Source organism: Occallatibacter sp., assembly GCF_035317045.1.
In the GTDB taxonomy this organism is placed as follows: domain Bacteria; phylum Acidobacteriota; class Terriglobia; order Terriglobales; family Acidobacteriaceae; genus Telmatobacter.
On record NZ_DATHHT010000013.1, the window covers coordinates 1 to 57,671 of the forward strand.

General features: G+C 59.4%; 47 protein-coding genes and 1 riboswitch. Of the genes, 36 read left to right on the forward strand and 11 right to left on the reverse strand.

Features of this window, described 5'->3' with window-relative positions; translation table 11 throughout:
- The 3 genes from ftsA to VK574_RS06100 form a co-directional block, all read left to right on the forward strand.
- Positions 1–691, forward strand: a 691-nt coding sequence (ftsA, locus tag VK574_RS06090; RefSeq protein WP_472798933.1) for a cell division protein FtsA, incomplete at its 5' end; no start/stop codon positions are given.
- A 43-nt stretch (positions 692–734) separates the two neighbouring features.
- Positions 735–2,132 carry a cell division protein FtsZ gene (ftsZ, locus tag VK574_RS06095; RefSeq protein ID WP_472798934.1) on the forward strand — a complete coding sequence of 466 codons (1,398 nt, stop codon included), beginning with the start codon at positions 735–737 and terminating at the stop codon, positions 2,130–2,132.
- A gap of 276 nt (positions 2,133–2,408) precedes the next feature.
- Entirely contained in the window at positions 2,409–3,656 is a 1,248-nt protein-coding gene (locus VK574_RS06100; RefSeq protein WP_472798935.1) for a penicillin-binding transpeptidase domain-containing protein, read from the forward strand.
- Positions 3,657–3,964: 308 nt separating this feature from the next.
- On the opposite strand, the gene VK574_RS06105 is transcribed toward VK574_RS06100, so the two are convergent.
- Positions 3,965–4,180 carry a hypothetical protein gene (locus VK574_RS06105; protein ID WP_472798936.1) on the reverse strand — a complete coding sequence of 72 codons (216 nt, stop codon included), beginning with the start codon at positions 4,178–4,180 and terminating at the stop codon, positions 3,965–3,967.
- Between the two features lie 353 nt (positions 4,181–4,533).
- Between VK574_RS06105 and VK574_RS06110 the strand changes: the two genes are divergently transcribed.
- Positions 4,534–5,505 (forward strand): VTT domain-containing protein, encoded by a 972-nt coding sequence (locus VK574_RS06110; protein WP_472798937.1) that lies wholly within the window; start codon positions 4,534–4,536, stop codon positions 5,503–5,505.
- A gap of 88 nt (positions 5,506–5,593) precedes the next feature.
- Positions 5,594–7,585, forward strand: coding sequence for an alpha-L-arabinofuranosidase C-terminal domain-containing protein (locus VK574_RS06115; RefSeq protein ID WP_472798938.1), 1,992 nt, complete (start codon positions 5,594–5,596; stop codon positions 7,583–7,585).
- A gap of 361 nt (positions 7,586–7,946) precedes the next feature.
- On the opposite strand, the gene VK574_RS06120 is transcribed toward VK574_RS06115, so the two are convergent.
- Both VK574_RS06120 and VK574_RS06125 read right to left on the reverse strand, forming a co-directional pair.
- On the reverse strand, positions 7,947–8,144 hold the full coding sequence (locus tag VK574_RS06120) for a hypothetical protein (RefSeq protein WP_472798939.1): 198 nt from the start codon (positions 8,142–8,144) through the stop codon (positions 7,947–7,949).
- Between the two features lie 91 nt (positions 8,145–8,235).
- Positions 8,236–9,381 carry a S53 family peptidase gene (locus tag VK574_RS06125; RefSeq protein WP_472798940.1) on the reverse strand — a complete coding sequence of 382 codons (1,146 nt, stop codon included), beginning with the start codon at positions 9,379–9,381 and terminating at the stop codon, positions 8,236–8,238.
- Between the two features lie 195 nt (positions 9,382–9,576).
- On the opposite strand from VK574_RS06125, the gene VK574_RS06130 reads away from it, so the two are divergent.
- From VK574_RS06130 to VK574_RS06155, 6 genes are all read left to right on the forward strand, one after another.
- Complete coding sequence (locus VK574_RS06130) at positions 9,577–11,244, forward strand: UbiD family decarboxylase (protein ID WP_472798941.1); 1,668 nt, start codon at positions 9,577–9,579, stop codon at positions 11,242–11,244.
- 67 nt (positions 11,245–11,311) lie between these two features.
- The gene (locus VK574_RS06135; protein WP_472798942.1) at positions 11,312–11,899 is read left to right on the forward strand and encodes a redoxin domain-containing protein; all 588 of its coding nucleotides are present in this window, start codon (positions 11,312–11,314) and stop codon (positions 11,897–11,899) included.
- Entirely contained in the window at positions 11,896–14,169 is a 2,274-nt protein-coding gene (locus tag VK574_RS06140) for a tetratricopeptide repeat protein (RefSeq protein ID WP_472798943.1), read from the forward strand. Before VK574_RS06135 ends, VK574_RS06140 begins: the two co-directional genes overlap by 4 nt.
- 49 nt (positions 14,170–14,218) lie before the next feature.
- Entirely contained in the window at positions 14,219–15,097 is an 879-nt protein-coding gene (locus VK574_RS06145) for a hypothetical protein (RefSeq protein WP_472798944.1), read from the forward strand.
- 136 nt (positions 15,098–15,233) lie between these two features.
- The gene (locus VK574_RS06150; RefSeq protein ID WP_472798945.1) at positions 15,234–17,993 is read left to right on the forward strand and encodes a protein kinase domain-containing protein; all 2,760 of its coding nucleotides are present in this window, start codon (positions 15,234–15,236) and stop codon (positions 17,991–17,993) included.
- 80 nt (positions 17,994–18,073) lie between these two features.
- Positions 18,074–19,558, forward strand: a complete 1,485-nt coding sequence (locus tag VK574_RS06155; protein ID WP_472798946.1) for a YXWGXW repeat-containing protein — start codon at positions 18,074–18,076, stop codon at positions 19,556–19,558.
- Between the two features lie 116 nt (positions 19,559–19,674).
- On the opposite strand, the gene VK574_RS06160 is transcribed toward VK574_RS06155, so the two are convergent.
- Entirely contained in the window at positions 19,675–20,244 is a 570-nt protein-coding gene (locus VK574_RS06160) for a hypothetical protein (RefSeq protein ID WP_472798947.1), read from the reverse strand.
- Between the two features lie 38 nt (positions 20,245–20,282).
- Here VK574_RS06160 and nuoI point away from each other — a divergent pair, with 38 nt between their 5' ends.
- From nuoI to VK574_RS06190, 6 genes are all read left to right on the forward strand, one after another.
- Positions 20,283–20,753 (forward strand): NADH-quinone oxidoreductase subunit NuoI, encoded by a 471-nt coding sequence (gene nuoI, locus VK574_RS06165; protein WP_472798948.1) that lies wholly within the window; start codon positions 20,283–20,285, stop codon positions 20,751–20,753.
- A gap of 120 nt (positions 20,754–20,873) precedes the next feature.
- Positions 20,874–22,016, forward strand: a complete 1,143-nt coding sequence (locus VK574_RS06170; protein WP_472798949.1) for a homocysteine S-methyltransferase family protein — start codon at positions 20,874–20,876, stop codon at positions 22,014–22,016.
- Positions 22,013–24,703 carry a methionine synthase gene (metH, locus tag VK574_RS06175; RefSeq protein ID WP_472798950.1) on the forward strand — a complete coding sequence of 897 codons (2,691 nt, stop codon included), beginning with the start codon at positions 22,013–22,015 and terminating at the stop codon, positions 24,701–24,703. Before VK574_RS06170 ends, metH begins: the two co-directional genes overlap by 4 nt.
- Positions 24,704–24,878: 175 nt before the next feature.
- Positions 24,879–26,018 (forward strand): chitobiase/beta-hexosaminidase C-terminal domain-containing protein, encoded by a 1,140-nt coding sequence (locus VK574_RS06180; RefSeq protein WP_472798951.1) that lies wholly within the window; start codon positions 24,879–24,881, stop codon positions 26,016–26,018.
- Positions 26,019–26,229: 211 nt separating this feature from the next.
- Positions 26,230–26,337, forward strand: a riboswitch (SAM riboswitch).
- Positions 26,338–26,466: 129 nt separating this feature from the next.
- Positions 26,467–27,744, forward strand: coding sequence for a threonine synthase (gene thrC, locus VK574_RS06185; RefSeq protein ID WP_472798952.1), 1,278 nt, complete (start codon positions 26,467–26,469; stop codon positions 27,742–27,744).
- Entirely contained in the window at positions 27,734–28,015 is a 282-nt protein-coding gene (locus VK574_RS06190) for a MoaD/ThiS family protein (RefSeq protein ID WP_472798953.1), read from the forward strand. Before thrC ends, VK574_RS06190 begins: the two co-directional genes overlap by 11 nt.
- 288 nt (positions 28,016–28,303) lie before the next feature.
- Here the strand turns inward: VK574_RS06190 and VK574_RS06195 are convergent, their stop codons facing one another.
- Complete coding sequence (locus tag VK574_RS06195; protein WP_472798954.1) at positions 28,304–28,621, reverse strand: hypothetical protein; 318 nt, start codon at positions 28,619–28,621, stop codon at positions 28,304–28,306.
- A gap of 351 nt (positions 28,622–28,972) precedes the next feature.
- Between VK574_RS06195 and VK574_RS06200 the strand changes: the two genes are divergently transcribed.
- On the forward strand, positions 28,973–29,806 hold the full coding sequence (locus VK574_RS06200) for a GNAT family N-acetyltransferase (protein WP_472798955.1): 834 nt from the start codon (positions 28,973–28,975) through the stop codon (positions 29,804–29,806).
- A gap of 23 nt (positions 29,807–29,829) precedes the next feature.
- Positions 29,830–30,567 (forward strand): lysophospholipid acyltransferase family protein, encoded by a 738-nt coding sequence (locus VK574_RS06205; RefSeq protein ID WP_472798956.1) that lies wholly within the window; start codon positions 29,830–29,832, stop codon positions 30,565–30,567.
- Positions 30,568–30,589: 22 nt separating this feature from the next.
- Here VK574_RS06205 and VK574_RS06210 read toward each other — a convergent pair whose 3' ends face one another.
- The 3 genes from VK574_RS06210 to VK574_RS06220 form a co-directional block, all read right to left on the reverse strand.
- On the reverse strand, positions 30,590–31,642 hold the full coding sequence (locus VK574_RS06210; protein WP_472798957.1) for a LacI family DNA-binding transcriptional regulator: 1,053 nt from the start codon (positions 31,640–31,642) through the stop codon (positions 30,590–30,592).
- A gap of 101 nt (positions 31,643–31,743) precedes the next feature.
- Positions 31,744–33,198, reverse strand: a complete 1,455-nt coding sequence (locus tag VK574_RS06215) for a glycerate kinase type-2 family protein (protein WP_472798958.1) — start codon at positions 33,196–33,198, stop codon at positions 31,744–31,746.
- Positions 33,195–33,854, reverse strand: coding sequence for an alpha/beta hydrolase (locus VK574_RS06220; RefSeq protein ID WP_472798959.1), 660 nt, complete (start codon positions 33,852–33,854; stop codon positions 33,195–33,197). Before VK574_RS06220 ends, VK574_RS06215 begins: the two co-directional genes overlap by 4 nt.
- Here VK574_RS06220 and VK574_RS06225 point away from each other — a divergent pair.
- The 3 genes from VK574_RS06225 to VK574_RS06235 all read left to right on the forward strand — a co-directional run bounded on the left by VK574_RS06225 (position 33,847) and on the right by VK574_RS06235 (position 35,742).
- Positions 33,847–34,059, forward strand: coding sequence for a hypothetical protein (locus tag VK574_RS06225; protein WP_472798960.1), 213 nt, complete (start codon positions 33,847–33,849; stop codon positions 34,057–34,059). The two genes, VK574_RS06220 and VK574_RS06225, sit on opposite strands and share 8 nt — an antisense overlap.
- 21 nt (positions 34,060–34,080) lie before the next feature.
- Positions 34,081–35,115 carry a M20/M25/M40 family metallo-hydrolase gene (locus VK574_RS06230; RefSeq protein WP_472798961.1) on the forward strand — a complete coding sequence of 345 codons (1,035 nt, stop codon included), beginning with the start codon at positions 34,081–34,083 and terminating at the stop codon, positions 35,113–35,115.
- A gap of 72 nt (positions 35,116–35,187) precedes the next feature.
- Positions 35,188–35,742 (forward strand): glutathione peroxidase, encoded by a 555-nt coding sequence (locus VK574_RS06235; protein ID WP_472798962.1) that lies wholly within the window; start codon positions 35,188–35,190, stop codon positions 35,740–35,742.
- On the opposite strand, the gene VK574_RS06240 is transcribed toward VK574_RS06235, so the two are convergent.
- Complete coding sequence (locus VK574_RS06240; RefSeq protein ID WP_472798963.1) at positions 35,717–39,136, reverse strand: ATP-binding protein; 3,420 nt, start codon at positions 39,134–39,136, stop codon at positions 35,717–35,719. The genes VK574_RS06235 and VK574_RS06240 overlap by 26 nt on opposite strands.
- Positions 39,137–39,424: 288 nt before the next feature.
- On the opposite strand from VK574_RS06240, the gene VK574_RS06245 reads away from it, so the two are divergent.
- Positions 39,425–41,545, forward strand: coding sequence for a thioredoxin domain-containing protein (locus tag VK574_RS06245; protein WP_472798964.1), 2,121 nt, complete (start codon positions 39,425–39,427; stop codon positions 41,543–41,545).
- Positions 41,546–41,554: 9 nt separating this feature from the next.
- Here the strand turns inward: VK574_RS06245 and VK574_RS06250 are convergent, their stop codons facing one another.
- Positions 41,555–42,577, reverse strand: coding sequence for a mechanosensitive ion channel family protein (locus tag VK574_RS06250; RefSeq protein WP_472798965.1), 1,023 nt, complete (start codon positions 42,575–42,577; stop codon positions 41,555–41,557).
- A gap of 660 nt (positions 42,578–43,237) precedes the next feature.
- Between VK574_RS06250 and VK574_RS06255 the strand changes: the two genes are divergently transcribed.
- The 10 genes from VK574_RS06255 (at position 43,238) to VK574_RS06300 (ending at position 53,213) form a co-directional block, all read left to right on the forward strand.
- Entirely contained in the window at positions 43,238–43,741 is a 504-nt protein-coding gene (locus VK574_RS06255) for a hypothetical protein (protein ID WP_472798966.1), read from the forward strand.
- 63 nt (positions 43,742–43,804) lie between these two features.
- Positions 43,805–44,305 (forward strand): hypothetical protein, encoded by a 501-nt coding sequence (locus tag VK574_RS06260; RefSeq protein WP_472798967.1) that lies wholly within the window; start codon positions 43,805–43,807, stop codon positions 44,303–44,305.
- A gap of 46 nt (positions 44,306–44,351) precedes the next feature.
- Positions 44,352–44,768, forward strand: a complete 417-nt coding sequence (locus tag VK574_RS06265) for a PIN domain-containing protein (RefSeq protein ID WP_472798968.1) — start codon at positions 44,352–44,354, stop codon at positions 44,766–44,768.
- Between the two features lie 75 nt (positions 44,769–44,843).
- On the forward strand, positions 44,844–47,045 hold the full coding sequence (locus tag VK574_RS06270) for an alpha-ketoacid dehydrogenase subunit alpha/beta (protein WP_472798969.1): 2,202 nt from the start codon (positions 44,844–44,846) through the stop codon (positions 47,043–47,045).
- Between the two features lie 133 nt (positions 47,046–47,178).
- A complete protein-coding gene (locus VK574_RS06275) occupies positions 47,179–49,083 on the forward strand; it encodes an ABC transporter ATP-binding protein (protein ID WP_472798970.1) in 1,905 nt (634 codons plus the stop codon).
- A gap of 2 nt (positions 49,084–49,085) precedes the next feature.
- Entirely contained in the window at positions 49,086–49,985 is a 900-nt protein-coding gene (locus VK574_RS06280) for a YicC/YloC family endoribonuclease (RefSeq protein WP_472798971.1), read from the forward strand.
- A 48-nt stretch (positions 49,986–50,033) separates the two neighbouring features.
- A complete protein-coding gene (gene gmk / locus VK574_RS06285; protein ID WP_472798972.1) occupies positions 50,034–50,774 on the forward strand; it encodes a guanylate kinase in 741 nt (246 codons plus the stop codon).
- Positions 50,764–50,988 carry a DNA-directed RNA polymerase subunit omega gene (rpoZ, locus tag VK574_RS06290; RefSeq protein WP_472798973.1) on the forward strand — a complete coding sequence of 75 codons (225 nt, stop codon included), beginning with the start codon at positions 50,764–50,766 and terminating at the stop codon, positions 50,986–50,988. The genes gmk and rpoZ overlap by 11 nt, the downstream gene beginning before the upstream one ends.
- Before the next feature lie 123 nt (positions 50,989–51,111).
- Entirely contained in the window at positions 51,112–52,413 is a 1,302-nt protein-coding gene (gene coaBC / locus VK574_RS06295) for a bifunctional phosphopantothenoylcysteine decarboxylase/phosphopantothenate--cysteine ligase CoaBC (RefSeq protein ID WP_472798974.1), read from the forward strand.
- A gap of 5 nt (positions 52,414–52,418) precedes the next feature.
- On the forward strand, positions 52,419–53,213 hold the full coding sequence (locus VK574_RS06300) for a uracil-DNA glycosylase (protein ID WP_472798975.1): 795 nt from the start codon (positions 52,419–52,421) through the stop codon (positions 53,211–53,213).
- Between the two features lie 59 nt (positions 53,214–53,272).
- On the opposite strand, the gene VK574_RS06305 is transcribed toward VK574_RS06300, so the two are convergent.
- Positions 53,273–53,500 carry a hypothetical protein gene (locus VK574_RS06305; protein WP_472798976.1) on the reverse strand — a complete coding sequence of 76 codons (228 nt, stop codon included), beginning with the start codon at positions 53,498–53,500 and terminating at the stop codon, positions 53,273–53,275.
- A gap of 471 nt (positions 53,501–53,971) precedes the next feature.
- Between VK574_RS06305 and VK574_RS06310 the strand changes: the two genes are divergently transcribed.
- The 3 genes from VK574_RS06310 (at position 53,972) to VK574_RS06320 (ending at position 57,666) form a co-directional block, all read left to right on the forward strand.
- The gene (locus tag VK574_RS06310; protein ID WP_472798977.1) at positions 53,972–54,535 is read left to right on the forward strand and encodes an RNA polymerase sigma factor; all 564 of its coding nucleotides are present in this window, start codon (positions 53,972–53,974) and stop codon (positions 54,533–54,535) included.
- Positions 54,536–54,545: 10 nt separating this feature from the next.
- Entirely contained in the window at positions 54,546–54,890 is a 345-nt protein-coding gene (locus VK574_RS06315) for a hypothetical protein (RefSeq protein WP_472798978.1), read from the forward strand.
- 220 nt (positions 54,891–55,110) lie between these two features.
- Positions 55,111–57,666: an ABC transporter permease gene (locus VK574_RS06320; protein ID WP_472798979.1), complete on the forward strand. Its 2,556-nt coding sequence runs from the start codon at positions 55,111–55,113 to the stop codon at positions 57,664–57,666.
- Positions 57,667–57,671 lie beyond the last annotated feature (5 nt).

A 57,671-nucleotide genomic window follows, 5' to 3' on the forward strand; every position in this document is an offset into this window, starting at 1 on the left:
CTGCGCCAACCGTGCCGGACTGGAAGTTTCCGAGGCTGTGCTCGAGTCGATCGCGGCGGCAGAGTCAACGCTCTCCGCAGATGAGCGCGAACTCGGCGTTTGCCTACTCGACATCGGTGCGCATTCCAGCGACATAGTTGTCTTCTTTGAAGGAGCGGTGGCCCACACGGCATCGGTTCCTATCGGCGGTGCACATTTCACCAACGACCTCGCGGTTGGGTTGCAGATGCCCGTTGCGCAAGCCGAGGAACTGAAGCGGCAGTATGGCCACGCAGTAGTTACGGCCGTCCCACTTGAAGCAGAGATCGAGATCAACAATCCCGAGCCGCAGCGTCTCGTATTGCGCACGCTTGCTGAGATTCTCGAGCCGCGAGCACGAGAGCTTCTATACTTTGTAAAAGAGAGCCTTCGCCAGGGCGGCGTGCTTGAGGCTCTCGGCGCAGGATGCGTGCTGACCGGCGGCGGAGCCATGCTTCCGGGTATGCTCGACGTGACAGAAAGCCAGCTTCGCGTTCCAGCCCGCACGGGAATGCCGGTGCGGCTCTCGAACATGCCAGGTGAATTAGTTCATCCCAGCTTTTCCACTGCCATCGGAATGCTACTGTATGCACATCGCACACGTGTCACCCGTGCGGCAGAAAACAACAGTTTGCGCGCCAAGCTGCGCGCCATCTTCGCAGCGAGTTTCTAAGGCAAGGATCATGTCAACTACGAACGGGGAGGCGCCAGCCGCTATGGATCAGCAGAAGATAGAAGCCGCAGATTTGCGCATTCAGTTTCACGATGAAGAGCAGCGCGGGGCGCGAATCAAGGTCATTGGTGTTGGCGGTGGCGGCGGCAACGCCGTCAATCGCATGATCCAGGCAGGCCTCGAAGGCGTCGAGTTCATAGCGGCGAATACAGACGTGCAGGCGCTGAAGCTCTCTCTTGCCCCGATTAAGCTGCAGCTTGGCGTGCGGCTGACCGCCGGACTCGGTGCGGGAGCGAATCCCGATGTAGGCCGTCGTGCGGCACTCGAAGATTCAGAGAAGATCATCGAGGCGCTGGAAGGCGCGGACCTGGTCTTTGTGACCGCTGGTCTCGGCGGAGGCACGGGTACCGGAGCGGCTCCCGTGATCGCGTCGCTGGCCAGCGAGATGGGTATCCTGACCGTCGCGGTCATCACGCGGCCGTTCGCGTTCGAGGGGAAGCGCCGCCTGCAGCAGGCTGAGCGCGGCCTGAAAGAACTGATTGAGAGCGTCGACACGATGATCGTGATCCCCAACGAGAAACTGCTTGCCGTGGCAAAAGACGCAGGCTTTTTTGAGAGTTTCCGTATTGCGGACGATGTTCTGCGTCAGGGCGTGCAGGGCATCTCTGACATCATCACAATCCCCGGCATCATCAATCGCGATTTCGCCGATGTGAAGACCACGATGGCCGGCATGGGCCACGCGGTGATGGGGACAGCGATTCGCTCCGGCGACAATCGCGCCAAGGAGGCAGCACAAGCCGCAATGGCATCGCCGTTGCTCGACGCAGGTGCAATCGACGGAGCACGCGGCATCCTCATCAACATTACTGGCTCCAGCAATTTGAAGCTCTCCGAGGTCAACGAAGCCTCCTCCCTTATCCAGAGTTCGGCACACGAAGACGCCAACATCATCTTCGGCGCGGTGCTGGACGAACGCATGGGCGACGAGGTGAAGATCACGGTGATCGCGACGGGTTTCCGCGACCAGATGCCCGAGCGCCGTGCGCGCATGCTGAATGTAGAAGAGATGCCGGTGGTCTCGGTTCCCGTGGTTGCAACAGATGCGTGGATGCGCGAGAAACCACCTGTTGCACCGCCGGCTCCGGCGCCTCTGCGGTTCATGAGCGAAGACGATGACGAGGAGTCCTGCGACGAAGAAGCCGGCGAACCGGAGTTTGTGGCTGCAGCTGTCCGGACCAGTCACACGGAAGCCGCGGAGGAGGCGACGTTTGCGCCGCTTCCGCGCGATTATGCTTCAGACTTTGGTAACAGCGTTCGCACCCCGGTGATTACCGAGGAACCGGTTTCGCAGCCGGCTGTAAGTCCTTTGTCTGCACCTTCCAACGATGAAGAGAGGGACTTGGATGTTCCGACGTTCATGCGCCGGATGAAGTTCTGATGCAAGCTACCCGAAATCGGGGACTTGCACTGAATCCTGAGCGCGGTATAGTTCAAAGTAGCTCTCGAAAACCAGGGGTCAGGACAAGTACTTCTGCATCATTGATGTTGTTTCCCCGAAATGTTTGTGGGCGAGCGCCGTTCAAGTCAGCCGGTGACACCACTCACATACTGCGGCAAGAGCGTGTGTGATAACCAGTTTGAGTTTCAGGACGAAATGCGCTGCTGCAGGGCAGACGCATGGCTCGCAATCCACTGTTGAGGGGAATTGTTCCGGATGAGACTGTCTTGCGCCTTTGCCTTGGGAATCGCCGTCGTTGGGATGAGTGTTGGCACCTGCAGCGCTGCTGCGCTTGACGTGCAGCACCCCGTGCATCACTCGAAGACCGCCAGCAAACACCTGGCCGTTCGGCATACCCATAGCTCCGCCCATTCCAGATCAGTTGCAACCCATCGCGTTCACTCCACGGCATCCTCCTCGGCTACGCTTCATCATGCGGTTCTTACTCGGCGCCATCGTCATTATTACGGCGAGCGTTTCACTGCGAGTTCCTTTGCAAAGGGCGACATCTTTGCGGAGGACGTTACGGCCGGTGAAGATCCGTTGGTTCGCCAGGCAGCTATCGACGCGCTGGGCGACATGAATGGCACCGCGGTGGTGATCGATCCCTCGAACGGCCGCATTCTGGCCATGGTCAACCAGAAGCTGGCGCTTTCACCGGGCGCAGAGCCCTGCTCCACCATCAAGCTTTCTGTGGCTCTGGCCGCATTGAGCGAAGGTCTTGTCACGCGCGATACTCCTGTGAAGCTTGCGGGCTTCCGCATGAACATGACGGACGCTATCGCAAAGAGCAACAATCTTTATTTCGAAGAACTCGGCCGCGAACTTGGTTTCGAACGCGTTCGCCACTATGCCACCCAATTCGGGCTGGGCGAGTTGGCCGGTTACCACATTGAAGGCGAGCAGCTCGGCGCATATCCAACCGAAGCCATTCCGACGTCGGAAGGCGGAGTCGGCCGCATGTGCAGTTTCGGGCAGGGCGTCTCGATGACCCCGCTGCAACTTGGCGCCTTCGTGGCTTCGCTCGCCAATGGCGGAACGCTCTATTACCTGCAGCATCCGACTTCGGCTGAGGAAGTTGCCGCGTTCGAGCCCAAGGTGAAGCGGACACTCGACATCGCCCGCTACGTTCCGGACATGCAGGATGGCATGGCAGGCGCGGTCCAATATGGAACCGCACGCCGTCTGCGTGCCAACTTTCAGGAACTGCCGGTCTTTGGAAAGACGGGAACCTGTTCGGACAAGGGAACGCGTTTTGGCTGGTTCGCATCGTACTCCGACACACCGCAAGGGGCCCTTGTGACCGTGTTCTTCCTCGAGGGCGGCCGACCGACCTTCGGTCCGCGCGCTGCCGAGCTGACCGGAGAGTTCTACAAGAACCTGTGGGATCGCAATTACTTTGCCGACAAGGGCGTCCAGGCGCACGCCAGATTGCAAGAGACGGGCACGACGACTGCCCGGTAATTCTCCAAAATTCGCAACGACGAGAGCCGCCTCCGGGCGGCTTTTGTATTGGCGTGAGAAGTGCCGGAGTGCCGGGTCAATCGGACGGATTTCCTTCGCATACCCCACCCCAGATCTCTGGGAGGAAGATCTCTGTTTTTAGAGAGTTAAAGGATTTCGATTCTGGTATTGCGGATGGAGTCGCGATGGCTTGGCGGACGAAGATACCGTGATGGCTCCACGGAAGAAGATTGGCACGATGCCCTTGCGGCAAGGGCGCCGGGATCACCGACGCTGAGCCAGATGGAACGGCGAGGAATCATGCGAGTTCAGAAGTGGTAGTGTTCGAGTGCCCAGAGAAACAGAAAGATCAACACGAAAATCACGGTGAAAGCCAAGCTGTAGCCGAGGACCCGCCCCACCGGGCCGTATCGCACTGATTCCCAGCGATCTCGGAGAGAGACAGCCTTTTTCGGCACATCGCTGTTTTTGCTGGAGGCGCCCGGTTCGCCAAAACCAGGCACATTCTTGTAAATATCATTCATGAGCGCAATCTCCGAGGAAACCGGTTGCGATGCATTTGCATGGTGGGATGAAGGCTCCATTCCGGAGCAGGCGAGTCCGTTTGCGTGGTCCCGCCGGTTTTATTGGCCCGTGGCGGATGGTGTCGCGAGGAGTGAATTCGTTTCAATATTCGCGGAAATTATTTTTTGACTTATGAAAGCATCTCTATTGCCAGAGGGGCGCGGATTTTGACGGGGGGGGGAGGGGGTAGATTGATTTGAAACGAATTCAGTTCACCTTCATCGGATAGAGTGAGGTTAGCCGTTTGCCGTTCCTGCCGCACCCGGCGACCTGAACCCAAATCAGCACATCGCTCCACAACTGGATTACGACTATGGCTCTCCCCGAACACATTCTTCTTACGTACAGTTATCTGCTGCTCTTCGGCTGGGTCCTGGTGGAGCAACTCGGGATCCCATTGCCTGCGACGCCGGTGCTGCTGGCGGCGGGCGGCTTGTCGGCAGAACACCAACTCAGTTTTGGCGCGGCGTTCCTGGCGGGATTCCTGGCGTGCATGACCGCGGATACAAGCTGGTTTCTGATAGGGCGGCGGTACGGGCATCATGTACTGAGGATTCTCTGCAAGCTTTCGATGGAGCCGACGATCTGTGTCCGGCGCACGCAGGACTCGTTTGGGCGGCGACGCAGCGTGATGCTGATGTTTGCCAAGTTTGTGCCAGGGCTGGCGACGCTGGCAGCTCCGGTGGCGGGCCAGAACGGGATGAACCTGGGACGGTTCCTGTTCTTTGACGGAATCGGCGCGAGCCTATGGCTGCTTGCGCTGCTGACGGGCGGGAGGCTCTTCGGCGACGCGCTCAAACGCAATCCGAACCTGCTGAACTGGGTCGGACGTTTCTCTGGTGTGATTCTGCTGCTGGGCGTGCTGGGATTTTTCCTGATGCGACTATATCGCAGACGGGCGGTTCTGAAAAAGCTGGTGTCGTTGCGGCTGGAACCGGAGGACCTGAAGGCGCAGCTCGATGCCGGCGAGCAGGTGTACATCGTCGATCTGCGTCATCCACTGGAACTGATGGCGGAGCCCTACACGCTGCCGAAGGCACAGCACTTCTCGCCGGATGCGCTGGCGGCGCGACATGGGGAGATTCCGCGCGATCGGGATGTAGTGCTGTTCTGCACATGTCCGAGCGAGGCGACTGCGGCGAAGACGGCGATGACGCTGCACAAGCTGGGAATCGAGCGCGTGCGGCCGCTGCGCGGCGGGTACGACGAATGGAAACGGCTTGGATATCCGCTGGATGAGATTCCGCCGGTCAATCCGCTGGTGCAGGTGGCGATCGCGCATTAGACCTGTATCGAAGGATGAAAGAGCCGCTTGAATGCATGCATTCGGTCTACAGGAAATCCGAAACTGCTATAAGATGGGCGCAATTCTTATGCGCACAACAACTGGTTTCTCGTTTCTCTCGCTTGCGCTGTTTTCCATCAACCTCTGGAGCCAGGATCAGAATAAGCCGGTCGTGATCGCCGTGGATGCGGCGCATCCCGGAGCGGCAATTTCGCGTTCCATGTTCGGGGTCTTTTTCGAAGACATCAATTTTGGCGCGGATGGCGGCTTGTACCCGGAGCTGGTAAAAAATCGTTCGTTCGAGTTTCAGGACCCGCTGACGGGCTGGCACCAGGATCTCGGCATCAGCAAGACCGGCCTGGCCAATCCACGGGGCGAAATCAGCATTCGCATGGAGGCACCCCTTTACCAATCGAATCCGCACTATCTGAATGTTCGCGTCTATGAGCCGGGGTACAGCTTCTGGAACTCGGGTTTTCGCGGCATGGGGGTGGCGGACGGCGCGGAGTATCGCTTCTCGGCCTATGTGCGAAGTCATGGAGCCAAGGCAATTCGGGCGACGGTTACGGATGAGAACGGCCGCGAAATCGGCAGCGGAAAGCTGGAGGGATTTGGTGCGCAATGGAAGCGCTACGAAACGGTGATTCGCACGAGAGCAACTACGCAGCATGCTCGGCTGAATCTCTATTTCGATGAGCCGGGCGCGCTGGATCTGGACATGGTTTCGCTGTTTCCCGTGGACACGTGGAAGCACCGCGAGAACGGCCTTCGTAAAGACCTGGTGCAGCTGCTCTACGACATGCATCCGGGATTTCTCCGCTTTCCGGGCGGGTGCATCGTGGAGGGACGTCAACTGGCGACGCGCTATCGCTGGAAGACCACCGTGGGCGACATCGCGCAACGAAGGACCATCATCAACCGCTGGAACGACGAGTTCGATTTTCGACCTGCGCCCGACTACTTTCAGTCATTCGGGCTGGGATTTTATGAGTACTTTCAACTTGCGGAGGACATCGGGGCAAAGCCGTTGCCGATTCTGAATTGCGGCATGGCTTGCGAATTCAACACCAATGAAACCGCAGCGCTCGACCAGCTTGATGAGTATGTGCGCGATGCACTCGATCTGATTGAATTTGCCAATGGACCGGTCGATTCGCCGTGGGGCAAGATCCGCGCGCAGATGGGACACCCGGCGCCGTTTCACCTGACGATGATCGGTGTAGGGAACGAGCAGTGGGGGCCGCACTACGTGGAGCGGTACAAGATTTTTGCGGCGGCGTTGAAGGCGAAGCATCCCGAGATCAAGCTTGTGGTGGCGGCGGGGCCCGCTCCCGCGGGCGAGCCTTTCGAAAGCATGTGGACGACGTGGCGGCAACTGAAGGCAGACATTGTGGACGAGCACTACTACATGGGGCCGGAGTGGTTTTTGTCGAACACCAGCCGCTATGACCACTACGACCGTTCGGGGCCGAAGGTGTTTGCGGGCGAGTATGCGGCGCAGACGGCAGGGACAACGAGCGCCGAGAATCGCAACAACTGGAAGGCGGCTATCGCTGAAGCGGCGTTCATGACCGGGCTGGAGCGGAATGGCGACGTGGTGGAGATGGCTTCGTATGCTCCGCTGATGGCGCATGTGGATGCGTGGCAGTGGAAGCCGGATGAAATCTGGTTTGACAATCTCCGTTCGTACGGCACGCCGAATTATTACGTGCAGAAGCTCTTCGCCAACAATGCGGGCACGCGAACTGTTCCGGTGACGATGCAGGGGGAGCCTATGCTCTATTCCAGCGCGACGCTTGATGAGGGAAGTCACGAACTGGTGGTGAAGGTGATCAATCACTGGGCGCATGCACGGCCCGCGGAGATCAGGTTGAACGGGATAAACGTATCTGGAACAGTGAAGGTGACGACGCTGGAGGCCGACCCGCAGGCCGAGAACAGCTTCGACCATCCGACTGCGGTGGCCCCGGCGGCTTCGACGGCGGATGTACGATCGGGGAAGATTACGACAGAATTGAGGCCCTATTCGGTAACTGTGTATAGGGTTCCTTTGCAAAACCAGACGGCTGGATTGAGGTGACTTTTGTAAGGGTTCACATTTCCGCGGGGTTGGATATACTTTGCGAGCCAACTTCCCGATCACCGATCGGGCAGCGAATCGAGCTGGACCCTACCGATGTTGCATTGGTGGGTCGGCGCGAAGATCCGGCATAGGTTCCGGATCGCGGGCTGAAGCTGACGCCGATAAGCAGCGTTGTCTTCTCCCTATCATTTTGGTCGAGACCGGCCCCGTGGGTGGATGCCTTCGGGGCTGATCTGCGTTTGGGACCAAATGATTCTGGTTAGAGAAGGACCTCGAAATCCCAAAGGGGAAATCCGACACACCTACAGCGACAAGTTTCGTGTTGACCCGCTTCCGTGGCACCCTGCTGAGCGTGCTGCTATTTCGAAAAGATTCCGGAGCTGTTTCTGCCGTATTGCGAGGCGCCTTTGTGCGCCGCGCGGTTGATTATCCGATTCAGCCGCTTGCTGGTGACAAAGGGCTTGGGCTCTTCGTTTTCGCCTTCTGGCTTTGGAAGGCTCTCTGCCTCGGGTTTCGCTTTGTCGACTTGAAGATGGAGTTGAAGTGGCGAGTCCATGTCTTTCACCTCCAACAGTATTCTGCGCCGATTTTCGGCGGAGTCAAGCAGGGGGCGCGGGCGAATCCAACAACTGTGCTGGAAACTCTGACTATCCAGTGATTTGCGCGTTCGGGTTATGACCGGCTGCACCGGTGGTGAACAGAGCTGCTAGCTTGTTGCCGATGGGGGAGCCTATGCCCGTACAGGGGTCGGGGCCGGGGCCGGCGTTGTAGATGCCGTAGCCGCCGCTGGTGATGTCGTTGAAGTCGCCCTGATTTTGATAGAGCGATGGCGTGACGAAGCCGAGTTTTTTCCCGAAGGCAGCAAATAACCCTGCATAGAGCGGTGCCACGGCGCTGGTGCCGCCGACGACGGTTGTGGTTCCGTGGACGACGACATTGTAGCCGGTGTTGGGATCGGCGTCGGCGGCGACGTCGGGGACCATGCGGCCTTTGCCGTAAGGGGTGTTGGCGGGTGGCGCGGGAATGCCGATCTGGAAGCTCTGCGCGGGGAAGATGGTGGAGTAGCCGCCGCCGGTGCCTTCGCCGTTGCTCTGGCCGGGGCTGTCGTTCCAGACGGTCTCGACGGTGGAGGTTTTGTAGGTGCCTCCGCAGCCCACGACATGCGGGCACGACGATGGGGCGTCGACATTCGCGGGTGTTGAGCTGCCGTCGCTGGAGTCGTTGTCGCCCGAAGCCGCGAAGACCACCATGCCGAGGTTTGTTGCTGTGGAAGCGGCGGATTCCATCTCCTGCGCGGCGGTGGTGCCCCAGGTGCTTTCGTCGGCGCCCCAGGAGATCGAGCAGATATCGCAGCCGTCGCTGGCAGCTTTCTGGACCGCGGAGGCGATGTCCTGCGACCAGTACATGCGAATGGTGGCGGCCTTGCCAGTGGCGGCGTAGTAGGCCGCGCCTGAGACTTCAATATCGAGGGCGACTTCGTAGTCGGGATCGCTGTTGGAACCGGGGCTCTGATTGGGGCTGTTCTGGGTGCCGTCGACGGAGACGTCGGTGATCTGCGGAACGGGTTGGTTGATGGATTTGAAGTACTGGTCGATGTCGGACTGGACCCATCCGCCGCCGAGTTCAACGATGGCGATGACACCGCCGCCGGCAAGGGCCGTGGGCCAGTTATAGGCGGCGCAGAGATTGGGGGTGGTCCAAGGCGCAGGGGCCTGGGGGCCGATCTGGATATGCGGTGTGAGGCGACGGAGCTTGAAGTAGGGATGGCAGGGAACCTGCGGGGATGGAGGCATGATGGAGTCCCTCGGTGGTTTGATCGCGATCTCCTCGGTTAGATGCTGGTTTTTGAGCACCGTGTATCGTTGGGTGATTTCGGAGAAACGAAAGTCATACGCTGTAACGGCTTAGTATGAAGGGGAAGCGGTGAAGTACTCTTCACGAGCGGAAGCGACTTGTGGGAATCCTAAAACAATCGCTGGAGAAATGCCTTGGCTTATGACGATTTGCGCGACTGGATCAGGACACTCGAAAAGAATGGCGAACTCAAGCGGATTCGCGAAGAGGTCTCGCCGGATCTGGAGATGACGGAGATCACCGACCGGGTGTCGAAGATAGGAAAAACAGGGAGCTGGCACCAGGGATTAGGGAACAGGGGAAACACCCCGTCGATTGAAGGAAAATATGCTCCCGGTGGCCCTGCGCTGCTGTTTGAGAACGTGAAGGGTTTTCCGGGACACGCGGTGCTGATGAACCAGTTTGGCAGCGAGCGGCGCATGGCGATGGCGCTGGGCGTGGAGCGGCTGGAGCAGATTGGCGAGCGCATCAAGGGGCTGATGAATGTGAAGCCGCCGGGGGGCGGGTTCCTCGACAAGCTGAAAATGCTGCCGCAGCTGGCGGAGTTGGGGAACGTATTTCCGAAGTCGGTGATGGCGAAGGAAGCGCCGTGCAAGGAAGTAATTCTGCGCGACGGGTTCGATCTGAACGCGTTTCCGATTTTGAAATGCTGGCCGCACGATGGAGGGCGGTTTATCACGCTGCCGTGTGTGCATACGAAGGATCCGAGGACGGGGAAGCGCAATATCGGGATGTATCGCATGCAGGTGTACGACGGGCAGACGACGGGGATGCACTGGCAGCGGCAGAAGGTGGCGGCGGAGCATTATCGGGAAGCGATGCGGAGGGCCGCCTCGTGGACGGGTGAAACGGAGGGGTCGGCGTCGGCGCGCGTGGCTATGATGGCGGAGAGCGCGGGCGGGGCGGTGACGATTCCTGACGGGCCGATTGGCGGATTGCCGCAGGTGACTCTGGGAAATCTGAAGGGATCGCGTCTTGAAGTGGCCGTGGCTATCGGAACGGAGCCGGCGACCACGTTTGCGGCAATTGTGCCGGCGCCTCCTGAAGTTGAGGAGTTCATGATCGCCGGATTTCTGCGCGGGAAGCCGGTGGAGATTGTGAAGTGCGAGACGGTGGACCTGGAGGTTCCCGCGAGTGCGGAGATTGTGCTGGAGGGCTACGTCGAGCTCGGCGAATTGCGGAGCGAAGGGCCGTTCGGCGATCACACGGGCTTCTACACGATGACGGATGAATATCCGGTGTTTCACCTGACGTGCATTACGCATCGCAAGAACCCTATCTATGCGGCGACGATTGTGGGCAAGCCGCCGATGGAAGATGCGTGGATGGGCAAGGCCGTGGAGCGGATTTTTCTACCTGCGATGAAGCTGACGATTCCCGAAATCGTGGACATCAATTTGCCGGTCGAGGGCGTGTTTCACAACCTGATGCTGGTGTCGATCAAGAAGAGCTATCCGGGACAGGCGCGCAAGGTGATGAATGCGATCTGGTCGCTGGGGCAGGCGATGTTTACCAAGTGCATTGTGGTGGTGGATGAGGACTGCGATGTGCAGGATATCGGCGAGGTGGTGCTGCGGGTGACAAACAACATCGATCCGGAGCGAGATATTCAATTCACGCTCGGGCCCGTGGATTCGCTTGATCACTCGGCGCGGATGCCGAATTATGGATCGAAGATGGGGATTGACGCGACGCGGAAGTGGAAGGCGGAGGGATTCGAGAGACAGTGGCCGGCGATGATCGAGATGGACAGCGTGACCAAAGCGAAGGTGGATGCGATGTGGGCAGCGCTGGGGCTGTAAGGGGTGCATTGTTCCATCGGCTTTTGCTCTGCTAAGATGCTGAAAAGCGTGAGTGTCAACCTATCCCATGCGCACTCTTCCCCGACGTTTCGCAGTGTTTGTTTTGTTTCTGGCTTTATCGTGCGGGCTGGCGCATTCTGCGGAACCTTACGGCGTGGACCTGCAGGGCAAGCCAGTTCAGAAACTTGCCGGGCCAGACACTAAGTTTGTGGTGCTCATGTTTGCCGCCAGCGATTGTCCCATCTGCAATCGATACGCGCCGGAGATCGCTCGCCTCGATCATGAGTTTGCATCGCGTGGTGTGCGCGTCTGGTGGGTTTTCCCCAATCCTGAAGACACTGCGTCGATCGTTGCCCGGCACAACCAGGAGTTTGCTATCAAGGAGCGCACCGTGCTGGATTCGAGGCAGACACTGGTGCATCTTGCGCACATTACGGTCACGCCCGAAGCAGCCATCTTCAGAGTCGATGGCCAGGGCATGCACCAGATTTATCGTGGCCGCGTCGATAACCGCTATATGGCAATCGGAAATGAAAGACCTCTGCCCGACCATCACGATCTTGAACTCGCGCTGGCTGCGGCGGTCGCCAATGAGCCCGTTCCGAAGTCGACTGGGCCGGCGGTGGGCTGTTCGGTGGTCTTTCTACAGAAATGAAGGTCGCTGCAATCATCGCGATATTGCCGGCGATCGCGACGTGCGTCTGCCTTCTGGGACGTCCGCCGGAATCGACCACGCACACTGCGTCAAATCAGCAAATCTCTTCGTCCGTGCAGGCTGCAGGCGAGCCGGCAACCGATGACGTTAAGCCGACATGGAGCCGCGATGTAGCGCCAATTCTCTACAAGAATTGCGCTACATGTCATCACCCCGGAGGCGGCGGTCCTTTCAGTTTGCTGACTTACGCCGATGCTCACCGGTGGGGTCCGCAGATCCTGATGGTTACACAATCTCGATTCATGCCACCATGGTTGCCGGAGCCGGGATATGGAGATTTTGCGGATGTCCGCCGTCTGGACGATCGGGATCGCGCTGTTTTGAAGCGATGGGTGAGCGACAAGATGCCCGAGGGAAATGCCTCGGCTGCGCCATCGGCGCCGCACTATAACGAGACGTGGCTCATGGGCAAGCCGGACCTGGTTCTCAAGGTGACGCACCCGTTCACCTTGAATGCCGGGGGTACGGATGTCTTTCGCAATTTCGTTTTGCCTTATCCGCTGAAGCGCACCGAATATGTGCGAGCGATGGAGATTTTGCCGGGCACGCCGAAGATCGTACATCACGCCAACGTGGTGATTGATCGCACCGGCAGCCTGCGCCGCCAACATCCCAACGACTGGGAAAGCGGCATCGCGGGGATGGAACTCCTGGTGGACTCGGGGAACCGATTTGATCCGGATAGTCATTTTCTGTTTTGGAAACCGGACTCGCCGGCGCTTGTAGAACCGGCCGGAATGCCGTGGCGGCTCGATCCCGGGAATGACATGATCCTGAATATGCACTTGAAGCCGTCAGGAAAACCGGAGACTCTGGATGCGCAGGTGGGTCTGTATTTCACGCCCGATCCGCCGGTGAAGCAGCCTATGCTGCTGGCGCTGGAGCGCGACGACAAACTCGATATTCCCGCCGGCGACGCGGATTTTGTGGTGGAAGACTCGTTGACACTTCCGATCGATGTGGAGGTGTTGGGCGTTTATCCGCACGCGCACTATCTTGGGCACGACATGAAGGGCTGGGCCATTCTGCCGGATGAACAGAAGAAATGGCTGGTGTGGATTCGCGACTGGGACATCGACAGGCAAGCGGTCTATCGCTACAAGGAACCAATCCTGCTGCCGAAGGGAACGGTTCTGCACATGCGGTATTCCTATGACAATTCTTCGGCGAATGTGCGCAATCCTCACTCGCCGCCCGTCAGGGTTCGAGCAGGCAATCGGTCAGAGGATGAAATGGCGCATCTCTGGCTGCAGGTGCTGCCGGTGAAAGTAGCGCCGGATTCTGCGGATCCACGCCTTCTGCTGGAAGAGGCATGGATGCGCAGCCGGTTGAGCAAGACTCCAACAGACCAGGTAAGCCTCTACAACTATGCCGCCGCGTTGACGGGAGAAGGCAAGTTTGCGGAGGGGGTTGCGGCATTTGGAGACCTGTTGAAACTCGCTCCGGCGGACGAACGCACGCGCGCCGCAATGGGAGTAGCGCTGGATGGAGACGGCAAGTGGCAAGAGGCGATCGAAACTTTTCGCGGTGTGGTCCAACAGAATCCGCGAGCGTGCGATGCGCGTTTTGATCTGGCCGATCTTGAATTGCGCCATGAGCAACTGTCGAACGCGGAAACTGACTATCGCGCGCAGATCGGCGCCTGCCCTGAGGATGCGGATGTCCGGTCCGGCCTTGGCGCAACTTTGGAAGCGGAGAACCAGGGGAATGCCGCGCAGGCGGAGTTTCGCCGGAGTCTTGAAATAGCGCCGGGGAATCTGCGAGCGCTCATGGGTATGGCGGAATTGAAATCAGATTCCGGCGACTTCGCATCGGCAGTACAAATTCTGAAGCAGGCAACAAATCTCCATTCCAACTCCGCGGATGCGCACGAGCAACTCGCCCGAGCCTATGCGCAGTCCGGCGATCAGAATTCGGCATTGACGGAGTTGAAGAGTGCAGTCCAACTGGCACCGAACGATCCTCTTCTGCATTCGGCGCTTTCGCAGGTCCTTGCGTCGATTGGGAGCTTTGCCCAAGCAATCGAGGAACAGCGCAGCGCGCTCAAGCTTTTTGAGGGTGACGCTGACGGATGGAACAACCTGGGAGTGCTGGAATCGCGGACCGGCCAAACCGCCGCGGCTCGCGCAGACTTCGAACATGCATTGCGCCTGCAGCCGGATCACCGGCAGGCCAAGGCGAACCTGGAACACCTGCAGGAAAAGAACTGACATCATAAACATCCTCCGATTCTGCAGTCGCGTTTGGTAGCCTGAATACATGCGTGGTCTTCCCCGTTGGGCCATTGCGGGGCTTCAGGTCCTGACGATGGCGGCTGTTTCTCTCTCCTCTGCTGCGCAGGCTCCCGAAGCATTTCGCTGGATCGATTTTCATCCGCGGGACGATCAGGACGTGGTGGTGTGGGTGACGCGCGCGCTCGACGGGCAGAAGTGGACAGCGATTCGCGAGATCGGCGTGCAATATGATGCGGCGCTGGTGATTACGACCTTTCGCGCTTCCCCGCAGGCGTCGCCGAATCACGATACCTTCTCCATCTGGAGCGTCTCGCTGGCTAACCGGGAGTTAACGCACATCGCCGATGGCGTGAATCTGCGCCTGACGGACTGGCTGCTGCTGGAAGTGGGACAGGGCAGGGAACTGGGCGCGCTCTACGACGACTGCAATGACTGCCAGGCTACGACGTATTTCACGACGCTGCACTACGATTTGCGACAGCATACGTTTGCGGGGCGGTGGATGACGGGCGGCAAGGCCGTTTCGGTGTGGAGCACGAATGCGCCGATGGGCGTGACGCAAGTACAGGTATTTGCGGTGATGGCCGATGACAACGGACGCGAAACGCTGGGCACCTGGAACCATCTCGACTACGGCAAGGACAAGCCGTCGGAAGATGCGGTGAACCGGTACGATATCGAGCCGCAAAGAGGCACGGAACGGTCAGTAGTGTTGACGGGAAAGGACGCGGCGAGCATGAAGGACCGCCTGTGCCGTGCACAGGACGCGGTGCCGGGGTTGAGCCGCGGACAGGATTCTTCGCTGTGTCAAGTCAGCGTGAAGCCGCGCACGCTGCGGAAGCCGGTGACGACACCTCCGGCCAATAATCATGGGCAGTCGCGTCCGCCGGGTGCGAGGCAATAGCGTGAGAACAGGCATCGTTTGCGCACCCGGGCTGTATTTGCTTGAATTCTAAAAACGACAGGGACGTTACGCGCTGGGCGGTAGCTGAATTGTTACTCAACTAGCACGTGCGTGGATCTGCCAGTCTGAGGAATCGATGGACACACTCAGTCCAGACCAATGGCAGGCGCTCAGTCCATACCTGGACAAAGCGCTAACCATGACAGGCGAAGACTTGTTGGCTTGGCTGTCTTCCCTTCGGACCCAGAATCCGGAGCTGGCGGGCCAGCTGGAGACTCTCTTGCGTGAGCACCGCGCGCTGTCCGAGGAGGGTTTTCTCGAAACCCACTCCGTCAGATTGCCGGACGGGCCGGGCCTCGCGGGACAAGAGGTTGGTGTCTATACATTGATCTCGGAAATCGGCCAGGGCGGCATGGGCAGCGTCTGGTTGGCGGAACGAAACGACGGACGATTTGACCGGCGGGTAGCGGTGAAGTTCTTGAACATGGCGCTCATCGGAAAGGAAGGTGAGGAACGATTCCAGCGCGAAGGCCGAATACTCGCCCTTCTGGTTCATCCGCACATCGCGGAACTCATTGATGCGGGAGTGTCGCAGTCGGGACGCCCCTATCTCGTTCTCGAGCACATTGAAGGCGATCACATTGATCGCTATTGCGACCAGCACCGGCTCTCGGTCGAAGCGCGCATCCGGCTGTTCCTCGATGTGTTGCGGGCCGTGGCGCAAGCGCATGCCAACCTGATAGTGCACCGAGATATCAAGCCGTCGAACGTACTGGTGCGAAATGACGGCCAGGCGAAACTGCTCGACTTCGGTATTGCCAAGCTTCTGGAAGGTGAAGGGCAGGCCGGCGAGCAGCCGCTCACGGTAGAGGGCGGGCGAGCAATGACGCCCGAGTGCGCCGCTCCGGAGCAACTTCGAGGGGAGGCCATCACGACCGCAACCGATGTCTATGCCTTGGGGGTGCTGCTGTACGTGTTGTTGACCGGACAACATCCCGCGGGGCGCGGACCGCACACATTAGTGGATCTGGTCAAGGCGATCATAGACGTGGATCCGATGCGGCCTTCGGATGCCGTGCTTCCCAGCGGCCAAGACCTCGAAGCCGCCGTCCGGAATGCCGCCCAACGCAGCACGACTCCCCACAAGTTTTGCCGGTTGTTGCGCGGAGATCTCGACACGATTGTGTCTCAGGCACTGAAGAAGGAACCGACAGAGCGCTATTCCTCCGTCACGGCTCTGGCCGATGATCTTAATCGTTATCTCAAAAAGGAGCCGATTAGTGCGCGCCCGGATACCCTGGTGTATCGTGCGGGCAAGTTCGTGCGCCGGCACAATAAGGCGGTTGCGCTCGCCATGGTCGCGATTGCGGCTACGCTAGCTGGGCTTATCGGCACTTTCGTGCAGGCGCGAAATGCGCGCCTGCAGCGCGATTTCGCGCTTCGTCAGTTAGCCCGCGCACAAAACACGATCGAGTTCAATGAATTCTTGTTATCTGACGCTGCTCCTTCGGGAAAGCCGTTCACTGTCAACGAATTGCTGGAACGTGCCGAAGACACGCTCGCACGGCAGAACACCGGCGATGAAATTTCGCGGATAGAACTCCTCGCTGCTATCGGCGATCAGTACTCTACGCAGGACCAACCTGCGAAAGCTCGCCGCGTCCTGGAGCAGGCTTACACGCTGTCCAGAACAGTTTCTGACAGTTCGGCCAGAAGCGAGGCCTCCTGTTCCCTTGCAGGCTCCCTAACCCGGGATGGCGAATTGACGCGTGCTGAGGCTCTCGTGCAGGAAGGGCTGCGAGAGCTACCGCCGGGATCACAGTACGACTTCGATCGGATTTTCTGTCTGCGCCGAGGCAGCGAGGTAGCCCAGGAACGCGGTGATTCGCAGCAAGGAATCGTGCGAATGCAGACCGTATGGGAGATGGTGAAGCGATCACCTTTTGACTCCGACACGCTCGAGTTGCAACCTCTAATGGAACTGGCAGAGGCCTACCGCGTGGCGGGGCAGAATCTGCTTGCCGACTCCACATTCAAACGCGCAGGTGAATTGATGACGGCCTTGGGACGCGATAATACGCAAAGTGCAGTCGCGCTCTTCAACGACTGGGCTTTAGCGCTGGACCGGCTGGGGCGGCCCCTCGAAGCAGCGAATCTTTTCCGGCGGGCGATCAACATCAGTCGCGCCGGATCAAGCGAAGAGGCCGTCTCTCCGTTGCTCCTGAACAATTATGCCGGGACACTGCGTCAACTGGATCGTCTCGATGAAGCGGCTGATTATTCCGAACGGGCATACGCCAAGGGACTCCAAACCGGTGATCAGGACGCGGTCTATCATGCGCTAAACACCCGTGCTCTGGTCTACATCGACCAAAGAGATTTCAAGCGTGCGGCAAGCATGCTGGCGGAACTGGAACCGATAGTGCTCCGAATCTTTCCGCCGGGCCACTACTGGTTTGGCTCACTGGCCTCAGTACAGGCACTGCTCGCGTTGGGGGCAGGTGACTTTAAAACGGCACAGCTTCTTGCCGATCGTGCTGTGAATATCGTAGAGGCCGCGAGCAAATCCGGGCAGGCGGCCAGCGACTTTCTTCCGATTGCGCTTCTCCGCCGAGCTACGGTGGAGTTAGCAGCCGGTCATCCAGATCAGGCCGACGGCGATGCGCGGCGGGCTCTGACGCAGTTGCAGTACGCAAACCCTTCGGGGGAGTCTTCGAGCGTAATCGGACGCGCATATTTAACCTTGGGCCGCGCCCTGCAAGCCCAGGGCAGACCCGACGAGGCTCGCGCGGTTTTTCGCTCAGCCGCGGAGAATCTGCAATCTGCCCTTGGCCCGGATAGTCCTGACACCCGTAGCGCCCGCCAGAGCGTAGCGCCAGAAACCAAAAGTAGATAGTCGGCATAACGATAATTGCAACTTCGTTGATACAAATCCTTCCCCTCCAACGGCATCCAAGCAGCCGTAGAGGTACAAAAATGAAGATTTTTTCCCGATATATATGGTTTGTGTTGCTCACTACTGTGATTTTTGTCAGCGCGGGTGCCTGCAAGAGCAATCAAAATCCCGAGGCTGCTCAGACCCAGGCTCAGGATCAGAATCCTTCGCAGGACCCGGCTGCGGCGAATGTCGCGCCCGTCGCGAATGCATCGGCGCAGAGCGCAAGCTACGATACGAACGCGCCCGCTCCGAGTGCTCCACCGCCAAGTAGTTCCGCAAGCTACCCGGCGCAGCAGCCCGGTGCAGACGATTCAGGCCAGTATCCCCAGGATCAGTCAGCGGACGACAGCTACGATCAGCCCGTCGAATATGCAACGCAGCCTCCGCCTCCGCTGCCGGAGTATGACCAGCCGCCCTGTCCGGGGGATGACTATATCTGGACGCCGGGCTATTGGGACTACGCGTCGGATGGATACTACTGGGTGCCGGGCGCATGGGTGTATGCACCGTACCAGGGAGCGCTGTGGACGCCGGGCTACTGGAGCGATGATCGCGGCCGGTATGGATGGCATCGCGGCTACTGGGGACGCCACATTGGGTACTACGGCGGAATCAACTACGGATTCGGCTATGTGGGTTACGGCTACCAGGGCGGGTATTGGAACGGCGATCGATTCGCTTATAACCGCACCGTGAACAATGTGAACACAACGGTGGTTCATAACGTCTACAACTACCGGGTGGAGAACCGCACAACGAATGTGAACCGGGTGAGCTACAACGGTCCGGGCGGAGTGCAGGTGCGTCCGAGGCCCGCCGAAATGGTGGCGGTCAGGGAACAGCACACGCCTCCGATGAGCGCGCAGGTGCAGCAGGTGCAAGCGGCGAAGAGCGACCGCGGCAACTTTGCCAACACGAATCATGGGCGCCCGCAGAACGTGGCGGTTACGAAACCGCTGCCGGCGGACCACAACATCCATCCCCCGGCGCCGGTTCCGATGAACCGGCCTGAGCCCGGATCGAATGGCAGACCGGGCCAGCCAACGCAGCAGCCTCAGCCGCGGACGAATGAGCCGTCTCGGCCGAACCAGCCGATGCCAAACCGGCCTGAAGTGAGGCCGCAGCCCGCACCGAACCAACCTGGGATGAGGCCGCAACCCGCGCCGAGGCAGCAGGAACCGCAGCCGCAGCAACAGCAACATCCGGTGCCGCGGCCGGAACGTCAGCAGCCTGCTCCTCTTCGGCAGGCCCCGCAGCAGCATGCGCAACCTGCACCTGAACGGCAGGCGCCGCCGGAGCCGCGCCGTCCGACAGAAGAGCGGCGGCCTGCGCCTGCCGAGCGTCCACAGCGCCAAGAGCCCGCGCCGGCTCAGCATCCCGCTGCAACAAGGCCGGCGCCGCAACCGCATGAGACAAGGCCGGCCCCGCAGCCGCACGAGCAGCACGCGGCTCCAAAGCCTCAGCAGGAACACAAACCTGAGCCCAAACCCAAACCGCAAGAAAAAGAGAAGAAGCCGCAGTAGTTACGTGGAAAGAGAGAGCGGTCTTGTTCTGGATCCAGAGCAAGGCCGCTCGATCAGACAGATGGCGAGAGAAGGGATTCAACGGATGGAATGCGCGGCAGACCGGATCAATTGCATCAATCGGCAGCCTGCACCTTGATGGAGATAACGCCGCGCACCCAGCGTGCCGGACGGCGTTCTCCGGAGCAGACAAGTTCAATAGGTCCGTTGTCGGCGAGAGGTTTGCCGTCGACGCTGTCGACAAGCAGTACCGAGCCGTTATGCACATCGGGTGAGACTTCGCCGAGCGAATAGACGACCTTGTTGCCATCCCGACCCTCGGCAACGACGTAAAGGCGAAAATCCTTTCCCTTGAGCTTCTGCGGCACCCCGAGTTCGACCAACAGAGCTATCAGCGGGACGCCAGAGTAGGTTTCCTGCGCCTGGGTGCGCTCATTGATCGCCTGAATGGTTTCGTGAGGAAACTGGGCAAGCTTGGGCGCTGTCCACTCTGCCGACTTTTTTCCATAGCTGATTTTCAAAGGGGTAACCATCTCGTCGCGACCCTGATCGGCTTGCTGGCGCGTAAGAGTCGTATCCGGCGGCGGAGGGGGACGCATGGGACGGTCGGGTCCGGATTGCGCGTCAGTCAAAGGTGTTGCGAGCAATAGAGACAAGAGAAGCGCGTGCTTACCCATTGTGGGCATGGGTGGTTGCCTCCAGGCATCCATCGTATACTGGGGCTATGTCGGTTGTGCGCAATATCGCCGCGATTGCCAAGGGGATGAGCATCACCTTCGGGGAAATGCTGCAACCCACACATGTGGAGAACTATCCCGACGGCAAGGGCCCGATGCGGGGTGCCGTATTTGAGCAGCGCTTCAGGGGCGGGCATGTGCTGCAGCGGGATGAGAACGGGCTGGAGAAGTGCGTAGCATGTTTTTTGTGCGCGGCAGCCTGTCCGGCAAATTGCATTTACATCGAAGCAGCGGAGAATACCGAGGAGCAGCGAATTTCGTCGTCGGAAAGGTACGCCAAGGTCTACAACATCGACTACAACCGGTGCATCTTCTGCGGATACTGCGTGGAGGCTTGCCCGACCGATGCGATTACGCACGGACACGCATTTGAGTTGGCCAGCCTGAACGCCACGAACCTGGTGATGCGCAAGGAAGATATGCTGCTGCCGGTAAGTGCGATTGCGGCAGCGAGGTAGCGACTCCGCCGTTCGAAGCACTTCAGGCCGGCAATCTCTCGATCCAATCCCCGAATGTTCCTTTTCCCTGCTTCGAACCGCCGCCTTGGTCCGTAAGCCTCATACAATCATCAAAGAGATATGACGACGACATCCGAACATCCCCTGGTGGAGATTCTGAAAAAGCGCATCGCCATCATTGATGGCGCCATGGGCACGACCATCCGCACCTATGGCATGACCGAGGCGGACATCCGCGGCGAGCGGTTCAAGGATGCAAAAAAGGATTTGAAGAACAACGGTGACCTGTTTGTCCTGACACAGCCCCAGATGATCGGCGACATTCACCGGCGCTTTCTCGAGGCCGGGGCCGACATCATCGAGACCAACACGTTTGGCGCGACGACCATTTCGCAGAGCGAGTTCTTTGTCGACGACCCGCGAGAGCATGGGGGACGGAAGGATCCAGAGTTCTACCAGAAGATCATTAATGACCCGTTTCTAAAGGGCCTCGCGTGGGAGATCAACGAGGTGTCGGCAAAGATTTGCCGGGAGTGGGCGGATCGCGTCGCGAAGGAGACCGGAAGGCCGCGCTTTGTGGCAGGATCGATCGGGCCGCTGACAGTTTCGTTGTCGAATTCGCCGGATGCGAACGATCCGGGATTTCGGTCGGTAACGTTCGACCAGGTGAAGGCCGCTTACGCCGAGCAGGTGCGGGCACTGATCGCGGGCGGGGTTGATTTTCTGCTGGTGGAGACGATCTTCGATTCGCTGAATGCCAAGGCGGCGCTGGTGGCGATTCGCGAGGTGTTTGATGAGGATGGCCTGACCGCCAGTGGCAAGGAATTGCCGGTGATGATTTCGGCGGCGGTGGGACGCGGCGGAGAGACGTTGATTTCGGCGCAGACCACCGAGGCTTTCTGGAATGCGGTGGAGCATGTGAAGCCGCTGGCCGTGGGATTGAATTGTTCGCTGGGACCGGACCTGATGTATCCGTTTTTGTTGGAGTTGTCGGAGAAAGCGAACGTGGCGATCTCGTGCTACCCGAACGCTGGGTTGCCGAATCCGCTGTCGGCGACGGGGTTTGATCTGGGGCCGGAGGATATGGCGCGCTATCTGAGCGAGTTCGCAAACGCTGGGCTGATCAATATTGCGGGCGGATGCTGCGGCAACACACCGGAGCATATTGCGGCGATCGCGAAGGCACTGGAGGGCTTGCCCCCGCGCAAGATGGGCGCGCGGGCGGAGCCAGAGTCCGATGCGAACGAAGGTGTTGCCGCATGAAGCCTCTTCGCCTGTCAGGATCGCAACCGTTTACACAGCAAGCCGGGGTTTTCATCATGATCGGCGAGCGGACCAATGTGGCCGGTTCGCCGAAGTTTGCGCGTCTGGTGAAGGACGGCAAATTTGAGGAGGCCGTGAGCGTCGCGCGGCAGCAGGTGGAGAGTGGCGCCAATGTCCTCGATATCTGCATGGACGAAGGGATGATCGACGGGGTCGCGGCGATGTCGCGGTATCTGCAACTGCTGGGAAGCGAGCCGGAAGTCGCCAAGGTTCCGTTCATGATCGACTCGTCGAATTGGGCCGTGCTTCAGGCTGGGCTGAAGTGTCTGCAGGGCAAGGGCATTGTGAATTCGATTTCGCTGAAAGAGGGCGAAGCGAAGTTTTGCGAACATGCGGCGACGGTGTTGAAGTATGGCGCTGCTGCAGTGGTGATGGCATTTGACGAGCAGGGACAGGCAGCGAGTTTCGAAGACAAGATTCGCGTGTGTGAGCGCGCCTACAGGATCCTTGTGAACAAGGTCGGGTTTCCGGCCGAGGACATTATCTTCGATCCGAATATCCTTACTGTCGCGACAGGGATGGAGGAGCACAATAACTACGCGGTCGACTTTATCAACGCGACGCGGTGGATCAAGGCGAACCTGCCGCATGCGAAGGTGAGCGGCGGCGTCTCGAATATTTCGTTCAGTTTCCGCGGCAACAATCGCGTGCGCGAGGCGATGCATTCGGCGTTTCTGTATCACGCGATTGCAGCGGGCCTCGACATGGGCATTGTGAATGCCGGCATGCTCGAGGTGTACGAAGAGATAGATCCGAAGCTAAAAGAACTCTCGGAAGATGTGCTGCTGAATCGGCGGCCCGACGCGACGGAGCGCCTGGTTGACTACGGCGAAACGCTTAAGGGCGAAGGCGCCGTGGTGACGGAGAAGAAGACGGAGGAGTGGCGCAACGGGACGGTGGAAGATCGGCTGACACATTCGCTGGTGAAGGGGATCGACAACTACATCGAATTGGATACGGAAGAAGCGCGCGCGAAGCTCGGTCGGCCGCTCCTGGTGATTGAAGGCCCGCTGATGGCGGGAATGAGCGTTGTCGGCGATCTGTTTGGCGCAGGCAAGATGTTTCTGCCGCAGGTGGTGAAGTCGGCACGCGTGATGAAGAAAGCGGTTGCATATCTTTTCCCGTTCATGGAGGCCGAGAAGGCGGCCATGGAGGCTGCGGGCCAGGTTGTGAAGGCACAGGGAAAAATCGTGTTGGCAACGGTGAAGGGCGATGTACACGACATCGGCAAGAACATCGTGGGCGTAGTTCTGGCCTGCAACAACTACGAGGTGATCGATCTTGGCGTGATGGTTCCAGCAGAGAAGATCCTGGAGCGCGCCAGGGAAGTGAAGGCTGACATCATCGGGCTGAGCGGATTGATTACACCGTCGCTTGACGAGATGGTGCACGTGGCGCGGGAGATGGAGCGGTTGCAGTTCAAGGTGCCACTGCTGATTGGCGGAGCGACGACCAGCCGTGCGCATACGGCGGTAAAGATTGCGCCGCACTACAGCGAACCGGTCATCCACATCATCGATGCAAGCCGCGCCGTTCCGGCGACGACGAGTCTGTTGAGCGACGATGGCAGGGCGGAATTTGTGGCGCAGCATCGCAGGGAGTACGAGGCAGTGCGCAAGGCGCATGCGGTGCCTCAGCAGAAGACAATTGCGCTTGAGAAGGCGCGCGCGCGGCGGACGCCGATTGAGTGGCGGGCGGCGGATCTGCCTGTTCCTGAGTTCACGGGAGTACGCGTGCTTGACGATTTTCCGCTGGCGACGCTACGGGAATATATCGATTGGACGCCGTTCTTTCATACCTGGGAACTGAAGGGCGTTTACCCGCGCATCTTTGACGACGAGAAACAAGGAGAGCAGGCGCGGCAAATCTTCAAGGAAGCCAACGCGCTGCTTGACCAGATCGTCCAGAAGAAGATGATTACCGCGCGCGGTGTTTATGGGCTATTTCCGGCAGCGGCGGTGTGCGACGATGTTGAACTCTTCACGGATGAGACGCGGACTAGAAAATTGGACAGTCTGCATTTCCTGCGGCAACAGGCGAATCGCGAGGGCAGTGAACCGTGCAGGTCGCTGGCGGATTTCGTTGCGCCGAAGGCAACGGGTTTACGCGACCATGTGGGAGCTTTCGCGGTGACGAGCGGCATCGGGTTGAAAGCGCTGACTGATCGTTACCGTGCGGAAAACGATGATTACAACGCCATCATGGCGGAGGCGCTTGCGGACCGGCTGGCAGAGGCATTTGCCGAGTGCCTGCACAAGCGGGCGCGGGATGAGTGGGGCTATGGACGGGTCGAGACATACGGCCCCGCGGAGTTGATCCAGGAGAAGTATCGCGGCATCCGTCCGGCGCCGGGATATCCGGCGTGTCCTGATCACACGGAGAAGGGAACGATCTGGCGTTTGCTCGATGTGGAAGCGAAGACTGGAATCCGCATCACCGAGTCGTTTGCGATGTGGCCGGGATCGAGCGTGAGCGGGCTTTATTTTGCGCATCCTGAAGCGCGCTATTTCTCCCTGGGCAAAATCGATCGCGAACAGATAGCCGACTATGCGGAGCGCAAGGGGCTGAGCGTCGCCGAGACTGAGCGCTGGCTGTCGCCGAATTTGAATTACGATCCGTCGCGCTGACTGTAGAGAGAATGGACCGCCTGAATTTTCCTGACGAATTGTGCCGGAAGTCACATCCAGGCGCGCTTAAAATGATTGACTCTGTCAGACGCCGAATGCTTCGATGTTGGGCGGTGCGGTAGTGCACGCCTATGCGACATCTGATGGGAGAGTTCACGTGCAGATGAGGGCTGATATGTTGACGGTTTTGGTTTTAGCGAGCGCATTGATTTGCGGCTGTGGTGGAGGCGGGGGAAGTACGGTCGGTAGCGGTAGTGGCGGGGGCAACACGCCGACTCCGGCGGCGACTCCCACTGTGACTGCGGTTGCGGCGCAGGCCGGTGCGCAGGTTGTTAGCCTGGCCGACACCACGAGCGGCGCCACGATCTACTACACGCTGGATGGTTCGGCTCCGACGACGACATCGCAGGTGTATGAAGCGCCGTTTCTGGTGGCGTCGAACATGACCGTGAAAGCGATTGCGACTGCGTCGGGCTCTACGACGAGTGCGGTGGCTTCGCAGAGCTTTGCGCCGAATATCGCTTCGGGCACGCTGGTGTGGAGCGACGAGTTTTCGAACTCGGGAACCAGCAACGCGCTGCCGGATTCGCAGGTGTGGGCCTATGACACCGGCTTCCAGTGCTGCGGAAACAACGAGCAGGAAACATATTGTGCGGCCGGGTCGGGAACGGCTCCTTGCGATCCGAATACTCCGAATGCGTATATCGATACCACCGGACTTCTGCACATCACGGCGCGCCATCTTTCGGGTACGACGTACACTTCGGCGCGACTGAAGACACAGGGGCAGTTCAGCTTCATGTACGGGCGCGTCGAGGCCCGCATGATGTTGCCGGAGAGCCAGGGAATGTGGCCGGCGTTCTGGCTGCTTGGGAACAACATTGTGAAGCTCAGTTGGCCTGGCTGCGGCGAACTCGATGTGATGGAGCATATCGATGGGAGCAATCCTCCACCGTATGCGGGCGGGACGCCGCCGGGCTACGACTGGATTGCGGGTTCGGTGCATGGGGGAACCAGCGCCAGCGAAGCCAATGGCACCCAGCAATATCATCCGAACGGATTTTCGGCGGCTGCCTGGCATACCTACGGCATGATCTGGAGCAAGGGGCAGGTGGAATTCTACGTGGATGATCCGAGCAACGTGTATGCGACATTCACGCCGGCGAACTTCCCCGGGACATGGCCCTTCGACCAGGGACCGCAGTTCATTATTCTGAATCTCGCGGTGGGCGGCAGTTGGCCGGGGAACGTGGATGGGACGACGGTCTTCCCGGGCGACATGCAGGTGGATTACGTGAGGATTTATACGAACTGATCTACTTCGAGCCGAGGTCTCAAAAGCGAGACCCTTCAACTTCGCGCAGGGCAGGCGCCGGACCACCCACCTTTCTGACGCTCGCCCTTCCCGGGTCAAATTCATCCATTCAAATGGGGTTGGGTTCCGTTCGCTGAGTGGTTACTTGCGGCGTCAGCCGGGCTGTGGTACAAACTAAATATTCAAGTTTGCCCCCAAAGGGCAAGCCTGAGTTTCATGCAGAGTGGCTGAGGGACGAGCCCTGTGACGCCACGACAACCTGCCCGCGCAAAACGGGAGTATGGTGTCAACTCTTGCCCGGAGACGGGGAACATGAGATTCGGGGGTTGCTTCAGCACCCTATGCTTTAGCAGCTTCGCAGGTAGTTTCGAGTCAATTCACGTTCACTCTTTTTCGGGCTAGTCACGCGCTCGAGCTTCTCGTGTCACTCGCAAACAGCGAGGGACCTTTGACGACTGCGTATTGGTTGCGATGTCGGGAATGCGGCAAGACCTATGGTCATCAGCCGCTTTCAATCTGCGATGAGTGCTTTTCTCCGCTCGAGGTGACCTACGACTTCGAGTATGCCCGGACCCGCTTTACCCGCGACACCATCTCCCAGGGATCGCTGGACATGTGGCGCTACCGGGCGCTGCTGCCGGTTGCGGACAGCTACGTTCCGCAGACGCCGTCGGGACTGACGCCGCTGGTGAAGGCTCCGCGACTGGGCGCACAGTTTGGCGCGAAGAATCTTTACATCAAGAACGATGCCGTGTGCATGCCGACGCTGAGTTTCAAGGATCGCGTGGTGGCCGTGGCGCTCGCGAACGCGCAGGATTTCGGATTCGACACGGTCGGGTGTTCTTCGACAGGCAATCTGGCGAATGCGGTGGCGGCGCATGCGGCGCGGCTGGGACTGAAGACGTTCATCCTGGTTCCGGCGGACCTGGAGCCGGCGAAGATTCTGAATACGCAGGTGTATGGGGCGACGCTGGTGCGCGTGGAGGGCAACTACGATCACGTGAATCGGCTCTGCTCGCAGATCGCCGATCGCTATAACTGGGGATTTGTGAATGTGAACCTGCGGCCCTACTACTCCGAGGGATCGAAGACGGTTGGATTCGAGATTGCCGAGCAGCTTGGGTGGAAATTGCCCGATAACGTTGTGGTGCCGATGGCCGGCGGTTCGTTGATTACGAAGATCAAGAAGGCATTCAACGAACTGATCGAGCTTGGGCTTGTGGATGAGAAGCCGGTGCGGTTCTTTGGAGCGCAGGCGACGGGATGCTCGCCGATTGCGAAGGCGGTGAAGGGCGGAACGGACGTGATCGAACCGCAGCGGCCAAACACGATTGCACGGTCGCTGGCGATCGGGAATCCTGCGGACGGCATGTATGCGGCGCGCGTGATTCGCGGAACCGGAGGCTGGGCGGAGGATGTTTCGGATGTCGAGATTGTGTCGGCTATCCAGGAACTCGCTGAGACGGAAGGCATCTTTACGGAGACTGCGGGCGGCGTAACCACGGCCGTGACGGCGCGGTTGTATGCACATGGGCGGATCAAGCCGGATGAGTTGACCGTTACATGCATTACCGGCAACGGTTTGAAGACGACCGATTGCCTGAGCGGAGCGTACGAGCAGAGTGCGGCGATTCGTCCGCGGCTGACGGATTTTGAGAATTTTGTGGAAGAGCGCAATGCTGCCAGCCAGGGCCTGAGCCTGGCGGAGGAGATCCATGGCCGTTAGAGTTTTGCTGCCAAACGCATTTCAAAAGCACACCAACAACGTACGTGAAATTTCAAGCACGGCGTCGAATTTGCCGGAACTTGTGACGGATATTGAGGGGCGTTTTCCTGCGCTGCGGCAACATCTGCGCGGCGAAGATGGGCAGATTCGCAGGTTTATCAATTTCTATGTCAACGAAGAAGATATCCGATTCCTGGGGAATGATAAGTACGCGTTCCAGGAAGGGGATGAGGTGCTGGTGATTCCTTCGATTGCGGGGGGATGCTGCTGAGGGTTTTCCTGGGGTAGTGAAGCGAGACGTGGCCGATTTGGCCACGTTTTGCTTTTGGTGCGCCCCTGGCATGGTCGCGGACCGGCTGAGAGGATATCGTGTCGGGGCCTGATCTTAGGGCCAGGTCGTGGCTACCATCCATCTGAGCCAGCCGCAAACCAGAATCGTGGGTGCCTCCAGATGGGCGAGGACGAAGACAAGAGACCAACAGATTGCCGACGATGTGCTCACATGATCGTCTCGAAACCTGATCTATCCGAGCATTTTTCCCTGACGTAATGAATCGGCTCAATCCGTGATCATGTGCAACGCGACGATTGCAAGGATTCCGCTCGCTGTAACTGTCGTGCCGGCGATCAGCTGGGTCGAGGCGTGAGCGCGGATCAGGCCCAGAATTTTCAATGTAGCGTCGCACAACTCGGGATCGCGGCGCCACTCGCGCATGAGCGTCGCCGATCCGATGATTTGGACAGAGAGGGGCATTGCAATTAGCAGAAGCCACAAGCCGACGTGCGCGCTCGATGCGTACCAGTCGACGATGCGCCGCGCCGTACGTGCCGGCTCGTATCGCTGAGGCTGTATCTCGCGTGCAAATAGCGCAGTCATAAATAGAACTGCTGGGAAAACGAGTAGCAATTCCAGGGCGGCGAGGGAACGTCGAATCGGCTTCATGAATTTACTTTGTATCACAAAGTATATTTGGTGACAACTGAAAATTCAGTCGCGATGCGGGGAATCTAACTCGTCTCGTATGTGAGATAGATCACATGGTTTTGCGGGTACATCTCTTCTAGAGGTCACATTTGGCGGCACTTTCACTTTGAAGACAGAGATTTTTTTGCATTTCTTTTGCGTTCCCTTCATCTTCCTCTTACAATCGCTGCCGGATACTACTCCCGTGATTGCGCAAGCAGGGAGAAGGCTCCGTTCGCACTTTTACCTCCTACCACCCCCGCGGTGGACCCCTCCCATTCTTTTTCCTTTGCAGCGGCACCGGTCTCGCCGGTAAAGCCGAGCATCTACGCTGAAGTTGGCCGCTACAGGCTGCGGCTGGCCCAGAGCGCAGATGATCGCGAAGCCGCATGCAGGCTGCGTTTCAGGGTGTTCAACATTGAATTGGGCGAAGGGCTGGAGCGCTCGTACGAGACGGGAATCGATACCGATCACTTCGATGTTTTCTGCGAGCATTTGCTTGTCGAAGACAAAACCGATGGGCGCGTTGTGGGCACTTATCGCATGCAAGCGGGAAGTACAGCCGGACTCAATCTAGGCTATTACTCAGCGCAGGAATTTGAATTCGCACCTTATGAGCCTTTGCGCCGCGACATACTGGAACTTGGCCGGGCATCGATCGATCGCGAACATCGGACGCCCGAGGTACTTACATTGTTATGGAGGGGCATTGCGCAGTATGCTCATGATATGGGGCTTCGTTATTTGATAGGTTGCTCTTCCTTGAATTCAAAGGATCCGGCCGAAGGGTCGCTGATGTATCGCGAACTCGAGAAGTATCGAGTCTCTCCGGAATTTGAGACGGTGCCGACGCCACCTTACGAATGTCCAACCGAACAGGCGGGAAGGGATGCACAGATATCGCCGGACCCGCATAATCTTTCGACACCAACCAAGGTTCCCAAGTTATTGAAGACCTACCTGACCATCGGAGCGCGCATCTGCGCACCGCCGGCGTGGGACCGCGAGTTTGGCACGATTGATTTTTTGACTCTGCTCGATCTGAAGATGCTCTCCCCGGCCGCGCGTAATCGGTTTCTCGCGCCTTTGACGCGATGAGGTTGAGGAGACCAAGGCGCGCTGTGGCGCTGGTTTTTGCACTTTCGGTCAGTATTCTTCGCCTGGGGTTAATGCTCATGACGGGCCCATTCACGCCGGAGCGCAGGGGCCTGTGGTTTCAGGCGACCGCGCGGCGGGTGATAACCAGTCTGGGAGTCGGTTTGCGGGTCAACGGACAGACGCCCGCGTGCGGACTTGTGGTATCCAACCACCTCAGCCACATTGATGCCATCATCTATGCGGCCATCGTACCCAGCGTCATGGTGGCGAAGGCCGAAATCAGCAGCTGGCCGGTGATTGGCATGATGGCCCGAGCCTGCGGCACGCTTTTTGTCGACCGATCGAGCCGATCGAGCGCACTTGCAGTGACAGAGCAGGTTGCCGAGCGACTCAAGGGGCCGCTGCCGGTGCTGTTTTTTCCAGAGGGCACCAGTACCGATGGCAGTGAAGTGTTGCGATTTCACTCAAGACTTTTTAGTCCGGCGGTTGAGGCTGGTGTGCCGGTAACAACGGCCACCATACGGTACGTGATCGACGACGGGACACCGGAGCGGGAACTGTGCTGGTTTGGAGATGCGCTGCTGGTGCCCCATCTCTGGAAGGCGCTGGGCGTTACCGGTTTCTTTGCCGATGTGCACTTTGGAGAGCCGAGAGTTTACCACGATCGCCGCGAAGCGGCCGACGAGACTCACGATGAGATTGTCGCCGTGCGGAGCGGTTCGATGGTGCGCGAAGAAGCAGAGATGCTGCAGCCGGTGTAACTCGCAAAATCAGATCAGGAGCTCACGCGCCGGCGGGCGGCGGCGCCGTGGACCCGCGGACGACGAGGCTGGTCGAGACGAGAAACTCGCGCTGAAGGCCCGGCTTTCCCGGGCCTTCGCTATGTTGGCGGAGCGCTTCGAATGCGGCCTTGGCCAGATCGGAGCGCGACAGGCGGATGGTGGTGAGCGGCGGAAGCGTGAACTCGGCGAAGTCGATATCATCCAGTCCGATGACGGACAGGTCCTGCGGCACGCGAAGGTCCTGCATGTAGGCCGCGCGCAGAACGCCGATGGCCGTCATGTCATTCGAACAGATAACTGCAGTGGGCCGCGCGCTGAGTGCCTGCAGCTTCCCGAACCCGACTACGCCGCCCTTGAGGGTATGGTCGCATTCGATAATCCACTTTTTCTGAATGGGCAGTTTGCCTTCCTGCATCGCTGCCTGAAAGTCGTTCTGGCGGGTGATGGCGGAATGCAGTTTGCGTGGTCCGGCAAGAAAGCCGATTTTGCGATGGCCGAGCGCAGCGAGGTGGTCGACAGCGGCGCGCATCCCGGTGCCGTAATCGAGGACGATGGTGCTGGCTTTGGGCTCCGCGAGCTTGAACTCGGCAAGAACTACAGGCACGTCGTGAAAAGACAGTTGATCGAGCACAGGTTCTTCTTCGCCGAAGGTCATGACCGCGACGCCTTCCACTTTGCGCTCAAGCATGCGGCGCACGCATGTGGTGAGCACGGCTGGGTCGCTATTGGAGGAGCTGACAAGGATCTCGTAGCCGCGGGCCACCGCAATCTCCTCGAAGCTCTGGATCAGTTCAGGGAAGAACGGGTTGGTAATGTTTTCTACGATGATGCCGAAGAGGCGGCTGCGGCCTGAAACCAGCGTGCGCGCGTGGGTGTTGGGAAAATAATTGAGCTGTTCGATGGCATGCCATACGCGCTTGGAGAGTTTTTCGCTGACGACGGGCGAGCCGTTGATGGTGCGTGAAACCGTGGCGATGGAAACCTTGGCCAATGCGGCCACGGCCCGAATATCGGGGGTCTTGTCGGCGTTTTTGCGACTTGCTTTTCGAACCACGTGTGAGTCCTGAGTAGAGTGGGAGTTCAATAGGAATCGAAGTTACATCATAGCCCCGGCTGACTGGCCCGGGGGAGCGAACGATGAAGGCTGGCCCCGGTTCAGGACTTATCAGAGATCAGGAGCCGCAGGTCGCGCAGATTATGCCCGGTGGGTCCGGTGACCACGGTATCGCCGAGGGCCGTAAACAAGGGACAGGCATTGAAAGTGCGCAGCGAGCCTTCAGGATCGAATCCGAACGCAACCGCGCGCGCGACCGTTGTGGGATCGGCAATGGCTCCGGCATTTTGTGTGTTGCCATCGATGCCATCGGAACCGGCGCTGAACACGGTAAGCATTTCGCTGGGATGATGAGCCAGTTCGAGCGCGCAGGCCAGGGCGAACTGCTGATTGCGGCCGCCCGCGCCGGGCGTGCGATCCAGCGTGACGGTCACCTCGCCGCCGGAGATGAGGCAGAACCGGCGATGTAAAGCGCGCAGATCGTGGAAGCGATCGAGCAGATAGCGGGACGCCTCGGCATAGTCCCAGTCGTCGCAAGAGTTGTCGACCGCAACGAAGTAGCCGGCTTTTTGCGCGAGCACCCGCGCACTCTCGACAAGGTCGTGACTCGACAACAGGAGTTCAAAGACCGAATCGCGAAAGGCTTCGTCTTCGCCGGTGAGGTTGACGGCTGAAGTGAAGCGGCGTGCGGGTGCCGGCTCGTTTTTTTGAAACCGGGCAAGAAATGGTGGCCGCCAGCTTTTGTTGCCGGGGGACTCGGGAAGGTCCGTGCGCTCGAAGAAGGCGCGCACAACTGAAGGAAATTTGCGGGCGAGGTCGTATTTATCGATGATCTCGTGCACTTCATCGACTGTGGAATGATCGGGCGAGGTTGGTCCGGAGGAGAGGGCATCGAGGGTCCGCAGGGGAACATCCGGCAGCAGGAAAGACACTTTCATGGCCTCGGGAGCGGCGATGGCGAGGCGGCCGCCTTTCACTGCGCTGAAGTGCTTTCGCAGCGTGTTGATCTCATTGATGGGTGCGCCGCAGCCGAGAAGCGCTTCATGAAATGCCACGGTGTCGTCGAGGCCGATCTGAGGATCGAGAGGCAGGTCGAACATGGCGGAACCGCCGCCGGAGATCAGGAAGAAGACCAGCGTATCCTTCTTCGCCTTCTTCAGCATGGCAAGCGCGGCGCGTGCGGAGGCGAAGGATTCCTCATTTGGCAAAGGGTGCCCACCTTCGAAGTAGCGGAAGCGCCAGTTGCGCTTTTTGGGGACGTACTTGGTGCTGCAGATGCCGCGGAGGCCCTTGCGGCGTGTCATGCGGTCGAGCAGGATTTCGAGCATGGGGCCAGCGGCTTTTCCCAGAGCAATGACAAAGATTCGCTTGAACTGGGAGAGATGGATGACGTCGGGACCGCTGCCGTCGGGAATCAACCGCTTGAGTGTGTTGCCCTCGAAGCGGATGCGGCGATCAAATGCGGACTCGATGCTGCTTGCCTCAAGCGCGCCGGTAAAGAACTCGGTGGCGCGGGCATGGAGAAAATCAAGCGCGGTATCACTGGCCGGCGTCATCGTATCTGCTCCTTCAACCAGGCGGCGAGGGCGGTCTGCAACTCGTCGAGATGGCCGGTAAAAAAGTGATCGGCATTCGGGACGAGCACGAGGGTCTTGGGGTCCGCGGCAGAATCAAACACCTGCTCCAGCTGCAATTTTGTGGCGAACTGATCCTGATCGCCGCTGACAAAGAACTTGGGGAGAGTGCAGCTGGTGAGGAGCGGGTATTCGTAAGAACGTTTGAAGCCGTGGGTCGGAAGTCCCAGCAGGGCAAGCGTGCGAAGACTCGGGCCGTCGCTGGGTGCGGATGACGCGCAAGAGGCGGCGATTGCCATGGCCGCGCCAAAGCTAAACCCAACGAGGACGATCGGCAACTTGTATTCGGCGTGGAGCCAGTTGAGCGCGGCAACCACATCGGTCGACTCGGCCTGTCCGTCGTGCTGGCCTTCGCTCATGCCGGTGCCGCGAAAATTGAACCGGAGCACCGGCCAACGCAGGTTCCACTCCGGAGCATTCAGGACTTTCATAGCGTGATAGACGACCTTGTTGTGCATGGTGCCGCCGCCCTTCGGGTGAGGGTGGCTGACGAGGCCGACGAACTGCGCGTCGGATGCGCCTTCGTTCAGCAGAGCCTCAAGCCGTCCTGCAGAACCGCGCAAATCGACGGTGCGCAAGGTGTTTTTTTCCGAACTCGTTTTCGACAAAGACGTCGGGGCGGAGGAGATCATTCCAAATGCCATTTTACGCCGACTTCGCGTCGCGCCGTTCGCCCCGACGCTGGAAATTGCCGTCATGCCACTGTTACCTACCGGCGAGAATCCGATTCCGCCGATGCGCGCCGTCTGGAATCGCGGCTCATCTCGAGGTGGCTGTCGCTGACTGCGATATTCTGGCAGAACCATGCTCGCGTTCCCGCCGCTCGATCCGATTCGCTTCACCGAACAGCTCTGTCAGATTGAATCCACGACCTATAACGAAGGTCGGGTAGGCGACTTTCTTGCGGATTTTCTGGCGGCGCGGGGATGGGCCGTGGAGAAGACGCCGGTTCCGCAACCGGACGAGAGTGCCGAAGGGGGAGAGCGGTGGAATGTTTACGGCGGAACCGCGGGGCAGACGCCCGACCTGGTCTTTTCCACGCACATGGATACGGTCCCCCCGTATATCCCATTTCGTGAAGACGCGGAGTTTCTTTACGGCCGCGGGGTGTCGGATGCCAAAGGCATTATTGCCGCGCAGCTGGCGGCGGCCGAGGCCCTGCGGGACGAAGGATATCGTGTCGGCCTGTTGTTTGTGAGCGGCGAAGAGCGGGACTCCGCCGGGGCAAAAGTGGCGAATGAATCGCCGAAGGGGAGTCGTTTTCTCATCAACGGAGAACCCACCGACAATCGGCTGGCGCTGGCCTCGAAGGGTTCGTTGCGTGCCGTGTTCAGGGCGTCGGGTAAGATGGCGCACTCGGCTTACCCGGAGCTTGGGGATAGCGCCGTGCACAAACTGGTGGAGGTGTTGGGGCGCGTGCTGAAACTGGATTTGCCGGTGACCGAAGATGTGGGTCCGAGCACGCTCAACATCGGGCAGATTCATGGAGGGCATGCGCCCAATGTGATCGCCGACAAGGCTGAAGCTCAGGTGCTGGTGCGGCTAGTTGGAGATTCAGAGCCAGTGCGCGCGGCGCTGATCGAAGCTGCCGGCGAACTGGCGGAGGTGGAGTTTACGCTGGAGATTCCGTTCGTCCGGTTACGCGCGGTGGAGGGTTTGCCGACGATGATTGCCAAATTCACCACCGACATTCCACAGCTTTCGAATTGGGGCGAGCCGTTATTGTTGGGGCCGGGATCGATCCATGTGGCGCACACGCCGTTTGAGAAGCTGGCGAAGAAGGAACTGGCGGAAGCCGTTGAGTTGTATATTCGGGTTGGTCGACAGCTATTGGCGTGATGGAGCGCACCCATTCCATTTCAGCAGCATCCAAGTAAAGAGCAAACCGCAATTTTGTCAGGAGATTTCATTATGAGTACCGCTGTTTACGACGTTCCCGTGCACAAGATCACAGGCGAAGATGCATCGCTTGCCGAGTTCAAAGGCAAGGTTCTGCTTGTGGTAAACGTGGCTTCGAAGTGCGGCCTTACGCCGCAGTACGAGGGCCTCGAGAATCTGTATGAACAATTACGCGGCCAGGGATTGGTGGTGGCAGGATTTCCGGCGAACAACTTCAAGAGTCAGGAACCAGGCACGAACGAAGATATCCAGTCATTCTGCACGACGAATTACGCCGTGAGGTTTCCCATGTTCAGCAAGATCAGCGTAGCCGGCGATGACAAGCATCCGCTGTACAAGGTGCTGACGACCGCGCAGCCGAAGGCGATCAGCGTTTCAGAGGTTCCATTTCGCGAGAAGCTGAAGGGATACGGAATTGAGACCAACGCCGACCCCGAGGTGCTTTGGAATTTCGAGAAGTTCGTGGTGAGCCGCAAAGGCGAAGTAGTGAAGCGCTTTTCGCCGGATACGCTTCCCGACGCTCCGGAGCTGATTGCCGCGATCAAGGAAGAACTGGCGAAGGAATAGCCGCTGGTTGGGTAAGCACCGGCGCTGGCGGCTCGGCCTGGGCAACGAGCGGAAAGAAGATCCGGAAGACGGTGCCGAAGCCGGATTTGGAACGCACGGCAACCCGGGCATTGTGCTTGTCGAGGATTCCCTTGGAGACCCAGAGTCCGAGTCCTGTCCCCGCTTCGCCCTTGGTTGTGACGAATGGGTGAAACAGTCGCTCGAACATGTGCTTGTCCATCCCGGTGCCACTGTCGGCGATGGTGACCGCAACGCCCTCGATCCCAGAGCGATCGCGCGCGGGATGCACCGCGAGGGCGAGGCGCCCTTTTGCCGGCAGGGCATCGAGAGCATTCGAAACAAGATTGGTGAAAACCTGCTGGATCTCTCCCGGGTGGCACAGGACCGCCGGTGCAGCGTGATAACGGCGTTCGATGGCAATGTTTCGCACTCGAATAGCGGGATCGTGAAAATAGATTACGGAATCGATAATCTCATCGAGGGCGGTAAAGGCGGGCGCAGTTCGCTGGCGATAGAACTTCAGGCTTCGTGCCGTGATGTGCGAAAGGCGCTGGAGTTCCTTGTCGGCGATTTCGAGCAGGTCTTTGGAACTCGAAGACAGGCCGGCATCGGTTTTGGCCAGAAAGAGCAGGTTAGTGACTGCCTCGAGGGGATTGTTGATTTCGTGCGCGATGCTTGCGGCAAGCCTGCCCGCGGCCGCCAACTGCTCTGACCGCCGCAGGGCCTGCTCGGCTTTGCGCGCTTCGGTGGTGTTGCGGCAGTAAAGGATGATGCCTTCTCCGGGCTGCGGATAGACGTAGAACTGAAACCACGTTTCATTTGCGGGAGCCGGGAAGAACTGTTCGAACTCGACGGGAACGCGCGCTTCCATGGCGCGACGGAGGTTGGAGTCGACTGCGCTCCCAATCAGGTCAGGATACAAATCCCATAGGCGCGCGCCCATGTGCGGTTCGCCGGAAAGCGCGGCGAGTTGCAGCGCCGCGGCATTCATGTAAGTGATGCGGTAGTCCCGATCGAGCGTGCAGAAAGCGACGGGTACGTGTTCGAGAGCCTCGCCTGCGAACTGGCGGGCGCGATTGATTTCCTGAGTCAACACGGCTTTTTGTTCGGCCGCCTCATGACGCATCCGCGCCATTTTCAATTGCGCATCGACGCGGGCAACCAGTTCGCGAGCGGTGAAGGGCTTGGTGAGGTAGTCATCCGCGCCGGCTTCGACGCCTTCAATGCGAGCTTCCTCGCCGGCACGGGCGGAGAGCATGATGATGGGAATGGTGGCGGTGCTAGGATCGTTGCGAAGTGCGGATAGCAGGGCAAAGCCATCCATTTCGGGCATCATGACGTCGGTCAGAACGAGCGCCGGGGGACGGCGGCCGACTTCTTCGAGCGCGAGTTTTCCGTTTGTGACAGACACGACCTCGAATTTTCCGGCCAGCAAGGAGCTGACATACTCGCGCATATCAGCGTTGTCATCGACCAGAAGCACAACCGGCTTGGCCGTGGCTAGTCCGAGCGAGGAGTCGTCGTCCTGATCGCCTGCTACTGAACCGGCGATCTGGCTTTTGAGCCGATCATGCCCGGGCATCCAGCCCAGGGCCTCCTGCACATACGCCACAGCGGTTCCCTGCACGACGAGCGGGCTGCTCGCATCCCGTTCGACACGACCATGGGTGAGATGCTCATGGCCGAAGGGCAGACTTACGCGGAAGGTGGTGCCGCGGTCCGGCTTGCTCTCAACAGAGATGGCGCCGCCGTGCATTTCAACCAGTTCACGAACCAGGGCGAGACCGATTCCACTGCCCTCGTGACTGCGACGGCGCGCTCCATCAATGCGGTTGAAGCGTTCGAAGAGATGGGGGATCTCGTTCTCGGCAATTCCAGTGCCGGTGTCGCGCACTGTGAGCTGCGCGCCGGTGTCATCCGCGGAGATTGAGACCTGGACTTCGCCGTCGAAGGTTGACTTGAGCGCGTTGGAGAGCAGGTTGAGAACGATCTTCTCCCACATCTCGCGATCGACGTAGACGGGCTCGCGCAAGGGCGGGCACTCGACGATCAGGTTCAAGCCAGCGCGCTCGACTGCGGAACGGAAGACGCTGGCGAGTTGAGCGGTGAGAACCGACAGATCCGTAGGCTGGTAATTGGCACGCATGCGGCCAACCTCGATGCGGACAAAGTCGAGGAGGCCATTTACCAGCTTGAGCAGCCGCAGGGCATTGCGGTGCAGCATTTCCAGCGACTCGGGCGAGGGAGGGACTTGGTTCAGCAGCGCATCCTCAATGGGGCCGAGAATCAGCGTGAGGGGAGTGCGCAATTCGTGGCTTACGTTGCTGAAGAAAGCGGTCTTGGCGCGGTCGAGATCGGTCAGTTCTTCAGCGCGTTTTTTCTCGGATTCATAGGCCTCGGCATTGGTGATGCTGGCGGCAATCTGGCCTGCAGCGAGATCGAGGAAGCCTTCATAGTTCGCATCACACTGGCGGTAGGGGTTCAGCGCGGCGATGAAGACGCCTGTCGGCTTCTCCTGGCCGCGCCGGAACATTGGGACGAGTCTTGCCTGGTTCGGAGGCTTGTTCCAGCCGCCGGTGGGCAGATCGGGAAGGAGATCGCCGAGCCGGTCGATGGTCATGGGGCGATTGGCGCTGAAGAGGATGTCGACCGGCCAAGAGCTGCTGAAGGATTCGGCATTGATCTCGCGCGGCGCGGCGGGATGACCGGGGTCGATGCCGGCTTGCGCGACGAGGGATAGAGTAGGTCCGCTGTTTTCGAAGGTGTAAACAAGTGCGAACGGAATGTCTTTCTGGCCGGTCAGGCCGCGCTCGATCGCGTCACAGACATCTTTCCTTGTATTGGCATTGACGAGAGCGCCGGCAAGGGAGGTGAGCGATGCAAGCTGCCGTTCGCCGCGCACGCGCAGGGTATCTTCCATCACCACGCACAGCATGCCATCGATCTTGTCGTTCGGTCCGGCAAGCGGACTGTACGAGAACGTATGGAAGGTTTCTTCGGAGTATCCGCTGCGCTCGAGAAACAGGCCGAGGGTTTCATCCCACGAAGCCTCTGCCGTGGTCATCACTCGCTCGATGCGCGGACCGACCTCGGGCCAGATTTCGTGCCACACTTCCGGCGCCGGCTTGCCCAGAGCCCAGGGATGTTTCTCGCCCAAAGTGACACGGGCGTAGGCGTCGTTGTACAGCATCGTCAGTTCGGAGCCCCAGGCCATCCACATCGGAAAGCGAGAAGTGACCAGGATGCGAACCGCCGCCTTGAGACTGTCGGGCCAGCAGGCAACGTGGCCGAGCGGAGTCGTCGACCAGTCGTAGGAGCTAATCAACTGGCTCATGACAGCGGCGGGCGGCATGGTGTCTTTTAGTGAGTTGGGCTGAGGAACATCTTCGTGCATCGGGTTCTCTCCGGCTTTCATTGACCCACAAGATCCCTTCAGCGTCGGATGTTCGGGCAAGGGTGGAAGAACCTGAATTCTCTCCGGGTTCATTTCCGGGCCCCCCGAATTCAGTTCCTGCCATTGACGCACTTAGATGCGCTAGCCCTCTCCTCTGTTGTTTGAGTGTCTTACCGAAAAAATCCGGAACACACGCAAGCCTGACGGCCGCGAGTCGGGGCGGCCGGCGAGTGGCAGGACGACGTTCTATCCGTGTATTCTCGGCCCATGCCCATGGAGCACAGATCGTTGTCTCCGGCCGCCAATCAACTGGAAGCAGCTTCCTCCTCTTACCTGCGTTCCGCGCGGCATCAGCCCGTGCACTGGTACCCATGGGGCGAAGCGGCCTTTGCGCGGGCGCAGTCTGAGAACAAGCCGATTCTTTTGGATATCGGTGCGGTGTGGTGCCATTGGTGCCACGTGATGGACCGGGAGTCCTACGAGGATCCTGAGATCGCCCGCATCATCAATGATCATTTTGTCGCCGTAAAGGTCGATCGCGATGAGCGTCCCGACGTGGATGCGCGCTACCAGGCGGCGGTTTCAGCCATCAGTCAGCAGGGCGGGTGGCCGTTGACCGGCTTTCTTACTCCCGATGGGCGGCCGTACTTCGGTGGAACGTACTTTCCGCGCGACGATCGCTACGGCCGTCCGGGTTTTGGACGGGTCTTGTTGACCATGTCACAGGTGTGGCAGGAGCGGCGCGAAGAAGCGCTGGAATCTGCCGCGAGTGTGATGGCCGCCATTGAGCATAACGAAAGCTTTTCGTCGCGGGGCGGAGACCTGGGCCTGGCCCTGGTCGACAAGATCGCAGCGTCGGCGGTTGCACAGTTCGATCCACGCAACGGGGGGTTCGGTTCGCAGCCCAAGTTTCCTCATCCGTCGATTCTGGATCTGCTGCTGGAGGTGGCGCTCAACCGCGACAATGCAGAAGCGCACGAGGCCTTTACGGTCACGCTTGAGCGGATGGCGCGCGGCGGCGTGTACGACCAACTCGCGGGCGGATTTCATCGATATAGCGTTGACGAACGCTGGGTGGTGCCGCACTTCGAGAAGATGCTCTATGACAACACCGAGCTGCTGCGCAATTACGTGCATGGATTCCAGAGTTTTGTGCGGGATGACTTCCGCCAGACAGCGGAGGAGATTGTTGCGTGGCTCGATGCGGAGATGACCGATCGCGCGCGGGGGGGCTTCTATGCATCGCAGGACGCGGACATCAATCTGGACGACGACGGCGACTACTTTACGTGGACGCTGGACGAGGCGCGCGCCGTGCTCGAAGCCAATGAGCTTGCCGTGGCTTCGCGCTATTGGGATATCGGCGAACTCGGCGACATGCATCATAATCCGGCGAAAAACGTGCTCCATCGCAACTTCACGATTGACGAAGTGGCCGCTCAGTGCGGCCGATCGCCGGAAGAGGTGCAGGGGCTCATCGCCTCGGCGGGGGCCAAGCTGTTGGCAGCGCGCGCCAAGCGTCCCACGCCGTTTATCGATAGAACCTTGTACACCGGCTGGAACGCGATGGCGGTAACAGCCTATCTGGAGGCGGCCCGGGTATTGCGCACCGAGTCTTCGCGTGCGTTTGCACTGCTCACGCTCGATCGGCTTTTGTCTGAGGCGTGGGACGGAGCGGAGTCGCTTCAGCATGTAATCGCCTACGGCGAATCGGACAGCGCCATGCACGCAGAGCGAGTCGCGGGCACGCTCGACGATTATGCCATGACGGTGCATGCGTGCATTGATGGCTGGATCGCAAGCAGTGACATGCGGTATTACCGGGCAGCGGTGAAACTGGCCGATGCCATGATCGTGAAGTTCTACGACCGGACCGCGGGGGCTTTTTTCGACTCCGCTGCGGGGACGGATGGGACAACTCCGCTTGGGGCGCTGACTGCACGGCGCAAGCCGATGCAGGATTCACCGACGCCGGCAGGGAATCCGACGGCCGCCGCAGCGTTGCTGCGCCTTGAGGAGTTAAGCGGGCACAAAGAGTATCGAGAAATCGCGGAGGAGACGCTCGAATCGTTTGCGGGGATCGTGGAGCATTTTGGTCTCTATGCAGGTAGCTACGGGCTTGCACTCGAACGACTGATATTCGATCCGGTGCAGGTAGTGATTGTCGGGAGCGGCCCCGAAGCGGACCAGCTTGAAACCATCGCCGTGGCGGGCTTTGCTCTGAACAAGGTTGTGATTCATTTCACGCCACAGCAGGCGGTTGCAGACGGACTTCCGGAAGCGCTCTCGGAGACGGTGCTGCAGGTTCCCCGGCCTGAGGGGAATGAAGCCTGGGCGCTGGTCTGTCGCGACCGGGTATGCATGCCGCCGGTGACCGATGCGGAGGCCCTGCTCGAGGCACTTGGCTAAAAGATAACCTCATTCACCGCTAAATGGATTGGACTCCTGCGGCTTGACCGTTGTGGGGTCATGTTTTGCCTCTGGAGCACCCTCCGCACTTGCGGGGCGCTGAGCGGTTTCCGCACTGCCGGTGTAGACGCGATAGGGATCGCCCGGCAGCATTTGGTTCTCTTCGAGCGCCAGCCGGACGCGACGCCTGAACTCGCGTACCGGCGCGTACTGCTGGGTTGCACGAGTCTTGAAGACGACGGGGAAGATCAGCTCCGATCCTTTCACCGCGTCGACTCCAAGCACCTGCGGATCGGCAATGAACAAGTTCTTGAAATCGTCGCTGTTGCGGACACCCATTGCGATGGTCTTCAGCAGTTCTGTCACCTTGTCGGGGTTTGCCGAGAAATCGACGCTGACATTAACGGTGGCTACCGAGTAGTCGGCGCTCATGTTGGCTACAGTTGTGATCTGCGAATTTGGAATGACATACAGGGTGCCATCGCCATCGCGCAGTGTGGTCTTGCGCAGGGTCATGGATTCAACGACACCTGAAACACCGGCGATCCTGATGGTGTCGCCGACGTTGAACTGGTCTTCGAGGAGAATCAAGATTCCGTTGAGCATGTCGCGCACGATGTTCTGTGCAGCGAGGCCGATGGCGACGCCTGCAACTCCGGCCGAAGCCAGCAATGGGGCCAGATTGACGCCGATTGCCGCGAGGAATTGCATGGTAACGATTGCGGCGATGATGGTCACGCCGGTGGCGCGCATCACGCCTGCCATTGTCCTGACCTGCGCGATACGGCTATGCGCGACCGCGTGCGATTCGGCGATGCGAACCATCCGGGTCGTAATAATGCTTAATACCCTGTAAAGCGCGAATCCGATCGCCGCGGCGATGACCAGGTGCGGCAGCTTGAGACGGACGAATTCCTGGGTGTCGGAGATCCATTCATCCAGCACCTTGCCCAAAAATCGACCTTCCGCAAACCAGCCGGACCGGACTGCCAGAGCGAAAGCGAGAAATCTCTCGACCAAAAAAGCAAGCATACAAACTCCTCTTTTCAGTATCTATATTTTGCAGAAGTGGGGCGCTCGCACTGCCGACGGGCTCCTCAAGAGACTACGACCGACACGAGCTTCGAATCGAATATGGCCTGAGGAACTGTATGGAATCACTTGACCGGCACTCTCTTCTTTTCGCCGGGTCTGGCGCGGTATTTTGCCACACAAAGCGCCTCGGGCGGTCAACCGTTAAGATCCACTGCCTGATGGCGATTTTATTGCTGGTCGGTGCGGCAAACTCCGGACGTCCGGATGACATGTTGATGAAATCAGGAATTTTGGACTTGCACACTTGACTCTGGCGAACAATGGCCCGGGGACGCATGCGCAAATCCGTGCTTCGGGAAAGCGTCTCAAAATCAATATTGATGGATTCAACAGGCAGCGGGACATAGAGATTGCGAAAGACAGCAGAAAACTGCTTTCATTAGCCATTGCTCTTAAGGCGGAATTGGATCGAAACCCAGGCGACAATCCGACGTCCGCCGCCGTGAGCAAAGCGAGAGCCATTGAAAAGCTCGCGCGGGATGTGAAGCGAAAGATGCAAATGACTCCCGAACTTGGACCTCTTTAGCTTCTTTTTGCTTGCAGACGATGTAACGGATGCGGCACATAATAGAGATGTGCCTCGACCAGGAGGTTCAAATGCGATCGGATCAATCTCTCAACGTTTCTCCGGCCCGTGAGAACATCGGTTTCAAAGCTAGGGAACCGCGTCAATCGGGCGGACCCCTGTGGACACGCGCCTGCGTGGGCCTGGTGTTTGCCGCGGCATTCACGTGTGTTGCGCAGAACGGGCAGCCTGCAGCAGCCCCGGCGGCACAGCCAAATGCGATTCCCCAGGCTCAGACCAGTTCGCCAGCTAGCGCGAAGCCGGTGGCCGATCCCCTGGACAAGCCACGCGGTGAAGAGTCTAGTCCGCAGCCCCAATCACCACCGTCACCCCCATCACCACCGGATAGCCAGCGGCGTAAGCAGATCTCAACTGAGAGCACACAGTTGCTGGCGATGGCGGTTGAATTGAAGGCCGAAGTGGACAAGACGAACAAGGACACCTTGTCAATGAACGTGATTCGCAAGGCAGATGCGATTGAAAAACTCGCGAAGACTGTCAAAGAGAAGATGAAGCAGAGTTCGGGGCCAGGTTAAGGCGCTTGAATCGTGGCTATTGGCGAAATTGGTCATCCCGATGGATCGAGTGAACAATTGCGAATGCAACGGTTGCTCAGGCAGCGGTTCCAGGAAGAAGAAAGCAAGGTCAGCGTGCAGATTCGGCTACGCCATCAAGACGATACGAAACTTGGCTACGGCATCGCTCGGTATGGAGTTCGGATCGGGAGGGGTCTGATTATTTCCAGCTGCATCGCTTGGGTATCCCTTCCCGCGTTCGCCGGTTCGCCCCAGGTGGGAGCGGCGCAGGGACAACCTCGCCCGATCGTGATCCCCAACCGCACGCTCGATCCGCACGAATTGAACGACCTGGAGCGGAAGGACGCGAAACGGCGGAATCTGGATGCGGCCAACGCGGCGCGCAAGCGCGTTATCGACGATGAAACCAACAGGTTGTTGATTCTGGCACGGGATCTGAAAGCCAAGACAGACAGGCTTGGCACTGGCACGCTTACACCGACCATGGTGCGGGAGGCCGAAGTGATCGAGCTTCTGGCCAACGATGTAAAAGAAGAGATGAAGCTGACCGTGAACGCGGATTGAGGGCCTTAGGGGGCCCGAAGGGATGAAGGTCAGGCCGGGACGCAATATGGCATTAGCAGCAGCTGCCGCGGTGGTCTTTGCCGCGGCCCTGCTGGGTTGGGCGCAATACGCGCCTTCGGGCGGTGGCCCGCTTGGCAACCTTCCCGGCACCCGCCCAGGGAGCGACATGGACCCAACGATCGAGATGAATCCAATTTGGGGAGAAAAGCGTCTACGGGCAATGAATGTCGAACGCCACAAATCCGTGGTATCTGACACAGACAAGCTGCTTAAACTGGCCCGTCAACTGGATGCGGAAATTGCATCTAACTCCACGGACGAACTGACTGACCAGGAATTGCACAAGGTCGCGGAGATCGAGAAGCTGGCACACAACGTGAAAGCCAAGATGGCTCAATCGTTTGGGGACAGTCCGGGATTTCGTCCAGCGCCGATTCCAGTGGGTGGTTCGGGTCGGCCGTGAGGGTTGCTACAATCTTTCCGTAGAAATATATACACTCGGAAAGCTCGAGAGAACCTGAACCTTGGAGTGAGATACATGGGACTTGCGGTTTCCAGCGCTCATGCGCCGACGACGGCTAATGCCACAGGCCGCCTGGGCTCACAGGAACTGATTCAGATATATCGGCTCATGTACCTGTCGCGCCGGATCGATGACCGCGAGATCTTTCTCAAAAAGCAGCAGAAGACATTTTTCCAGATATCCGCTGCCGGACATGAGGCGTTGCAGGTGGGAGCGGCGCTGGCCCTCAAGCCAGGATACGACTGGTTCTTTCCCTACTATCGTGACCGCGCACTTTGCCTGGCGTTGGGTGTGACTCCCACGGATATGTTTCTGCAGGCGGTGGGAGCGGGCACGGATCCCGCGAGCGGCGGACGGCAGATGCCGACGCACTGGAGCAGCGAGCCCCTGAACATTGTGAGCACGTCCTCCTCGACGGCGACGCAGATTCTGCACGCGGTGGGATGCGCCGAGGCCGGCCGCTACTTCACCCGCCACCCCGAGGCCGCCGCCAAGGTTGAAGGGGATTATCGCGCCTTTCGCGACGTCAAGTTTCACGGGGACGAAGTCGTGCTGGCGTGCGTGGGAGAGGGCTCGACTTCGCAAGGCGAGTTCTGGGAGGCGCTGAATACGGCTTCGAACCGCAAGCTACCGGTCATCTTTATGGTGGAGGATAACGGCTACGCGATCAGCGTTCCGGTCGAGGTGAATACGCCGGGTGGCAACATTTCGCGTCTTGTAGCCAATTTTCCGAATTTCCATTTTGCCGAAATTGACGGCACCGATGCCGAGGCGAGCCTGCGGGCATTCCAGGCCGCAGCGGAGTACTGCCGGGCAGGGCATGGACCGGCTTTCGTTCACGGGCACTGCATCCGCATTTATTCGCATTCGCAGTCAGACGATGACAAGCTTTATCGGTCGGCTGCCGAGCGTGAAGCGGATGCGATGCGCGACCCAATTGCGAAGATGCAGATGCGCCTGCTGCGCGAGGGGATTCTGACGGACGGTCAGATCACCGCACTCGAAAAAGAGGCGGAACACGAAGCGGAAGAGGCGGCGGAGCGGGCTTTGGAGGCACCCCTGCCGGAGCTTGCGAGTATTCCGCGCCACGTGTATTCGGAGGATCTCGATCCGACGCGCGCAGTGTTTGCGACGGAGACGGTTCAGGCGGTGGGCACCCGACCTGGAAAGTCCGCGAGCGCCAAAGGCAGCGGACCGCGCACCATGGCCGACCTGATTAACTACTGTCTTCACGATGAGATGAGCCGCGACCCGCGGATCATTGTTTACGGCGAAGATGTGGCTGATGCCAGCCGCGAAGAGGCGCTTAGCGAAGTGAAGGGCAAGGGCGGAGTCTTCAAGCTGACGTCTGGTCTGCAGAAGGCGTTTGGGTCGGAGCGCGTGTTCAATTCACCGTTAGCCGAAGCCAATATCGTGGGACGTGCCGTGGGGTATGCGGCGCGCGGCATGAAGCCGGTTGTCGAGATTCAGTTCTTCGACTACATCTGGCCCGCCGTCCACCAGATTCACAACGAACTCGCGTTGATGCGCTGGCGATCGAACGGGGGATGGGCTGCGCCGGCAGTGATACGCGTGCCTATCGGCGGATACCTCACGGGCGGCGCCATCTATCACTCGCAGTCGGGTGAGAGCTTCTTTACGCATATTCCGGGATTGCGCGTCGTGTTCCCGTCGAATGCGCTCGACGCCAACGGATTGCTGCGCACGGCGATTCGGTGCGATGACCCCGTGCTCTTCCTCGAGCACAAGAGGCTTTATCGCGAGTCGTATGGACGCGCACCATATCCTGGGCCGGAGTTTGCGATTCCGTTCGGGAAGGCAAAGATCGTACGTCCCGGGCAGCACATGACGTTGATCACATACGGGGCGCTGGTTCCTCGCGGGCTGCAGGCGGCGCAGACGGCCAGCCGAGAGCAGGGCATTGAAGTTGAGGTGATCGACCTGCGCACCCTGAGCCCGTATGACTGGGAAGCGATCGCCACGTCGGTTCGCAAGACCAGCCGCGTCATCGTGGCACACGAGGATATGTTGAGTTGGGGATACGGTGCCGAGATTGCGGCCCGTATCGCAGATGAGCTCTTTGACGACCTGGATGCTCCGGTCAAGCGCATCGGAGCGATGGACACCTTTGTCGCGTACCAACCGGTGCTTGAAGACGCGATTCTGCCCCAGCCGGACACGGTTCTCAAGGCCATCCACGAGCTGCACGCGTACTGAGTTTTGCAGTCCGGGCGGGGAAACGAAGCCGGTGGCGACCCGGATACAATGTGGGGATGGGCACCCATCCTGAACATCGCTGGCAGCGCCGAGGTTTCTGGCTGCTTCTCAGCCAGCGGGCGGAACCGGCCGCATGAGCAGTTTCTTTCGCTTAATCCGCTATGGGCTACCCTACTCATTTCAATGGGTGCTGGGTGTTGTCCTACTGGCTGCGGTTGGCGCCCTCGACACATTCCGTGTCTTGCTGCTGCAGCCCGTCTTTGACCAGGTGCTGCAACCCAATGCTCCCGAAGGTCCGATCATTCTGGGACTTCGCAACAGCCGATGGCACTTCGATCTGAGGGCGGTTGTTCCGCATTTCCTGCACATGCACAATGCGTGGACGGTTGTTGCGACGTCAATCATCGCGGCGACAATGGCGAAGGGAGTGTGCGACTATCTCGGCACCTACCTGGTGAACTACGCCGGGCTCGGGATGATTACCGACCTGCGGAATCATCTTTACGAGGCCACCATTCGCCGTTCGTCGAGCTTCTTTCACAAGCACGCAACGGGGACCATTCTTTCCACGCTCATCAACGACGTGGATCGAGTGCAACTCGCACTCAGCTCGGTGATCGGCGAATTCCTCCAGCAGTTCTTTACGTTCCTTGTCGGTATCGTCTTCGTGATTCGACTCGGCGGCTATTTGAGCTGGGCTCTTGTTCTGTTCATTCCAGTGGTGATTACTTCGGCACGGAAGATCGGCGGGGAAGTGCGCTCGCGGACGCGCACCGGGCAGGACAAGCTGGCGGAGATCCAGAACATCCTGCACGAAACCGTGACAGGCAATCGTATTGTGAAGGCGTTCAACACCGAAATATGGGAGATCCTCCGCTTCAAGCGCGCGGCCAAGCGTCTGTTCCGCGCCAACCTGCGCAATGTGCGCATCCAGTCGATCAGCTCCCCGTTGATGGACACCATTGGCGCGATCGCAATTGCCATGTTTCTTTTCATCGGCCGTAACGAGATCCTGCATGGGCGCATGACGATGGGACTCTTCGGCGCGTTCATCTTTTTGCTCTTCAAGCTATACGATCCCGTGCGCAAGTTCGCGTATTTCTATAACAGCTTCCAGCAGGCAATGGGCGCGTCGGCTTCGATCTTCGGTTTCTTCGATACCAAGGACGATGTGAAGGAGCGGCCGCACGCGGCAGCCATGCCTCAGTTTTCGAACTCGATCCAGTTTGAAAACGTCGGCTTCTCCTACTCGACCGAAAAGGGTGAAGAGCAAATCCTGCATAACGTCGATCTCGAGGTTCGCTCCGGTGAACTGCTGGCGCTTGTGGGTCCCAGCGGCGCAGGAAAGTCGACGCTCGTCAACCTCATTCCACGATTTTTCGATGTGACTTCGGGCCGCATCGTCATTGACGGGCGCGACATTCGCGAGATGACCCTGGGTTCGTTGCGCCGCCAGGTCGCACAGGTCACGCAGGAGACAATTCTCTTCAACGACACGGTGCGCAACAACATCGCCTACGGCCAGCCCGATACAAGAAATGAACTGGTGGAACAGGCGGCGCGCAACGCATTGGCGCACGACTTCATCATGCGCATGCCGCAAGGGTACGCTACGGTGATCGGGGAGAAGGGCTTCCGGCTCTCCGGCGGAGAAAAGCAGCGGTTGGCGATTGCGCGGGCCATCCTGAAGAATGCGCCGATTCTGATTCTTGACGAGGCAACCTCGGCACTCGACGCGGAAAGCGAATCGCTGGTGCAGGTCGCACTGTCAAACCTGATGCAAAACCGCACTGCACTGGTCATCGCGCACCGGCTCGGCACCATTCGTCGCGCCAATCGCATCGCTGTGCTGGAGCGTGGCCGCATTACCGCGGTCGGTCCGCATGAAGAGTTGCTGACCACATCCCCGACGTACCAGAGACTCTATCAATTGCAATTCATGGATATTCCGGAGCAGGAAGAAAATCCTGATGCGGAATCACGGGCTCTCGATCGGCTTTTGCAGCCGATGCTCTGGGCCGAGGCAGAGGAAAAGTAAGGATGCCTATTTACTCGATGACCGGCTTTGCCCGCACCCAGGTGCGCGTACACGATCAACTTTCTTACACGCTGAGCGTAAAGAGCGTGAATCATCGCTTCCTCGATATCCAGTTGCGCCTGCCCGCCGGGTTTGACGCGCTGGAGATGGAACTGCGCCGCGTGCTCAAAGAAAGCCTGATCCGCGGACACGTGGAACTAACCCTATCTGTCGATCGCTCGGTGCAGCAGAAGGCGGGCTATAACCGCGAGATGGTTGCCGGATATATCGATGCTTACAAGCAGGCAACGAAGGAGTTCCGAATCAAGGGCGAGCCCGATCTAAACGTGGCGCTGCGGATGCCCGGTGCACTGCAATCCGAGAATCGCAATAACTCGGAAGAGGATGTTGCAGCGCTAACCGAAAGTGTCGTGCGCGAGATCGGCCCTTTGCTTGAAGAACTGAAGGTGATGCGGGCACGCGAGGGCGAATCCCTCGAGGGAATTCTGCGCGCCTCTCTCGTTCGGCTTGCCGAGGCCGTGGACGGTGTGGTCGCGTTGCGCCCCGAGGTGGAGCAGCGCTACCAGGAACGCCTCACACAGCGCCTGATAGCAGCGACGGGAAACGAGTTCAACCGTCAGCGACTGCTCGAAGAGGTGGCTGTGCTGGTGGACCACAGCGATATCTCGGAGGAATTGGAGCGCATGGTTACGCACATCGGCCACTTTCGCGAGCTACTGACCGCGGGAGGCGAAGTGGGCAAGAAGCTGGACTTTCTGCTGCAGGAGATGAATCGCGAGGCCAATACGCTGCTCTCGAAGACCGGCGGCGTGGGAGGCAAGGGTACGCGTATCACGGAACTTGGTCTGGCCATGAAGGCCGATATCGAAAAGGCCCGCGAACAGGTTCAGAACGCAGAGTAGCAGTAACCAAAGTACAAGTCGATCGATGTACGAAAGGGACTAACGCGCGTGGCAGGAATTCTCTTTATCATCTCGGCGCCATCGGGCTCCGGCAAGAGCACACTGGTGAGCGAACTCCGCAAGCAGGTCAGCGGCGTCGATTTTTCCATTTCTTGGACAACGCGGCCCCCGCGCGGATCGGAAGAGCACGGGCGCGAATACTACTTCACCAGCCGCGAAGAATTCGAGCGCATGATTGCCGAGGGCAAGTTTCTGGAGCATGCCGGCGTCTTCGGCAATTACTACGGTACCGCACGGGGATCGCTTGACGAAGCACGCCGCCAGGGACACGACCTGCTGCTGGATATCGATGTGCAAGGTGCAGCGCAGGTTAGAACGGCAATGCCGGAAGCCGTGAGCATTTTTGTGCTGCCGCCAACCCCCAAGGTTCTGCGTACCCGGTTGCGCAATCGCAGCCGCGCAGAGGGCGTCATGGACGAGGCGGAACTCTACCGGCGCCTCAGCGAAGCCAGGAAGGAAATTGAGAATTATCGGGATTACAGCTATATTCTCATCAACGACATCCTTGACCGGGCGGTTGCGCAGCTTGAGGCAATTGTGCTGGCGGAGCGATACTATCGCAACGCCGAGCCTATCGCTTATCGTTCGAGCAGGGTGTTGGAGGTCGCCGCGGCCTGTCGACAGTCGAATTCGCGGGAGCGGCTTAAACCTGTGCTGGAAGCCTTCGGCATTGAAGGCGACTCCGGCCAGCAACAACTTCCTTTTGGAGAGGATCTCGATGACGATTGAAACCAGCTTCGATTCGAATTACCGCAAGGTACTCGTGGCAGCGCGTCGCGCACGTCAGATCCAGAGCGGCTCGGCCGCGCTCGTTGCCAGCCGTTCGACAAAAGCGTGCCGCATTGCACAGGATGAAATCGATGCAGGCAAGATTTCTTACGTCAAGAAGGAACAGCCTGTTGTGAAGCCATTGGTTGCGGAGAACGGGATTCCGATCCTGTAGCGAAGAGGATGTTTCTGTGATGATCGTTCGGGCGTTCGACGAGCCTGGCGATCAGCGTGTGCCTTTCTCATGCCGAGGGGGCACAATTCTCGGCTCAACTTGAAACGGACTACAATCGTAGATATGCGGGTAACAGTCGGCGTCTCCGGCGGCATTGCGGCATACAAAGCAGCGGAACTGGTACGCGCGCTACAGCGGCGTGGCATGGAAGTGCATGTGGTGATGACCGAGGCGGCAACCCGCTTTGTGCAGCCGCTTACGTTCGCGGCGCTCACCGGTCATAAGGTCATCAGCAGCATGTGGGACGACTCCGACAGTAACGAGGCCACCTACGAATCCTCGATTGAGCACATCGGGGAGGCGCAGTGGACCGAAGCGCTGGTGGTTGCACCCGCTACTGCCGATATTCTTGCCAAGTTCGCGCAGGGCATCGCTAACGATTTTCTGACCACGATGTATCTCGCCACGCCCTCGCCGGTGCTGGTGGCTCCGGCTATGAATGTGAATATGTGGCAGCATCCGGCGGTGCAGGCCAACGTCGACATCCTTCGCCAGCGCGGTGTGCGGGTCGTCGATCCCGGCATCGGCGATCTGGCCTGCGGCATGATTGGCGCCGGGCGCATGGCCGAGCCCGAGGCGATTGCCGACATTGTGTTTCAGTCCATGGGCCGTCGCAACGACCTTGCCGGGGAAACCGTTCTCGTTACCGCCGGCGGCACGCGCGAGGCGCTCGATCCCGTTCGCTACATTGGCAACCGCTCGAGCGGCAAGATGGGCTACGCGCTGGCCGATGCGGCGCAGAGCCGCGGCGCCCGGGTTATCCTCATCAGCGGACCGTCGGCGTTGCATCCGCCTGCGCGTTGCGAGGTTGTTCGTGTCACCACAGCCGAGGAGATGCGCAGAGCGGTGCTCGGTCGCATGGGCGAAGCCACCATGGTCATCAAGTCCGCTGCGGTCGCCGATTATCGTCCCGTCAACGTCTCCGATCAGAAGTTGAAGCGCTCCGGCCCGATGACGCTTGAGCTCGCGCCGACCGAAGATATTCTGGGCGAAGTGACCAGGCAGCGCCGTCCAGGCCAGCTCATCGTCGGATTCGCTGCCGAAACCCAGAACTCGATGGAGAATGGCCGCGCCAAACTGCTGCGCAAGGGTGCTGACGCTATGGTCGTCAACGATGTTTCGCGCGAAGGAGTCGGTATCGATGCGGACCGCAATGCCGCTACATTTCTGACAGCGTCCACGTCAATCGAAATGCCCGAGATGCCCAAACGCAAGCTCGCCGATCGCATCCTCGACGAGATTGCTGCGCTCCGCCGTCCGCGGCCCCTGGTGTTTGAGGTCGACGAAGGAACGCCGCCGCAGGAAAAAGTTCTCAGCGAGTCTGTCGCGCCGACCACCGCACGCCGCCGGATCATCGTGGAGTAGCCGCATTGCCTTCCCTTGACCCCGCAATCCGCGATGCGCTCGAAGCGCGCCTGCGATTCTACCGCGAACTCGGAGTAACCGATTTCTATCGCCGGGTCGTCGGCCCGTCACAGACAATCATTGCGGCATTCGAAACAGACACACTCAATGCCCCCCAGGAGGGAACGCCCATTCCGCCCCGCAAGCCCATGCAATCCCTGCCACCGGTTGCTCCTGAAGTCGCGCCCACGGACCGTGCGTCCGCACTTCAACTGATCCGCGAAGATATTGGTGACTGCACCCGATGCGCCCTCCACAAAGGCCGTAACAAGATCGTGTTTGCCGACGGCGACCCCAATGCGCGCCTGCTGTTTGTGGGTGAGGGACCGGGCGCCGACGAGGACGCGCAGGGGCTGCCCTTCGTGGGGCGAGCTGGACAACTGCTGAACAACATGATTGCGGCGATGGGGCTGAAACGCGAGGAAGTCTACATCGCGAACGTGGTCAAGTGCCGTCCGCCGCAGAACCGTACGCCCGAGCCCGAGGAAGCGAACACCTGCTCGCCGTTCCTTTTCCGCCAGATCGATGTGGTTCGGCCAGAGGTGATCGTTGCGCTCGGAGCGACTGCGGCGACGTATCTTCTAGGCCAGCGCCAGCCGCTGGCTGGTCTTCGAGGACGGATACACTCTTTCCGCGGGAGCAAGCTGATTGTGACCTATCATCCGGCATTCCTGCTCCGGGATCCGCGTCAGAAAAAAGAAGCATGGGCCGACCTGCAAATCGCCATGCGCGAACTTGGGCTGAAGGCGAAGAGTTCTTAGTGAGTAGTTTGGCGTTACCGCCTGCTGCGACGGTGCCTGAGGTTGCGGGAAGCATACGGCTACAGTGCGTAGATGACCAGGTAGAGATCTAGCACAAATCCACCGACAATGGACGCGGGGATGATGAGCCACCATTTCTTTCCGCTGGTGGCGGCCAGTGCGCCGAGTACGCATGACAACACGGCGGATGCGAAGGTGATGGGCGCGCGCCACTCGGGATAGGGCGGCACAAAGATGCTGGCAAATAGAACTGCGCTGGCAATTCCGGCTTTCGTGGATCTTTTCACGCGACACCTCCGCGGTTCGCGGTCAGTCCAATGATCGGTCGCAATTCGGATGTCGTGCAACCGATTGGGCCCGATCGCTGCGTCTGGGTCTCGAAGTGAAACCTCGGCCCGCGGGCTACCTGCGGCGGGATTTCGCCTTAGCCGTGGCCATGACTGCAAACGGTGGGGCGACCGTTATGAGTACGAGAACGACTACCATCACCAAACCGAACATATTCTGTACCAACCTTCCTCGGATTCAGCGTGGAACAGGGCAAGAATCGCGCGCCGCGACGACGATTAACCATCACTCTTTGGGATGAGTGAGTGCCCAAAAGGTTGCAGTATCGAGGTGAGTGCGCAACCTTGGGAGAGTGAAGCGCAATCCCGTAACCCAAGGTCAATCACTGGGTTAATGTTCTTCTGCGCCCGTCACTACAATATTTATGTCTCCCATTCGTCTGGTTAGGTAGATGGGTGGGCCGTCGAGCAATGATCGCGATGATCGAGCAAGACCGACAAATCGCGGAGGTCATTCGAGAGGAACGGCCCCGGCTGCGCAGCTTCATTCGCCGCCGCGTCGCGAATAACGCCGATGCGGATGATCTTCTGCAGGATGTGTTCTTCGAGCTGGTGGAAGCCTATCGCCTGCTGACGCCGATAGATTTTGTGACCGGGTGGCTTTTCCGCGTTGCGCGCAACCGCATCACCGACTTCTTTCGCAAGAAGCGGCCGGGCGCGTTCAGCGACGAATTGCTGGAAAACGAGGATGGCGAACTGCAGGACATGGGCGACCTGCTGCCTTCGCCGGATGCCGGTCCGGAAGCGCTCTACCTGCGCAGTGTACTGCTGGATGAGCTCAACGTGGCGCTTGGCGAACTGCCCGTCGAGCAGCGAGAGGCTTTTCTTGCCCATGAAATCGAAGGGCGCAGCTTCAAGGAATTGTCGGCCGAGAGCGGCGTGAGCGTGAATACGCTGCTCTCGCGCAAACGCTACGCGGTGCTACACCTACGCGAGCGATTGCAGCGGATCTATGACGAGTTTCAAGAGAAATGAGGAACATGCAATGAGAAAGAAATGGTGGATGTATCTGCTGATACCCCCCGTAATTGTTGTTTGCGGCTGGATATTCGGCGAGATTGTGATGCACCTGTGGAACTGGCTTCTGCCGCCGCTCTTCGGCTGGCACACGGTTGGATTCTGGCAGGCCCTGGGGTTGTTGGTCCTTTGCCGGATTCTGTTTGGAGGCTTTCGCAATGGCGCGCCGCGCGGTTCGAAGCGCAGCAGGCGGCGCTGGGCCGAACAGTGGGAGAACATGTCTCCTGAGGAGCGTGACCGGTTCCGGCAGAGTTGGAGATCGCGGTGTGGCGGCTTTCCAGCTACCCCGGGCGAAAGCAAGGAGCCTGCCTGAAAACGATTACTGGGCCGACCGAGAGTTCCCCAGGAGACGATTTCGTTTTGCCAACCAAAGTTGATTGTGTGAAAAATGCCGGGCTGATGTTGATAGCGGAAGGGGTGGAGAGTCACTGACGGTTGTGACAATATGAGTCATTTCAGTACAGCGAACTTCTTCGTTTCCATAAGCGTATATTCATTGCAATTCCCCGCGTAGAGGTCGTGAGAGGCTTGCGATGCGTACGTTGCGTCAGGATGTTCTCTATGCGTTGCGGCAAATGCGTTTGTCGCCTGTATTCACGCTGACAGCGATGCTGACCCTGGCGCTTGGAATCGGGGCGACCACGGCGATCTTCTCTTTGATCGACAGCGTGATGCTGAAATCTCTGCCAGTGTCCGAACCATCGCGCCTCTACCGAGTTGGCTCGGGAATGAACTGTTGCGGTCAGATCGGTCCACAAAAAGAGTGGGGGATCTTTCCCTACACGCTGTACCAGCGCATCGCGGCGAACGCGCCGGAATTTGAACAGACGGCTGCGTTCGAGGCATGGCACTCGGATTTCAGTGTGAGGCGCGCAGAAAACAACGATCCTGCCAAGCCTTTGCGCAGCGAGTATGTTTCCGGCAATTACTTTGCGACGCTCGGTCTGAAAGCTTATGCCGGGCGCAACCTGACCCCGGCCGACGATCAACCCGCAGCCGCGCCGGCGGCCATGCTAAGCCATCGCGTGTGGGCGCAGGAATACGGGTCCGACCCAAAAATTGTGGGTTCGACGTTCCTGCTTGACGGCCATCCTTTCACGATCGTCGGCATAACACCGCCGGGCTTCTATGGTGAAACGCTTCGCAGCGATCCTCCGGAACTCTTTGTGCCGCTGCAGCAGGAGCCCGCACTTACCGGTGGCAGCACCGTGTTGAAGACGCCGTTGGCATGGCTTCGCATCATCGGCCGGCTGCGTCCCGGCGCGCACACTGATGGCGTGGCCGCCAGGTTCACGACCATCATGCACACATGGCTTCTCTCCGACCTTGGCGCACAGTACCCGCAGTACCTCGATCAGCTCAAGGCCGCGTTGCCCGGCGAGACCATCAAGGTCATCCCGGCAGGCGGGGGCATTGCCGAGATGAAGGCAAGCTACGAGAGCAGCCTGCGGATGCTGATGGCGGTGTGCGGCCTGGTCCTGCTGATTGCCTGCGCAAACCTGGCAAACCTGCTGCTGGCGCGCGGATCGGCACGTGGAACGCAAGCCGCAGTACGCATGGCCGTGGGCGCGTCGAAGGTGCGGTTGGTACAGCAGTCCCTGACAGAGAGCGTGGTGTTGGCGGTGCTGGGAGGCGCAGCCGGCATTGTGGTTGCGTTCGTTGGCGTCAAGATCGTCGTCGCCCTTGCGTTTCATTCAGCAAAATTTGTGCCCCTTGATGCCAGGCCTTCGCTTGCGGTGTTGGGATTTTCATTTGCCATGGCGCTCGTTACCGGGCTGCTGTTTGGCGCGGCCCCGGCGTGGTTTGCATCGCGCACCAATCCAGCAATTGTGCTGCATGGCGCGGGACGAAGCACACGCGACGGCCGGGCGTTGCCGCAGAAAGCGCTGGTCGTTGTCCAAGCCGCCTTGTCCGTTGTGCTGTTAACGGGCGCGGGCCTGCTGACCCGCAGCCTGATGAAGATGGAGCATCAGAATTTCGGCTTCGAAACCGAACACCGCGTGAGTCTGCGCGTCAACGCGCCCTTCTCATCCTATTCACCGGAAAAGCTGGAGGCGACGTATCGCGCACTTCAAGATCGGTTGCAACGGATTCCCGGCGTGCAGGGCGCGGCGCTGGCCCTGTATACGCCCTTCACCAACAACTGGGATGCCATGATTGCGCGGCAGGGACAGGCCACCCTCGACGTCAACGGGGATAATGTTTCTTCGTGGGATCGAGTCAGTCCCGGCTATCTCGAGATGATGGGACAGCACATCCTGCGCGGGCGCAGCATCGCGCTAGGGGATTCGGCTTCGACCCCCGGAGTGGCGGTGGTGGACGAAGCCTTCGTGAAGAAATTCTTCAAGCCGGGCGAAGAGCCAATTGGCGCGCACTTTGGTATGAACGAAGTGCAGTACAGCAGTACGTACGAGATCGTCGGAGTTGTGCGCACCGCGAACTATACCGACCCCAGCGGGCACTGGAGACTGCCGCTGCTCTTTGTTCCGCTAGCCCAGCACGCACATTACACCACCGCCATGGCGCGTATGGTGGAAGACCGCTCGCACCTGATTGAAGGCGTAGTGCTTGATCTGCATGGAAGCATGCAGGGGCTGGAACCGCAGGTGAGACGCGCGTTCGCCGAAGTGGATTCGAACCTGACACTCGTCAGCATTCGCACGATGGAGGAGCAGGTTGCCGACCGCATGGACCAGGAGCGCACAGTGTCGCAACTGACGGGGCTTTTTGGCATCCTGGCATTGGTGCTGGCCGCCGTTGGTCTTTATGGCGTTACGGCATACGGGGTCGAGCGGCGCACCGGCGAGATTGGCGTGCGAATCGCCCTCGGCGCGAATCGTACCCAGGTTGTGGCGATGGTCCTGCGCGGCGCGTTTACGCAGATCCTGATCGGACTGGCAATCGGAATTCCGGTGTCGATTGGTTGCGCGCGGCTCATTGCTTCGCAGTTGTACGAAGTGAAGGGATGGGATCCGGTGGCACTGGGCGGATCGGTGACAGCGCTGGCGCTTTGCGCGCTGGTGGCAAGCCTGGTGCCGGCCCGACGGGCAGCGAAAATTAATCCGGTGCGCGCCTTGCGGGCGGAATAGGAGTG

Excerpts from the sequence above, each read along its gene's own strand:
- ftsZ (WP_472798934.1), top strand. The coding sequence starts at position 735 with ATGGATCAGCAGAAGATAGAAGCCGCAGATTTGCGCATTCAGTTTCAC.
- VK574_RS06115 (WP_472798938.1), top strand. The coding sequence starts at position 5,594 with ATGCGCACAACAACTGGTTTCTCGTTTCTCTCGCTTGCGCTGTTTTCC.
- VK574_RS06150 (WP_472798945.1), top strand. The coding sequence starts at position 15,234 with ATGGACACACTCAGTCCAGACCAATGGCAGGCGCTCAGTCCATACCTG.
- VK574_RS06275 (WP_472798970.1), top strand. The coding sequence starts at position 47,179 with ATGAGCAGTTTCTTTCGCTTAATCCGCTATGGGCTACCCTACTCATTT.
- VK574_RS06190 (WP_472798953.1), top strand. The coding sequence starts at position 27,734 with ATGGCCGTTAGAGTTTTGCTGCCAAACGCATTTCAAAAGCACACCAAC.
- metH (WP_472798950.1), top strand. The coding sequence starts at position 22,013 with ATGAAGCCTCTTCGCCTGTCAGGATCGCAACCGTTTACACAGCAAGCC.
- VK574_RS06160 (WP_472798947.1), bottom strand. The coding sequence starts at position 20,244 with ATGCCCACAATGGGTAAGCACGCGCTTCTCTTGTCTCTATTGCTCGCA.
- VK574_RS06250 (WP_472798965.1), bottom strand. The coding sequence starts at position 42,577 with ATGCTTGCTTTTTTGGTCGAGAGATTTCTCGCTTTCGCTCTGGCAGTC.
- VK574_RS06320 (WP_472798979.1), top strand. The coding sequence starts at position 55,111 with ATGCGTACGTTGCGTCAGGATGTTCTCTATGCGTTGCGGCAAATGCGT.
- VK574_RS06120 (WP_472798939.1), bottom strand. The coding sequence starts at position 8,144 with ATGGACTCGCCACTTCAACTCCATCTTCAAGTCGACAAAGCGAAACCC.
- VK574_RS06265 (WP_472798968.1), top strand. The coding sequence starts at position 44,352 with ATGGCATTAGCAGCAGCTGCCGCGGTGGTCTTTGCCGCGGCCCTGCTG.
- VK574_RS06145 (WP_472798944.1), top strand. The coding sequence starts at position 14,219 with ATGCGTGGTCTTCCCCGTTGGGCCATTGCGGGGCTTCAGGTCCTGACG.
- VK574_RS06260 (WP_472798967.1), top strand. The coding sequence starts at position 43,805 with ATGCAACGGTTGCTCAGGCAGCGGTTCCAGGAAGAAGAAAGCAAGGTC.
- VK574_RS06180 (WP_472798951.1), top strand. The coding sequence starts at position 24,879 with ATGTTGACGGTTTTGGTTTTAGCGAGCGCATTGATTTGCGGCTGTGGT.
- VK574_RS06215 (WP_472798958.1), bottom strand. The coding sequence starts at position 33,198 with ATGACGCCGGCCAGTGATACCGCGCTTGATTTTCTCCATGCCCGCGCC.
- VK574_RS06280 (WP_472798971.1), top strand. The coding sequence starts at position 49,086 with ATGCCTATTTACTCGATGACCGGCTTTGCCCGCACCCAGGTGCGCGTA.
- VK574_RS06310 (WP_472798977.1), top strand. The coding sequence starts at position 53,972 with ATGATCGCGATGATCGAGCAAGACCGACAAATCGCGGAGGTCATTCGA.
- VK574_RS06170 (WP_472798949.1), top strand. The coding sequence starts at position 20,874 with ATGACGACGACATCCGAACATCCCCTGGTGGAGATTCTGAAAAAGCGC.
- VK574_RS06125 (WP_472798940.1), bottom strand. The coding sequence starts at position 9,381 with ATGCCTCCATCCCCGCAGGTTCCCTGCCATCCCTACTTCAAGCTCCGT.
- VK574_RS06315 (WP_472798978.1), top strand. The coding sequence starts at position 54,546 with ATGAGAAAGAAATGGTGGATGTATCTGCTGATACCCCCCGTAATTGTT.
- VK574_RS06110 (WP_472798937.1), top strand. The coding sequence starts at position 4,534 with ATGGCTCTCCCCGAACACATTCTTCTTACGTACAGTTATCTGCTGCTC.
- coaBC (WP_472798974.1), top strand. The coding sequence starts at position 51,112 with ATGCGGGTAACAGTCGGCGTCTCCGGCGGCATTGCGGCATACAAAGCA.
- VK574_RS06255 (WP_472798966.1), top strand. The coding sequence starts at position 43,238 with ATGCGATCGGATCAATCTCTCAACGTTTCTCCGGCCCGTGAGAACATC.
- rpoZ (WP_472798973.1), top strand. The coding sequence starts at position 50,764 with ATGACGATTGAAACCAGCTTCGATTCGAATTACCGCAAGGTACTCGTG.
- VK574_RS06270 (WP_472798969.1), top strand. The coding sequence starts at position 44,844 with ATGGGACTTGCGGTTTCCAGCGCTCATGCGCCGACGACGGCTAATGCC.
- VK574_RS06100 (WP_472798935.1), top strand. The coding sequence starts at position 2,409 with ATGAGACTGTCTTGCGCCTTTGCCTTGGGAATCGCCGTCGTTGGGATG.
- VK574_RS06155 (WP_472798946.1), top strand. The coding sequence starts at position 18,074 with ATGAAGATTTTTTCCCGATATATATGGTTTGTGTTGCTCACTACTGTG.
- nuoI (WP_472798948.1), top strand. The coding sequence starts at position 20,283 with ATGTCGGTTGTGCGCAATATCGCCGCGATTGCCAAGGGGATGAGCATC.
- VK574_RS06230 (WP_472798961.1), top strand. The coding sequence starts at position 34,081 with ATGCTCGCGTTCCCGCCGCTCGATCCGATTCGCTTCACCGAACAGCTC.
- VK574_RS06105 (WP_472798936.1), bottom strand. The coding sequence starts at position 4,180 with ATGAATGATATTTACAAGAATGTGCCTGGTTTTGGCGAACCGGGCGCC.
- VK574_RS06195 (WP_472798954.1), bottom strand. The coding sequence starts at position 28,621 with ATGACTGCGCTATTTGCACGCGAGATACAGCCTCAGCGATACGAGCCG.
- VK574_RS06135 (WP_472798942.1), top strand. The coding sequence starts at position 11,312 with ATGCGCACTCTTCCCCGACGTTTCGCAGTGTTTGTTTTGTTTCTGGCT.
- VK574_RS06240 (WP_472798963.1), bottom strand. The coding sequence starts at position 39,136 with ATGCACGAAGATGTTCCTCAGCCCAACTCACTAAAAGACACCATGCCG.
- VK574_RS06140 (WP_472798943.1), top strand. The coding sequence starts at position 11,896 with ATGAAGGTCGCTGCAATCATCGCGATATTGCCGGCGATCGCGACGTGC.
- VK574_RS06235 (WP_472798962.1), top strand. The coding sequence starts at position 35,188 with ATGAGTACCGCTGTTTACGACGTTCCCGTGCACAAGATCACAGGCGAA.